The sequence below is a fragment of the Brevibacterium sp. LAARM3_SD1 genome, assembly GCF_057364765.1.
Map to the genome: position 1 here is coordinate 1 of NZ_JBNFOL010000018.1, position 57,671 is coordinate 57,671.

46 protein-coding genes, 2 pseudogenes and 1 riboswitch (1 of these 49 running past the window's edge) are annotated in these 57,671 nt (G+C 65.4%); of the genes and pseudogenes, 19 read left to right on the forward strand and 29 right to left on the reverse strand.

Going from position 1 to position 57,671, the window contains the following annotated elements; genetic code table 11:
* Positions 1 to 55: 55 nt before the first annotated feature.
* Positions 56 to 1,222 carry a CobW family GTP-binding protein gene (locus AC2W7L_RS11170; RefSeq protein WP_486004527.1) on the reverse strand — a complete coding sequence of 389 codons (1,167 nt, stop codon included), beginning with the start codon at positions 1,220 to 1,222 and terminating at the stop codon, positions 56 to 58.
* Positions 1,223 to 1,449: 227 nt separating this feature from the next.
* Between AC2W7L_RS11170 and AC2W7L_RS11175 the strand changes: the two genes are divergently transcribed.
* Together AC2W7L_RS11175 and AC2W7L_RS11180 are read left to right on the forward strand one after the other, a co-directional pair.
* A complete protein-coding gene (locus AC2W7L_RS11175) occupies positions 1,450 to 1,851 on the forward strand; it encodes a Fur family transcriptional regulator (protein WP_370037087.1) in 402 nt (133 codons plus the stop codon).
* Between the two features lie 261 nt (positions 1,852 to 2,112).
* Complete coding sequence (locus AC2W7L_RS11180; protein WP_486004528.1) at positions 2,113 to 2,427, forward strand: hypothetical protein; 315 nt, start codon at positions 2,113 to 2,115, stop codon at positions 2,425 to 2,427.
* On the opposite strand, the gene mobA is transcribed toward AC2W7L_RS11180, so the two are convergent.
* On the reverse strand, positions 2,408 to 3,322 hold the full coding sequence (gene mobA / locus AC2W7L_RS11185) for a molybdenum cofactor guanylyltransferase (protein WP_486004529.1): 915 nt from the start codon (positions 3,320 to 3,322) through the stop codon (positions 2,408 to 2,410). The genes AC2W7L_RS11180 and mobA overlap by 20 nt on opposite strands.
* Before the next feature lie 209 nt (positions 3,323 to 3,531).
* Here mobA and AC2W7L_RS11190 point away from each other — a divergent pair, with 209 nt between their 5' ends.
* From AC2W7L_RS11190 to narI, 5 genes are all read left to right on the forward strand, one after another.
* Positions 3,532 to 4,878 carry an MFS transporter gene (locus tag AC2W7L_RS11190; protein WP_064485818.1) on the forward strand — a complete coding sequence of 449 codons (1,347 nt, stop codon included), beginning with the start codon at positions 3,532 to 3,534 and terminating at the stop codon, positions 4,876 to 4,878.
* 91 nt (positions 4,879 to 4,969) lie between these two features.
* A complete protein-coding gene (locus tag AC2W7L_RS11195; RefSeq protein ID WP_486004530.1) occupies positions 4,970 to 8,659 on the forward strand; it encodes a nitrate reductase subunit alpha in 3,690 nt (1,229 codons plus the stop codon).
* A gap of 62 nt (positions 8,660 to 8,721) precedes the next feature.
* Positions 8,722 to 10,374, forward strand: coding sequence for a nitrate reductase subunit beta (narH, locus tag AC2W7L_RS11200; RefSeq protein ID WP_025778444.1), 1,653 nt, complete (start codon positions 8,722 to 8,724; stop codon positions 10,372 to 10,374).
* A gap of 2 nt (positions 10,375 to 10,376) precedes the next feature.
* Complete coding sequence (gene narJ, locus AC2W7L_RS11205) at positions 10,377 to 11,213, forward strand: nitrate reductase molybdenum cofactor assembly chaperone (RefSeq protein WP_101554485.1); 837 nt, start codon at positions 10,377 to 10,379, stop codon at positions 11,211 to 11,213.
* Positions 11,210 to 11,941, forward strand: coding sequence for a respiratory nitrate reductase subunit gamma (gene narI, locus AC2W7L_RS11210; RefSeq protein WP_025778446.1), 732 nt, complete (start codon positions 11,210 to 11,212; stop codon positions 11,939 to 11,941). Before narJ ends, narI begins: the two co-directional genes overlap by 4 nt.
* A 60-nt stretch (positions 11,942 to 12,001) precedes the next feature.
* On the opposite strand, the gene AC2W7L_RS11215 is transcribed toward narI, so the two are convergent.
* Complete coding sequence (locus AC2W7L_RS11215) at positions 12,002 to 12,739, reverse strand: winged helix-turn-helix transcriptional regulator (RefSeq protein ID WP_486004531.1); 738 nt, start codon at positions 12,737 to 12,739, stop codon at positions 12,002 to 12,004.
* A gap of 207 nt (positions 12,740 to 12,946) precedes the next feature.
* Between AC2W7L_RS11215 and AC2W7L_RS11220 the strand changes: the two genes are divergently transcribed.
* Entirely contained in the window at positions 12,947 to 14,671 is a 1,725-nt protein-coding gene (locus AC2W7L_RS11220) for an amidase (RefSeq protein WP_486004532.1), read from the forward strand.
* 4 nt (positions 14,672 to 14,675) lie between these two features.
* Here the strand turns inward: AC2W7L_RS11220 and AC2W7L_RS11225 are convergent, their stop codons facing one another.
* Positions 14,676 to 15,410 (reverse strand): DUF998 domain-containing protein, encoded by a 735-nt coding sequence (locus AC2W7L_RS11225; RefSeq protein WP_486004533.1) that lies wholly within the window; start codon positions 15,408 to 15,410, stop codon positions 14,676 to 14,678.
* Positions 15,411 to 15,509: 99 nt separating this feature from the next.
* On the opposite strand from AC2W7L_RS11225, the gene AC2W7L_RS11230 reads away from it, so the two are divergent.
* A complete protein-coding gene (locus tag AC2W7L_RS11230) occupies positions 15,510 to 16,283 on the forward strand; it encodes an isocitrate lyase/PEP mutase family protein (RefSeq protein WP_486004534.1) in 774 nt (257 codons plus the stop codon).
* 67 nt (positions 16,284 to 16,350) lie between these two features.
* The gene (locus tag AC2W7L_RS11235) at positions 16,351 to 17,112 is read left to right on the forward strand and encodes a VOC family protein (protein ID WP_486004535.1); all 762 of its coding nucleotides are present in this window, start codon (positions 16,351 to 16,353) and stop codon (positions 17,110 to 17,112) included.
* A 113-nt stretch (positions 17,113 to 17,225) separates the two neighbouring features.
* Here the strand turns inward: AC2W7L_RS11235 and AC2W7L_RS11240 are convergent.
* Together AC2W7L_RS11240 and AC2W7L_RS11245 are read right to left on the reverse strand one after the other, a co-directional pair.
* Positions 17,226 to 19,363 (reverse strand): annotated as a pseudogene (locus tag AC2W7L_RS11240) (RecQ family ATP-dependent DNA helicase).
* Between the two features lie 51 nt (positions 19,364 to 19,414).
* Positions 19,415 to 19,888 (reverse strand): hypothetical protein, encoded by a 474-nt coding sequence (locus AC2W7L_RS11245; RefSeq protein WP_486004536.1) that lies wholly within the window; start codon positions 19,886 to 19,888, stop codon positions 19,415 to 19,417.
* Between the two features lie 146 nt (positions 19,889 to 20,034).
* Between AC2W7L_RS11245 and AC2W7L_RS11250 the strand changes: the two genes are divergently transcribed.
* Positions 20,035 to 20,640 carry a TetR/AcrR family transcriptional regulator gene (locus AC2W7L_RS11250; protein WP_062241002.1) on the forward strand — a complete coding sequence of 202 codons (606 nt, stop codon included), beginning with the start codon at positions 20,035 to 20,037 and terminating at the stop codon, positions 20,638 to 20,640.
* Between the two features lie 105 nt (positions 20,641 to 20,745).
* On the opposite strand, the gene AC2W7L_RS11255 is transcribed toward AC2W7L_RS11250, so the two are convergent.
* Positions 20,746 to 21,645 (reverse strand): ArgP/LysG family DNA-binding transcriptional regulator, encoded by a 900-nt coding sequence (locus tag AC2W7L_RS11255; protein WP_486004537.1) that lies wholly within the window; start codon positions 21,643 to 21,645, stop codon positions 20,746 to 20,748.
* A 70-nt stretch (positions 21,646 to 21,715) separates the two neighbouring features.
* Between AC2W7L_RS11255 and AC2W7L_RS11260 the strand changes: the two genes are divergently transcribed.
* Positions 21,716 to 22,315: a LysE/ArgO family amino acid transporter gene (locus AC2W7L_RS11260; protein WP_486004538.1), complete on the forward strand. Its 600-nt coding sequence runs from the start codon at positions 21,716 to 21,718 to the stop codon at positions 22,313 to 22,315.
* A gap of 178 nt (positions 22,316 to 22,493) precedes the next feature.
* Here AC2W7L_RS11260 and AC2W7L_RS11265 read toward each other — a convergent pair whose 3' ends face one another.
* Together AC2W7L_RS11265 and AC2W7L_RS11270 are read right to left on the reverse strand one after the other, a co-directional pair.
* Entirely contained in the window at positions 22,494 to 24,671 is a 2,178-nt protein-coding gene (locus tag AC2W7L_RS11265) for a YhgE/Pip family protein (RefSeq protein WP_486004539.1), read from the reverse strand.
* Positions 24,672 to 24,711: 40 nt separating this feature from the next.
* The gene (locus tag AC2W7L_RS11270; RefSeq protein ID WP_486004540.1) at positions 24,712 to 25,569 is read right to left on the reverse strand and encodes an ATP-binding cassette domain-containing protein; all 858 of its coding nucleotides are present in this window, start codon (positions 25,567 to 25,569) and stop codon (positions 24,712 to 24,714) included.
* Between the two features lie 426 nt (positions 25,570 to 25,995).
* On the opposite strand from AC2W7L_RS11270, the gene AC2W7L_RS11275 reads away from it, so the two are divergent.
* Positions 25,996 to 27,075 (forward strand): tellurite resistance/C4-dicarboxylate transporter family protein, encoded by a 1,080-nt coding sequence (locus tag AC2W7L_RS11275; RefSeq protein WP_486004541.1) that lies wholly within the window; start codon positions 25,996 to 25,998, stop codon positions 27,073 to 27,075.
* 176 nt (positions 27,076 to 27,251) lie between these two features.
* Here the strand turns inward: AC2W7L_RS11275 and AC2W7L_RS11280 are convergent, their stop codons facing one another.
* The 5 genes from AC2W7L_RS11280 to AC2W7L_RS11300 all read right to left on the reverse strand — a co-directional run bounded on the left by AC2W7L_RS11280 (position 27,252) and on the right by AC2W7L_RS11300 (position 30,736).
* A complete protein-coding gene (locus AC2W7L_RS11280) occupies positions 27,252 to 27,434 on the reverse strand; it encodes a DUF805 domain-containing protein (protein ID WP_486004542.1) in 183 nt (60 codons plus the stop codon).
* A complete protein-coding gene (locus AC2W7L_RS11285; RefSeq protein ID WP_486004543.1) occupies positions 27,434 to 27,832 on the reverse strand; it encodes a DUF805 domain-containing protein in 399 nt (132 codons plus the stop codon). The genes AC2W7L_RS11280 and AC2W7L_RS11285 overlap by 1 nt, the downstream gene beginning before the upstream one ends.
* Before the next feature lie 116 nt (positions 27,833 to 27,948).
* Positions 27,949 to 28,530 carry a DUF805 domain-containing protein gene (locus tag AC2W7L_RS11290; RefSeq protein ID WP_486004544.1) on the reverse strand — a complete coding sequence of 194 codons (582 nt, stop codon included), beginning with the start codon at positions 28,528 to 28,530 and terminating at the stop codon, positions 27,949 to 27,951.
* 280 nt (positions 28,531 to 28,810) lie between these two features.
* The gene (locus AC2W7L_RS11295; protein ID WP_486004545.1) at positions 28,811 to 30,124 is read right to left on the reverse strand and encodes an MFS transporter; all 1,314 of its coding nucleotides are present in this window, start codon (positions 30,122 to 30,124) and stop codon (positions 28,811 to 28,813) included.
* Between the two features lie 87 nt (positions 30,125 to 30,211).
* On the reverse strand, positions 30,212 to 30,736 hold the full coding sequence (locus AC2W7L_RS11300) for a MarR family winged helix-turn-helix transcriptional regulator (RefSeq protein ID WP_486004546.1): 525 nt from the start codon (positions 30,734 to 30,736) through the stop codon (positions 30,212 to 30,214).
* 179 nt (positions 30,737 to 30,915) lie between these two features.
* Positions 30,916 to 31,044: riboswitch (FMN riboswitch) on the forward strand.
* Between the two features lie 114 nt (positions 31,045 to 31,158).
* On the opposite strand from AC2W7L_RS11300, the gene ribD reads away from it, so the two are divergent.
* The 4 genes from ribD (at position 31,159) to ribH (ending at position 35,048) form a co-directional block, all read left to right on the forward strand.
* Positions 31,159 to 32,253, forward strand: coding sequence for a bifunctional diaminohydroxyphosphoribosylaminopyrimidine deaminase/5-amino-6-(5-phosphoribosylamino)uracil reductase RibD (gene ribD / locus AC2W7L_RS11305; protein ID WP_486004547.1), 1,095 nt, complete (start codon positions 31,159 to 31,161; stop codon positions 32,251 to 32,253).
* Positions 32,254 to 32,328: 75 nt separating this feature from the next.
* Positions 32,329 to 33,054 (forward strand): riboflavin synthase, encoded by a 726-nt coding sequence (locus tag AC2W7L_RS11310; protein ID WP_486004548.1) that lies wholly within the window; start codon positions 32,329 to 32,331, stop codon positions 33,052 to 33,054.
* Positions 33,047 to 34,438: a GTP cyclohydrolase II gene (gene ribA / locus AC2W7L_RS11315; RefSeq protein ID WP_486004549.1), complete on the forward strand. Its 1,392-nt coding sequence runs from the start codon at positions 33,047 to 33,049 to the stop codon at positions 34,436 to 34,438. Before AC2W7L_RS11310 ends, ribA begins: the two co-directional genes overlap by 8 nt.
* 139 nt (positions 34,439 to 34,577) lie before the next feature.
* On the forward strand, positions 34,578 to 35,048 hold the full coding sequence (gene ribH, locus AC2W7L_RS11320; protein WP_486004550.1) for a 6,7-dimethyl-8-ribityllumazine synthase: 471 nt from the start codon (positions 34,578 to 34,580) through the stop codon (positions 35,046 to 35,048).
* 233 nt (positions 35,049 to 35,281) lie between these two features.
* Here the strand turns inward: ribH and poxB are convergent.
* The 7 genes and pseudogenes from poxB to AC2W7L_RS11355 all read right to left on the reverse strand — a co-directional run bounded on the left by poxB (position 35,282) and on the right by AC2W7L_RS11355 (position 47,544).
* Positions 35,282 to 36,996 (reverse strand): annotated as a pseudogene (poxB, locus tag AC2W7L_RS11325) (ubiquinone-dependent pyruvate dehydrogenase).
* 336 nt (positions 36,997 to 37,332) lie between these two features.
* Positions 37,333 to 38,505: an MFS transporter gene (locus AC2W7L_RS11330; RefSeq protein ID WP_486004551.1), complete on the reverse strand. Its 1,173-nt coding sequence runs from the start codon at positions 38,503 to 38,505 to the stop codon at positions 37,333 to 37,335.
* Positions 38,502 to 41,870, reverse strand: a complete 3,369-nt coding sequence (locus AC2W7L_RS11335) for an ATP-binding protein (protein WP_486004552.1) — start codon at positions 41,868 to 41,870, stop codon at positions 38,502 to 38,504. The genes AC2W7L_RS11330 and AC2W7L_RS11335 overlap by 4 nt, the downstream gene beginning before the upstream one ends.
* Positions 41,867 to 42,553, reverse strand: a complete 687-nt coding sequence (locus AC2W7L_RS11340; protein WP_369865641.1) for a DUF4194 domain-containing protein — start codon at positions 42,551 to 42,553, stop codon at positions 41,867 to 41,869. The genes AC2W7L_RS11335 and AC2W7L_RS11340 overlap by 4 nt, the downstream gene beginning before the upstream one ends.
* Positions 42,550 to 44,013 (reverse strand): DUF3375 domain-containing protein, encoded by a 1,464-nt coding sequence (locus AC2W7L_RS11345; protein WP_486004553.1) that lies wholly within the window; start codon positions 44,011 to 44,013, stop codon positions 42,550 to 42,552. Before AC2W7L_RS11345 ends, AC2W7L_RS11340 begins: the two co-directional genes overlap by 4 nt.
* A gap of 103 nt (positions 44,014 to 44,116) precedes the next feature.
* Positions 44,117 to 47,065, reverse strand: a complete 2,949-nt coding sequence (locus tag AC2W7L_RS11350; protein ID WP_486004554.1) for a DEAD/DEAH box helicase family protein — start codon at positions 47,063 to 47,065, stop codon at positions 44,117 to 44,119.
* Entirely contained in the window at positions 47,062 to 47,544 is a 483-nt protein-coding gene (locus AC2W7L_RS11355) for an MmcQ/YjbR family DNA-binding protein (protein WP_486004555.1), read from the reverse strand. The genes AC2W7L_RS11350 and AC2W7L_RS11355 overlap by 4 nt, the downstream gene beginning before the upstream one ends.
* A gap of 53 nt (positions 47,545 to 47,597) precedes the next feature.
* On the opposite strand from AC2W7L_RS11355, the gene AC2W7L_RS11360 reads away from it, so the two are divergent.
* Positions 47,598 to 48,599, forward strand: coding sequence for an asparaginase (locus tag AC2W7L_RS11360; RefSeq protein WP_486004556.1), 1,002 nt, complete (start codon positions 47,598 to 47,600; stop codon positions 48,597 to 48,599).
* Positions 48,600 to 48,721: 122 nt separating this feature from the next.
* On the opposite strand, the gene AC2W7L_RS11365 is transcribed toward AC2W7L_RS11360, so the two are convergent.
* A complete protein-coding gene (locus AC2W7L_RS11365; RefSeq protein WP_486004557.1) occupies positions 48,722 to 49,744 on the reverse strand; it encodes an NADP-dependent oxidoreductase in 1,023 nt (340 codons plus the stop codon).
* A 75-nt stretch (positions 49,745 to 49,819) separates the two neighbouring features.
* Positions 49,820 to 50,641 carry a DUF402 domain-containing protein gene (locus AC2W7L_RS11370; protein WP_486004558.1) on the reverse strand — a complete coding sequence of 274 codons (822 nt, stop codon included), beginning with the start codon at positions 50,639 to 50,641 and terminating at the stop codon, positions 49,820 to 49,822.
* Between the two features lie 134 nt (positions 50,642 to 50,775).
* Here AC2W7L_RS11370 and AC2W7L_RS11375 point away from each other — a divergent pair, with 134 nt between their 5' ends.
* Positions 50,776 to 51,771: an amidohydrolase family protein gene (locus AC2W7L_RS11375; RefSeq protein ID WP_486004559.1), complete on the forward strand. Its 996-nt coding sequence runs from the start codon at positions 50,776 to 50,778 to the stop codon at positions 51,769 to 51,771.
* Positions 51,772 to 51,832: 61 nt separating this feature from the next.
* Here AC2W7L_RS11375 and AC2W7L_RS11380 read toward each other — a convergent pair whose 3' ends face one another.
* The 6 genes from AC2W7L_RS11380 to AC2W7L_RS11405 form a co-directional block, all read right to left on the reverse strand.
* Complete coding sequence (locus AC2W7L_RS11380) at positions 51,833 to 52,372, reverse strand: DUF421 domain-containing protein (RefSeq protein WP_486004560.1); 540 nt, start codon at positions 52,370 to 52,372, stop codon at positions 51,833 to 51,835.
* A gap of 81 nt (positions 52,373 to 52,453) precedes the next feature.
* A complete protein-coding gene (locus tag AC2W7L_RS11385; RefSeq protein ID WP_486004561.1) occupies positions 52,454 to 53,203 on the reverse strand; it encodes an SDR family oxidoreductase in 750 nt (249 codons plus the stop codon).
* A gap of 68 nt (positions 53,204 to 53,271) precedes the next feature.
* Positions 53,272 to 54,207 carry a DUF4097 family beta strand repeat-containing protein gene (locus AC2W7L_RS11390; protein ID WP_486004562.1) on the reverse strand — a complete coding sequence of 312 codons (936 nt, stop codon included), beginning with the start codon at positions 54,205 to 54,207 and terminating at the stop codon, positions 53,272 to 53,274.
* Position 54,208: 1 nt separating this feature from the next.
* Complete coding sequence (locus tag AC2W7L_RS11395; protein WP_062240961.1) at positions 54,209 to 54,853, reverse strand: response regulator transcription factor; 645 nt, start codon at positions 54,851 to 54,853, stop codon at positions 54,209 to 54,211.
* Complete coding sequence (locus tag AC2W7L_RS11400) at positions 54,841 to 56,859, reverse strand: sensor histidine kinase (RefSeq protein WP_486004563.1); 2,019 nt, start codon at positions 56,857 to 56,859, stop codon at positions 54,841 to 54,843. The genes AC2W7L_RS11395 and AC2W7L_RS11400 overlap by 13 nt, the downstream gene beginning before the upstream one ends.
* Positions 56,860 to 57,144: 285 nt before the next feature.
* A protein-coding gene (locus AC2W7L_RS11405) for a trans-sulfuration enzyme family protein (protein WP_486004564.1) crosses the window boundary here: on the reverse strand, positions 57,145 to 57,671 show its 3' end. The gene runs 754 nt beyond the window's last position; 527 of the gene's 1,281 nt are visible here — the last part of the coding sequence; the start codon falls outside the window, past its right edge; it ends in the stop codon at positions 57,145 to 57,147.

Here is a 57,671-nt window from a genome sequence, read left to right on the forward strand (position 1 = left end):
CTGACGGCGGCCCAGCAACCTCGCGCGAGGTTGCTGGGCCGCCGTGAGGTAGTAACTACGTGTGGAGGCGGACGTGGTGGAGGAGGCGTTCGGAGCGGTTGCTCCCCTGTGCATTGGCTGTGGCACCGCGATTGAGGGCGGTGGTCAGAGTGGCTTCGGCCGTCTCGGTGTCGAAGTCCTCGCCGATGACGACGAGGACGCTGTCCGCATCCGGCCCCTCACCGTCTCCCACGTTCGAGGACGGAGCCTTCGGTGCGGGTCGGGCGGCCTCGGCGACGTAGACGTTCGGGCCGACCGCCTGCACGACGAAGTCGCGCTGACCGGAGCCCGCGGCCACGCGCACGGTGCCTTTTACCCTGTACACCCCGGGCGGGAGGTCTTCGACGAAATCCATCACCGCATCCGGATCGACAGGGCCGCTGCCGGTGACGGTCACGGACTGGGCGTGGCGGTGTGGCATGGATTCCGCATCGACCTCGTCGTCACCGATCTCGTCGACTGCCGCCTCGGCGTAGGCCTGACGCAGCAGTTCCCGGATCGGCAGTTCGGGTTGGATCGGGTCCTCGCCGACGTCGGAACCGCCTCGGCGAGGGCCCCTCTCTCCTGCACCCGGGTCGAAGATCAGCGTGGGGTCGAGGCGGGCGTGTTGGGTGCCGATGACGAGGACGCGTGGGTTGCGTTCGTGGACGCGGGCGCGGACGGCGTCGACCGTGGCGTCACGGTCCGCGACAGGCACCTGATCGAGCTTGTTGACCAGCACCAACGTCGTCGCAGCGAAGCGCAGAGGCGGCAGAGAAGAGGTGTCGACGGTGTCGAAGTACATAGTCGCGTCGACGACGTCGATGACCCCACCGAGGTGGAATCGGTGGTGGCCCATGCGGGTGATCATGCGGGCCAGGGTCAGGGGTTCGGCGAATCCGCTGGCTTCGACGATGATCGCGTCGAGCCGCAACTTGGGGTTCGTCATCGCCACGAGAGCGTCCTCGAGCTCCGAATCATCGGTCAGGCAGCACACACATCCGCCCGAGATCGACAGCGGTTCGTCGACCTGGCCGACGACGAGCCCGGCGTCGATGTTGAGGTCACCGAAGTCGTTGACGATGACGCCGATGCGGGCGTCGGGGTGGCGCAGAAGGTGATTGAGCAGGCTCGTTTTTCCGGCGCCGAGGTAGCCGGTGAGCAGGATGACCGGGATCGCAGGTCTGCGGGTGGGGCAGCTCATTGCGCCTCCTCGGTGGTCGTGCTCGCTTTTCGTGCTCGGTGGCTCGACAGCGCGGGTTCTGCTGTGCGCGCGGGCCCCGTTCTCGGTACGGAGTCAATCGTAGAGGTGTGGGTGAACCGCCCGTTAATGGTAACGTGTTTCATTATTTCTCTCGCGTATGCGCGTTCATGCATATGCCCCTGTGACGTCGACAATGAGTTCGACAGAGACGATAAGGGAGGACTCCCATGGCAGCTCCGCAGAAGAAGACGCGCAGCACCGCACAGAAGGCACTCATCCGCTCTGCCCTTGAAACCGAGACCCGCTTCGTCTCCGCCAAACAGCTCCACCGCCGCCTCGAAGACGAAGGGGCCAGCGTCGGCCTCGCCACCGTCTACCGGCAGCTCAATGCGCTCGCACGCGGCGGCGATGCCGATACGATCACCATCGCCGAGACCCAGCTCTTCCGCGCCTGCGCACAGACCGAGCACCATCACCATCTTGTCTGCGAACGCTGCGGCACCGCCGTCGAGATCGACCCGCCGAGTGAGGACTGGATGCGTCAGATTGCGGCGTCGAACGGCTTCGAGATCACACACCATGTCTTCGAGATCTTCGGCCTGTGCACCGATTGCCGGGCGTCCGGCTGAGCGCAGCCGGAGCACCGCCCCGGCCTCAGACTAAGACCGCTGGCATCATCCGCGGTGCGCGGAGTCCCAGGCGGGGAACTCGTCGTGATACTCCAGCCAGGCCATCGGACCCCATCATGGGCTTCATCGCCGCCTTCCCCCGACGACCGCCGTATCCGGCCCGCCCCGACACCCTCGCCGAGGCGGGCCGGACTTATTCACGGTCGAAACGGCGGGCCCGCCATCACACCTGCGCTAGGGTCGGTGACCAAGGAGGACGAGATGCCCAGAGACTATTCATCGGACCGCATCGCGGCGATGGCGGCCGAACTCTCGGCCGCAGCGCAGACGTTGGGAGTCCCGCTCCGGGATACGCAGCCCGCCGTCGAGCTCGTCGCTGAGCTGCTCGATGCCAGCGCACGCTGGTCCGACGAGACGGGGACCCGGGCCTCAGGACCCTTCGGAACTTTCCTCGCCGGCTGCGTCGACGGGGCAGACCTCGACGACCAGGTGGTCGGCGCGGACCGTGACCGCCGGGGGCTGGACTTCGTCGACAGCTTGGTGAACGGGCTCGGGCTCAGCCCTGAGAGCGAGTGAGGGTCCCCTCCACATGAGCCAGCGCTTCCGCGAGTGGGGCTCCGCCCTCCCTAGTCGCAGCGTGGAGCCTGCCGGCGAGGAATGCGGCGACGACTGGACTGAGCGATGAGTCCGAATGCTTGATGTGCGAAGCGAACTCGAGCACGGCCGCGACCTCGTCATCTGTCATCCACGCCCCCTCCGGAAGTTCGGCGGCTGCGAGGTCCCGCATCCGCCGCACCTGCTCCGGTACGGCTCTGGCGCCACCTGGAGCGTCGGCGCCCGCCGCAGTCCCGTCCTGAGGATCGCCCGCCGTATCCGCGTCCGTGGCCTCGATTCTGCGGGCGACGCGCTCGTACTCCTCACGGGTGTCGAAGTCGACGATCTCCGCGGGGTCGACGTCGACAGGTGCGACCTCGAGTCCGCTGAAGAGGAGTTTGACCGCCCTGTCCTGCGTCTGGCCGATATCGGCCAGGCGTCGACGCAGCAGCGCAGTCGGCCACGCGGTGCAGAGGTACTGGAGCTTGCCGCGGTCATCGACGCCGGCGGCAGGCTGCCCGGACTCCCGGCTCGCGACGATGAGCGCCCGCAGATGGTCCGGCCGCACCAGCGGCATGTCCCCGGCCAGGATCACGGTGACCTCGGAGTCACCCATCGCCCGGGAAGCGGCTTCGATTCCGGCCAGAGGGCCCGAGAACTCGGGCTCCTCCCGTACGCTGCCGACCGAGTCCGCATCGGCGTCCGTGAGTCCGTCAGTGGTTCCGGCCACCCACACCTCCGCTTCCGGCACGGCCTGTCGGACGGTGCCGAGGATGCGCGAGATCACCGTCTGCCCGCCGAGGCGGACACCTGGCTTGTGAACGCCCCCGAACCGCCGGGAGCGACCGCCGCTGAGTATCATCGCTGTGATCGACATGACTCGATCATACGCTTTTCTACAGACAGTAGAATCAGTCACACAATTATGACGTATATCACTTTGTGACCCCGTGGGCGAGGTCCGACCTTCCACACAGACGCGGCCCGAGCGGCCTCCTGATTAAACACGGTGGAAACTGTTCCACTTTCCCCTCAACTCTGCTGTGATCGAAAGCAGTCGGCACATTCGTCGTGGAGGGGCAGAGTATGTCACAGCCTGAGATGCATCAACCATCGACCGCCGGATCACCTGCTTCGGCTACGAATGCGCAGCGGACCAGAGCACTGATCTTCGCTACCCTCGGCTTCACTGTGACGTTCTGGGCCTGGTCGCTCATCAGCCCCCTGGGACCGCACTTCGTCGAGGAGAAACTCACCGACGACTCGGCGCTGCTCGTCGCCGTGCCCGTCCTCGTCGGCTCGCTGGGACGAATTGTCGTGGGAGCGCTGACCGACCGCCTCGGCGGACGTTTCATGATGTCATTCATCGCCCTCATCACGGTCATTCCGGTGCTCTTCGTCGGCTTCATCGGCCAGTACAACTACGCCACGCTCATCGTCGGCGGATTCTTCCTCGGCGTCGCCGGCACGAGCTTCGCCGTCGGCGTCCCCTACGTCAATCGCTGGTTCCCCAAGGAGTCCCGCGGTTCAGCCATCGGCGTCTACGGCATGGGCATGGGCGGTACCGCGATCGCGGCCTTCACTACCGTGCCCCTGTACAACATCTGGCCGCAGCTGCCCTTCGTGGTCGCAGCCGTCGTCCTCGTCATCTACGCGCTCCTGGCTTTCACGTTAATGCGCAATCCACCCGACTGGCAGCCTGTGCGCCAGAGCCTCATCACCACCCTGGGACAGACGCTGTCGGTCAAGCTGACCTGGCAGGCTGCCTATCTCTACGCTCTCGCCTTCGGCGGCTATGTCGCTTTCTCCGTCTACCTGCCGACTTACCTCAACAACGACTATGGCCTCGAACCCGCCGATGCATCCCTGCGCATGGCCGGCTTCGTCATCGTCGCAGTCATCACCCGCCCGCTGGGCGGAATCCTCGCCGATCGCCTCGGGGCGGTGAAGACCCTCGGCGTGGCCTACTCACTCGTCGCCATCTGCGCCATCGCCCTGTCCTTCCACCCCGTGGAGTTCATCGTCTACAGCTCAGAGTTCATTGCGATGTCGGCAGGCTTCGGAATGGCCTCCGGTGCGACCTTCGCGCTCATCGCGCAGCGCTCGGATCCTGCAAGGGTCGGCTCGATCACGGGCTTCGTCGGCGCTGCCGGCGGACTGGGCGGATTCGTCCCGCCGCTCCTGCTGGGAGCGATGTGGTCGGCGACCCACGACTACTCGCTGGGTCTGCTGCTGCTCGCCGGCTTCACGGTCATCGCGCTCCTCATCACACTCTGGATCGGCGCCAACCCGCCGACGACGGCCGAAGCCGTGGACCATCATGATTCCGCCGCGGCAGCCCCCAGCGCCGGCTCGAGCGCAGAGCGCGCCGGAACCGACAGCGACCCGACGGGTTCGGGTATCAGCGACGACGACAAGGAGACACGGTCATGACCACCGAGAATACGGCGCAGGGCAGAAGCCAGTACACGCCGACCGATTCCTCGCCGCCGGAGGCGTCCGTCCGGGCACCGACAACTCGCTCATGGACACGCTCATCGGAAGCCGGAAGTTCTTCACCCCTCGGGCGACGATGAGCGAGGACAAGCGCGAGATCCACTACTCCGGCGGGCGGCAGGGCGACTCCTTCTATCGCAACCGCTGGTCACACGACAAAGTCGTCCGCTCCACCCACGGGGTCAACTGCACGGGTTCGTGCTCCTGGCACGTCTACGTCAAGGACGGACTCATCACGTGGGAGTCCCAGGCCACGGACTATCCCAGCCCGGGCCCGGACATGCCCGAATACGAACCGCGCGGCTGCCCTCGCGGAGCCTCGTTCTCCTGGTATACCTACTCCCCCACCCGAGTCCGCTACCCCTATGTCCGCGGCGCACTGCTGCGGCTCTTCCGCGAAGCCAAGGCCGCCAACGGCCACGACCCAGTGCTGGCGTGGAAGTCCATCGTCGAGGACCCGGTCAAGGCCCGCCGCTACAAATCAGTCCGCGGCAAGGGCGGACTCGTGCGCGCGACGTGGGCCGAAGCCGTCGAGATCGTCGCCGCCGCCTACGTCTATACCGTGAAATACCTCGGACCCGACCGCACCACCGGCTTCTCCCCCATTCCGGCCATGAGCCCGGTCTCCTTCTCCTCCGGAGCCCGGTTCCACCAGCTCATCGGCGGCTCGATGCTGTCGTTCTACGACTGGTACGCCGACCTGCCGCCGGCGTCCCCACAGGTCTTCGGCGACCAGACCGACGTGCCCGAGTCCGGTGACTGGTGGAACTCCTCCTACCTGATGATGTGGGGGTCGAATGTTCCGTTGACCCGCACCCCGGACGCCCACTGGATGGCCGAAGCCCGCTACCACGGCCAGAAGGTCATCTCCATCGCCCCGGATTATGCGGAGAACGTGAAGTTCGCCGACGAATGGCTGGCACCGGCCACCGGCACCGACGGCGCCCTGGCGATGGCCATGGGCCATGTCATCCTCAAGGAATTCTTCGTCGACGCGACGACGGACTACTTCGACGGCTATGTCCGCAAGTACACTGACCTGCCGTTCCTCGTCGAGCTCGAACCCGACGAGACCGGTGGATTTCGACCGGGCCGCTTCGTCACCGCCACCGATCTCGGCTCCGCAGCCACGTCCGAGGCCGACACCGAGGATGCCGACTTCAAACCCGCCCTGTGGGACAAGGCCACGAACTCACCGGCCGTGCCCAACGGCACCCTGGGCCACCGCTTCGCCGCCGACGGCGAAGGCAAGTGGAACCTCGACCTCGAGGACATCGACCCGGCCCTGTCCATCGCCGAGGCGACCGACGGCATCCGCGATGCCGTCGAGGTAACGCTGCCGCGCTTCGATACCGCTGCCCAAGGCGAGATCGACGAGATCACGCGCGGGGTTCCGGTCGTCCGCCTCGGCGAGAGGGTCATGACCACGGTCTTCGACCTCATGCTCGCCGAATACGGGGTGGGGCGGCCCGGCCTGCCCGGGACGTGGGCGGAGAACTATGAGGATGCGACGAGCCCGAACACCCCGGCCTGGCAGGAGGCGATCACGGGAGTGCCGTGGCAGGCAGCAGCCCGCATCGGCCGCGAATTCGCCGCCAATGCGCGGGACTCGAAGGGCCGGTCGATGATCATCATGGGTGCGGGCACGAACCACTGGTTCCACTCGGATCAGACCTACCGCACCTTCCTCACCCTGACCACGCTGTGCGGAACGCAGGGAGTCAACGGCGGCGGCTGGGCCCATTACGTCGGCCAGGAGAAGATCCGTCCCTTCACCGGATGGCTGCACCTGGCCAATGCCCTGGACTGGGTGCGCCCGCCGCGGCAGATGACGCAGACGACGTACTGGTACATGCACACCGATCAGTGGCGCTATGACCAGTTCGGGGCCGATATGCTCTCGGCGCGGGCCGGACACGGAAAGTTCACAGGGATGTCGACCGCCGATGCCGTCGCTCAATCCGCGCGTCTGGGCTGGCAGCCGTACTATCCGACCTTCGACGACAATCCCCTCGACATCGCCGAGGCGGCCAACCAGGCGGGCAAGACCAGTGCCGAGCACATCGTCGACGAGCTCAAGGCCGGAAGGCTTCGCTTCGCCGTCGAGGACCCGGATGCGCAGAACAACTATCCGCGCATCTGGTCGATGTGGCGGGCGAACACATTGGGTTCCTCCGCCAAGGGCGACCAGTACTTCCTCAAGCACCTGCTCGGTGTCGACAATTCGGTCTCCGCCGAGGAGACGCCTGAGAATCTGCGACCGCGCGACGTCGACTGGCGCGAGGATGCTCCCCAGGGCAAAATCGACCTGCTCCTGACCCTGGATTTCAGGATGACCACGACGACGCTGCATTCGGACGTCGTATTGCCGGCGGCCACCTGGTACGAGAAGCACGACCTGTCGACGACGGACATGCATCCCTTCGTCAACACGTTCAACCCGGCGATCTCCACACCGTGGCAGTCACGCAACGATTGGGAGACCTGGGCGACGATCGCCGAGAAGTTCTCCGAGCTCGCCCGCACTCACCTTGGCACGCGAACGGATGTCGTGGCCCAACCGCTCCAGCACGACAGCCCGGACGCCCTGAACACCCCGCACGGGCGGGTCAAGGACTGGAAGTTCGGCGAATGCGAACCGGTGCCGGGCAAGACGATGCCCAAACTCGTCGAGGTCGAACGCGACTACACCGCCATCCACGACAAGTACACCTCGATCGGTCCGCTGCTCGAGTCCCAGGGGATGAACGCCCGCGGCATCCGCTATGACGTCGATCATCACGTCGAACGGCTGCGTCGGCTCAACGGAGTCGCGAGCAAAGGTGCGGGCAAGGGCCAGCCGCGACTGGACACCGACCGGCGCGCCGCCGACTACATCCTCGGTCTGTCCGGCACGACGAACGGGCTGATGGCCACCGAGGGCTTCACCACCCTCGAGCGGCGCACCGGGCAGAAGCTGGCAGATCTCTCCGCCGAGCACGAGGGCAAACAGGTCTCCTTCGAGGATGCGAAGGCTGCCCCCGTGCCGGTGATCACCTCCCCGGAGTGGTCGGGCTCCGAGTCCGGCGGACGCCGCTACTCGCCCTTCACAATCAATGTGGAGCGGCTCAAACCCTGGCACACACTGACCGGACGCTATCAGTTCTACGTCGACCATGACTGGTTCATGGAGATGGGGGACGCACTGCCGACGTTCCGCCCGCCCCTGGACATGAATGCTCTGTTCGGCGAACCGCAGATCGGCGACTCGGACGGCACCGCGATCGCGGTGCGCTACCTGACCCCGCACAACAAATGGGCGATCCACTCGATGTATCAGGAGAACTTCTTCATGATGAGCCTCGGCCGCGGCGGGCAGACGATCTGGATGAGCGTCGAGGACGCCGAGGCGGTCGGCATCGCCGACAACGACTGGATCGAGGCGATCAACCGCAACGGCGTCGTAGCCGCCCGCGCCGTCGTGTCCCATCGGATGCCGCAGGGGACGGCGTTCATGCACCACGCGCAGGAGCGAACGGTCAATGTCCCGCTCACTGAGACGACCGGACAGCGCGGAGGCATCCACAACTCCCTGACACGGATCATGATCAAGCCGACTCACCTCGTGGGTGGGTACGGCCAGCTGTCTTTCGCCTTCAACTACTACGGGCCCACAGGCAATCAGCGCGACGAGGTGACCGTGATCCGGCGTCGCAGCAACCAGAACGTGGAGTACTGAGCAGCCGTGGCCCACACAGACGATCAGCACCAGACACCGACTCGGGGACAGGAGGCACACTGATGAGAATCATGGCGCAGATGGCGATGGTGATGAACCTCGACAAATGCATCGGCTGCCACACATGCTCGGTCACGTGCAAACAGGCGTGGACGAACCGCAAGGGCACCGAATACGTGTGGTTCAACAATGTCGAGACCCGGCCCGGGCAGGGCTACCCGCGCGGCTACGAGGATCAGGAGAAGTGGCAGGGCGGCTGGGCACTGAGCAGGAACGGCCGGCTCAAGCTCAAGGCCGGCGGCAAGCTGAAGAAGCTCGCGTCCATCTTCTCGAATCCGAAGCTGCCGGGCATCGAGGACTACTACGAGCCGTGGAGTTACGAATACGACAACCTGCTCTCGGCTCCGGAGCAGAAGCACATTCCCACGGCGCCGCCGAAGTCCCTGCTCACCGGCGAGCGGATGGACATCAAGTGGTCGGGCAACTGGGATGACGACCTCGGCGGGACGTATGCCAAGGCCGATCTCGATCCGATGCTCAAGTCGATCGGCGACAAGGTCAAACTCGAGTTCGAAGAGACCTTCATGTTCTACCTGCCGCGCATCTGCGAACACTGCCTCAACCCCTCCTGCGTCGCCTCCTGCCCATCTGGTGCGATCTACAAACGCGAGGAGGACGGGATCGTGCTCGTCGACCAGGACTCCTGCCGTGGCTGGCGGATGTGCATCTCCGGATGCCCGTACAAGAAGATCTACTTCAATCACCGCACCGGCAAGGCCGAGAAATGTACGTTCTGCTATCCGCGCATCGAAAACGGTGAGCCGACTGTCTGTGCGGAGACCTGTGTGGGTCGCCTGCGTTATATCGGGCTGGTCTTCTATGACGCCGATAAAGTCACCGAGGCGGCGTCGGTCCCCGATGAGAAGGACCTCTTCGCCGCGCAGAAGGACCTCATCCTCGACCCACATGATCCGGATGTCATGGATGCCGCCGAGCGGGCAGGCATTCCGCACGACTGGATCATGGCCGCCCAGCGGTCCCCGGTGTACAAGCTCATCAAGGAATACGACCTCGCGCTGCCGCTTCATCCGGAGTACAGGACGATGCCGATGGTCTGGTACATCCCGCCGCTGTCGCCGGTCGTCGACGTCGTCAAGGACACCGGCTACGACGCGGAGAACGCCGTCAACCTCTTCGCCGCGATCGATGAGCTGCGCATCCCCATCGAATACCTCGCGAACCTGTTCACCGCCGGGGATACGGATGTCGTCGCCGATGTGCTCCGCCGAATGGCAGCGATGCGGGCATTCATGCGCGATATCAATATGGGCATCGAGCCCGATGTGCGCATACCCCATGCCGTGGGGATGACTCCGGAGTCGATGGAGGAGATGTACCGACTGCTGGCGATCGCGAAGTACGACGAACGTTATGTCATCCCCGCCGGCCACTCCGAGCAGGCCCACAGTCTCGAAGGCATCGGCACGGACTGCCCGCTCAATGCCGACGGCGGACCGGGTATGAACGAGATGCCCGATGTCGCCTCCAGGGGATTTGCGGGCACCTCTGGGATGTCGGACCCGCTGGCCGAACGCAGCGCAGAGGACGAGGGAGAACGCTCGCATCTGCGTGGTCGGCTCAACTTGCTCAACTGGGACGGGAAGGGGCGTCCGACCGGCCTGTTCCCGACCGTCGACGGACCGGCAGGGGCCTGACGATGTACCGACCTCTGAAGTTCCTGTCCAAATGGACGAAACGCGCCGCCGACCATGCCGAGTCGGGCGGACAGACTGCCCCGGGAATCGACGATTCGGCATTGCATGCCGTCTTCGCGGCGGCATCCTGGCTCATCGACTACCCCGGTGACGATCTGCTCGAACGGCTGCCTCAGATCTCTGCGCTGCTCGACCAGGCGGGAGTCCCCGATCATCTCAAGGACGATCTGGACGAGACGATCGGCCACCTCGGTGCCGGTGATCCCATCGGACTGCGCGCCGACTATGTCGAAACCTTCGATACCAGGCGGCGCGGTTGTCTGTTCCTTACCTATTTCTCGAACGGCGACACGCGCAAGCGCGGGCAGGCGCTGTTGGAGATCAAGGAGATCTACCGGGCGGCAGGGCTCGACATGGACGAATCACAGCTGCCTGACCATCTCACCTATGTGCTCGAGTTCGCCGCCGGGCACGATCTTCGCGCCGGGGTGCGGATCCTGCTGTCCAACCGGGCCGGGATCGAACTGCTGCGTCTCCACCTCGACGAGATCGGCTCTCCCTGGGCCGGAACCATCCGCGCGGTCTGCGGCACCCTGCCCGCCCTCGACGGAGACGACATCCATGCCGTCGAACGGCTCGCTGCCGAAGGACCGGCCACGGAGACGGTGGGACTCGACGGACTCGGAGGATACGGCGATCTTCCGCCGAGCGCGGCCGAGACCACCGCGGCGATGACGGCGGCTGCCTCGGTGTCGTCTGGCGCGGCTGCGGGACCGTGTTCGGCCGGTGGCAAACAGACATTCATCCCGCTGACGGACGTGACAGGAGAGCGATCATGAACTCACCGACGGTGCTCGAGACGTTCCTGTGGGTGATCATTCCCTACATGGCGTTGGCCGTGTTCATCCTCGGTCATATCTGGCGGTTCCGACGTGACCGCTTCGGTTGGACGACGCGGTCGTCGCAGATCTACGAGTCGAAGCTCCTGCGCATCGGTTCCCCGCTGTTCCACTATGGAATCATCTTCGTCTTCCTCGGCCACGTCGTCGGCCTGGGGATTCCGAAGTCGTGGACTGCGGCGGTGGGCATCACCGATCACATGTATCACTTCATGGCGATCACGATCGGGCTCGGCGCAGCTGCGGCCACGGTCGGCGGGCTGGTCCTGCTCATCTACCGTCGCAGAACGAACAATCGGGTGTTCGGTGCGACCACCCGGCTCGACAAACTCATGTATCTCATGCTCTCGGTCGTCATCCTCGCCGGGGTCTATTCGACGATCTTCGACTCGGCACTCGGCGGGTACGACTACCGGGAGGGCGTGTCCGTATGGTTCCGACAGTTCTGGGCATTCCAACCCGATATCGCCCTCATGTCGACCGCCCCGATCGGATTCCAAGTGCACGTGCTCGCAGCGATCCTCATCTTCGCGCTGTGGCCCTTCACCCGACTCGTCCACGTCTTCGCCGCACCACTGGGATACCTGACCAGGCCGTACATCATCTATCGGTCGAAGGACAGGCAACGTCAGCCCCAGCGTCGCGGCTGGGAGACCATCGACTACTGAGACAGGCGAAAGCGGGGACGGACGGTCAATCGAGACTGACGGTCATCGGGGCAATGCCGATCATCGCGGGCGGTCGCCTTCGCCTTTTTCGCCATCGGCCCTTTCGGTATCGGCCCCTTCCGCATCGGACGCTTCGGCTTCAGTGCCTTCTGTTTCAGCGCTTTCGGCATCGAGCGGATTCGGGCATCGGTGTTCGCGAAGCAGGATCTGGCAACGGGTCTCTTCGACATAGGGCTGCAGGCGGTCGAGTTCGAGCGGTCCCGGCACCTGGCTGAGGAGGTCTCTGACGATCTTCGCGTGAATGCCGCAGGCGATCGCGCGCTCCTCGCCGACCATCCGATAGTGCGGGCACGGTGCCAGCGAGATCCGCAGGTCCTCTGCATCGGGCTCGGGCTCCATTCCCGAATCGTCGAGATGTTCGTAGAGCAGATCGAATTGGGCACCTGCTTCGTCGCCCAGTTCGTCGAGCTCCGCCGGCCTCAGTTCGGCTCCGGGCGCGAGGCGGCAGAGCACTTCGTGGTGTTCGCGAGCGCGAGCGATGCGTTCGGCTGCGGCCGCGTTCGACTCCGGATCGTCGACCGGATGGTAGACCATCGGCGGCCGCCCCCGCTCCCCTGTCGATTCGGACTGCAGGTAGACGAATCCTTCGTCGATGAGCACTCGCAGGTGGTCACGGGCGGTGTTGATGTGCAGACCGGCTTCTTCGGCGAGCTCTTTGAGTCGGCTGCCCGGGTTGTTCTGCACAGCGCCCAGCAGCAGGACTCGGCTGACCTCGGCCAGTCCTCGAAAATCGTTCACTCTTCGCGGCATGTCATCACATCCTTGCGACTGCCTCAGTCGGGAACAGCTCGGAGACCATCTCCACCTTTATTCTACATCTTGTAGAATTAGTTTTCGCCCTGCGCAGACAACGAAATCCGCAGCCCATCCTCGGCGAATGGACGCTACTCTGGGCAGGAACACACCCACATCGCGCACGCACCGTCGAGTGCCCGGAGGATGATCATGTCGAAGTTCGATGTCGTCGAAGCGTCCATCGCCGATCTGCGAGCAGCTCTCGAGGACGGGCGCACCACCTCGGTGGAGCTCGTCGAGGCCTATCAGGACCGGATCGCCGCTTACGACGGCCCCGAGACCGACACGAAACTCAACTCGGTGATCGTGACCAATCCGCAAGCCCTCGCCGAGGCGGCCGCCTCCGACGAACGTCAGGCGGCAGGTGCGACGCTCGGCCCCCTCGACGGAATCCCGTACACCGCGAAGGACAGCTACATGGTCGCGGGCCTCACCGTGGCCTCCGGATCCCCGGCCTTCGCCGACCTCATCGCCCAGAAGGATGCGTTCACGATCGAACGGCTGCGCGCCGGCGGCGCCATCTGTTTGGGGCTGACGAACATGCCGCCGATGGCCAACGGCGGAATGCAGCGCGGACTCTACGGACGCGCCGAGAGCCCATACAACGCTGACTGGCTGACCAGCGCTTTCGCCTCCGGGTCATCGAACGGTTCGGGCACGGCCACGACGGCGAGCTTCGCAGCCTTCGGCCTCGGCGAGGAGACTTGGTCATCGGGTCGTGCACCGGCGTCGCACAATGCACTCATCGCCTACACACCCTCGCGCGGGGTCATCAGCGTGCGCGGAAACTGGCCGCTCGTGCCGACCATGGACGTCGTCGTCCCCCACACTCGCACAATGGCCGATCTGGCGGAGGTTCTCGACGTCATCGTCGCCGACGATAAGCAGACCCGCGGGGACTTCTGGCGCGTGCAGCCCTGGGCGGAGATTCCGAAGGCGAGCGCGGTGCGCCCGGACTCCTATGCTGCGCTGCTGCCGGAATCGGTCGCGGCGGCACAGACGGTGTTGGCCGGCAAGCGCCTCGGCGTGCCGCGGATGTACATCAACGCCGATGACGAGGCCGGAACGAACCCGGACGGCGGTATCGGGGGGCCCACGGGACAGCGAGTCGAGACGCGCGCCTCGGTGATGGAGGCCTGGCAGGCGGCGCGAGCCGATCTCGAATCGGCCGGCGCCGAGGTCGTCGAGACGGACTTCCCAGTCGTGAGCAACTACGAAGGCGATCGGCCCGGCGCCCCGACGATCGCGACGCGCGGTTTCGTCACCGCCGACTACCTCGACCGCGAGATCAACGACCTCTCGTCGTGGGGGTGGGATGATTTCCTCGCCGCGAACGGCGACCCGAAGCTGGACACCCTCGCCGAGGTGGACGGAGCCCAGATCTTCCCCCACCCACCTGGTGCCCTGCCGGACCGGTACGTCGGTTTCGACGATGACATCGCGACCTACCCGGAGCAGGTGCGCACGAATCGATACGCCTCGGTGACGGAGATCCCCGAACTCGAAACCGGAGTCCGCGGACTCGAGGAGACCCGCCGGGTCGACCTCGAACAATGGATGGACGAGCACGGCCTCGATGCGGTGATCTTTCCGGCAATGGCCGACGTGGGTCCGGCGGATATGGATGTCGATGAAGCGTCCGCGGACCTGGGATGGCGCAACGGCACGTGGGTGGCCAATGGCAACCTCGTGCCCCGACATCTGGGCATTCCCTCGGTGACGGTGCCGATGGGGACCATGTCCGATACCGGAATCCCCGTGGGTCTGACGATCGCCGGACGCGGCTGGGACGATGCTGCGCTCATCGAGATCGCCGCAGCGTTCGAGGCGACCGGCGACCGTCGTGAGGCGCCGCCGCGGACTCCGCGGCTGTAGAGCCTCAGCGCCCGGAAGCGAGTTCGCGCTTTCGCCTGGAGGCGTCACGCAGCTGCATCCATCCGGCGAGGATGAACCAGATGAGGAACGGGTAGGACGCGGCTCTCTCGACGATGCCGACGGGCAGATTCCAGGTCTCGGGAGCAGCCAAGAACAGTGCTCCGGCGAGACCGAACGCGCCCAGTCCGAGCGTGAGCCCGCCGAATTCGACGGGACCGATCCAGCGCTTCTCGGGCCAACGAGTCAAGGCGACGCCCGCGGCGAGCAGACCGAGATTCTGGATTCCGGATCCGCCGAAACCGAAGACAGCATGCAGAGTCGGATCGATATCGGCGGGGACCATCCCGGTTCCGGCCAACAGCATTCCGCCGGCGGCGAGAAGGAAGGATCCGCACCTGCCCCAGCGACTCGGGGCGATCCAGTCGTGCCAGATGAAGGCGATGATCGCGAGCATCGATCCGGCGATGATGGAGACGCCGTTGACGAAGGGATGGGCCGGTGAGCAGACCTCGATCGGGGTTCCGACGTCTCCCCAGTCCCCGCATCCAGTCATCCCCAGATGACTGATGGGCTGCTGGGCGAAAGAGTAGCCGCCTTCGGACAGCAAAGCTGCGGGAATCTCGATGAGGACCGTGGCGATGCCGGCAAGCACGGCGAGAAGTGCCCACACCCGCTCAGGTTTGGGCGAAACGCGGATGGTGCCCGAACCGGCCACCTCTGCTCCTCCGTACGGCGACATCGGATGTTGTTCACGCTATCACTGCGGCCGCCTGAAACCTTCTGGTGAACCGGTCCGCCCCCTGGCGTGTCGAGGCGCAACAGTGGAAAAGTAGTGACCATGGTCGATTACACGGTTCTCGCCGAACGCGCTTTCACCCTCCTGCAGGGACATCACCAGAACGAACCACTCGTGCTGCCGACCGTCTGGGATGCCTGGTCGGCTCGCGCGATGGTCGACGTCGGATTCAATGCCCTGAGCATCGGATCCCATCCGCTCGCCGATTCGCTCGGCCATGCCGATGGAGAGAACATGACGCTCGAGCAAGCGCTCGAGGGGATCTCCCGGATCACCTCGGCGGTGGATGTTCCCATCACCGCGGATCTCGAATCCGGCTACGACACCCCCGCTCCAGAGCTCATCGCCGGCCTCCTCGAGGCCGGAGCCGTGGGTGTGAACATCGAGGACACGGTCCACAGTCGCGGCAGCATGCGCAGTCCCGAAGAGCACGCCGAATACATCTGGAGCCTGCGCCAAGCCGCCGAAGCGCAGCGGGTCCATGTGGTCATCAATGCCCGCACCGATGTGTTCAAGTACCCCGGCGACTTCGAAGACCCCACCGCCGAGGTGGTCCGCCGCCTTCGTCTGTGCACGGAAGCCGGCGCGGACTCCGTCTATCCCGTCCGTCTCCCCGATGTGGGCACTCTCAAGTCGATCCTTGCGCAGATCACTCTGCCGCTCAATGTCACCGCGCACCCGATCAAGGGCGCGGTGCCCGAAGAACTCGACCTCTCTCAGCTCGCTGAGCTCGGGGTCGGGCGCGTGACCTTCGGTCCGCTTCTGCAGGCGGCGCTGACCGACTGCTTCGCGGATTTCACGCGCGCCTGGCAGTAGGGCCATCACCCTGCGTCCGGCAACGACAACTGCAACTCACCTCCACCCCACCAATTGAGGAGAAGCAATGCCTGTCAACCCCCGCGAAGGCCAGCCGATCTGGATCGACTATGTCTGTCAGGACTTCGAGGCCGCCCAGAACTTCTACAATCAGCTCTTCGGCTGGGAATTCACCGACATGGGTGAGGAATTCGGCCACTACCACATGGTCACGAAGGACGGAGGCAACGTCGGCGGCGCCATGCGAGCCATGAACATGGACGGCACTCCGAATCCGGAGATGCCCACGGCTTGGTCGACCTACCTGCACACTGGGGACATCGCCGGAGTCCACCAGGCAGCGTTGGGTGCCGGTGCTGCGGACGTCGTCGGCCCGATGCCCGTCGGCCCGCTCGGCCAGATGGCCGTCGTCGTCGATCCGACGGGATCACCTATCGGCATGTGGCAGCCTGGTGAATTCTCCGGCTTCGACACTCCGCTCACTCCAGGAACTCCCGTGTGGTTCGAGCTCATGACGACGAACTACCAGGCAGCGAATGATTTCTACGCCAAGGTCTTCTCATTCGACATCACTCCGATGGAGGGCTTCCCGTACTCGACGCACGGCGATGGCGACGAGGCTGTGGCCGGAATCTGCGATGCCAGCGAATGGGCACAGAACTCCTATTGGCGCACCTACTTCAACGTCGAAGACGCCGATGCCGCGGCAGCGAAGGTGACCGAGCTCGGCGGCAAGGTGCTCGCCGGTCCGGAAGACTCCCCGTACGGACGCATCGTCACAGTCACCGATCCGGAGGGTGCGACGTTCCAGCTGCAGCAGAACCCCTGAGTTGAACCGCCGCGGCCGCGATTCCTCCGCCCAGGGCTCGGGCTCGAGGAATCGCTGCCGTGGTGGTTTTCGCTGTCGTGCTCCGCGATCTCAGGCCCGCAAGGCGAGCGCGTTCAGGCCCGCAGCGCAAGCGCGAATGGCAGCACCGAGGTGGCTCCTGCCCGCCGCAGCAATCGTGCACAGACCGTCATCGTCCACCGCGAGACGACCTCGTCGTCGACCAGCAGCACTGACTTCCCAGCCACTGCCTCCTCGACCTCCGGAGGAACAACGAAGGCCTCATAGAGGTCTTTGACGCGGAAGGCACTGTTGACGTCCGGCGTGCCATGGTCACCGACCTGAAGCAGCTCACCCCCATCGACAAGTCGGCCGCCGCTGCGAGGTTCGCGGCCAATGATCTCACCGTCACGGGACGGCGATTGCTCGGGATCGACACGACCACCTCGGGCCGTGTTTTCCAATCCCACTGCGCCAGGACCTCAAGGCACCACTTGCCGATCTGACCGGGCACTTCGGCATCGGGAGCGTCAGGGGCGAGGAATGCCCGGAGGGTCTGTCCCTGCCCGAGGTCGGACAGGCGGGCGATGGCACGTCCTTCCTCGGCGAGCTCTTCTGCCGGGATCCGACCTTTGAGCGGGACCCCGATGTTGGCCAGCCCGCTGGGCCAGGTGCTGCGCGGCTCGATCGGCAGGCCGATCTTGTGCAGGTTTCCGGCCGCGGCTTGGCGCTGTTCGTCGGAGATCTCGGCGGAGAACCACACTCCCGCGCAGTTGTCGCAGCGTCCGCAGGGTTTCGGGTCGGGATCGTCGAGCTGGCGGATGAGGAACTCCATCCGGCAACGCCCGGTCGCCTCATAATCAAGCATGGCCTGGGCCTCGTCGGCTCGGACGGCCGCGACCTTCTCATAGCGTTCCCGATCGTAGGTCCACCCCAGCCCGGTCGAGACGTATCCGCCCTTGACCTTCGATACTGCGTCTTCGACTTCGAGGGTCTTGAGCAGCAGATTGAGTCGGGAGCGTTTGGTTCCGACCAAGGTCTCCAAGCGAGCCACGGACAGGGGGCCGTCCCCCTCGGCGAGGGCTGCGAGCACGGCGTTCGCGTCCTCCTGGTTCGGCATCGACGCAGTCGCGAAGTACTCCCAGATCTGTTCGTCTTCTGCGCCGGGCAGCAGGAGCACATCGGCGGAGTCTGTGGCACGGCCGGCACGACCGACCTGCTGGTAGTAGGCCACGGCCGAGGACGGCGCGCCGATATGGACGACGAATCCGAGGTCGGGTTTGTCGAATCCCATTCCCAGCGCCGAGGTGGCCACTAGCGCCTTGAGGCGGTTGTCCTTGAGCTGCTGTTCGAGTTCGGCACGTTCCTCGGCATCGGTCCGGCCCGTGTAGGCGCGGACTTCGTAGCCTTGTTCGCGCAGCATCCGGGTGATGTCTTCGGCTGCGGAGACGGTGAGCGTGTAGACGATGCCGGACCCTGTGAAGTCGTTGAGGTGCGAGGACAGCCAGGCGATGCGTGCGCTGGCGTCGAGTCCGCTCAGGACACCGAGGCGCAGGGAGTCGCGGGCGAGTTCACCGCGGACGACGGTGGTGTCGTCGCCGAGCTGTTCGGCGACGTCGGCAACGACGCGGGAGTTCGCTGTCGCGGTCGTCGCGAGCACCGGGGTGTTGCGCGGCAGTTCGGACAGGATGTGGCCGATGCGGCGGTAATCGGGGCGGAAGTCGTGCCCCCAGTCGGAGATGCAGTGGGCTTCGTCGACGACGATGAGGCCGAGGAAGGCGAGCAGCTGCGGCAGCACTTCGTCGCGGAACTGCGGATTGTTCAGCCGCTCCGGGGAGACGAGGAGGACGTCGAGGCTGCCGGCCTTGAGGTCTTCGAGGACGGAGTCCCATTCGGTGACATTGGAGGAGTTGAGGCTGGCGGCGCGGACTCCGGCGCGTTCGGCTGCGGCGATCTGGTCGCGCATGAGTGCCAGCAGCGGAGAGATGATGAGGCTCGGACCAGTGCCGGAGGCCCGGAGCATGCGGGTGGCGACGAAGTACACGGCCGACTTGCCCCACCCAGTGCGCTGGACGACGAGGACGCGCTTCTTCGCCTGCACGAGGTCGCGGATGGACTCGAGCTGGCCGTCGCGGAACTGCGCATTCGGGCTCGCAGTGAGCTCGACGAGGATGCGCTGTGCCTCGATCGCGAAGTCGTCTGAATTGCTGTGCGATCCGGCTGCGGGTGGGGATGTCGGGGTGGATTCCGTCATGGGGCCAGTCTAGGTGGAGGGTCTGACACGGCTGGACGGGCCGACGTACCCTCAGCGCAGCGCGAGTTCAATACCCAAGGTGGCGAGCACTCCGAAGAGGACGCCCCAGAGGATGATCGAGATGACCTGCCAGAAGGCCACGACATTGCGGTTCGCACCGAAGCCGACCATCGCGGACGAAGTGATCTGCGAGGGCAGGAGTGTTTGGCCGAGCAGCGAAACTCCCGGCACGCCGAACTTGTCGAACATGCGCTTGAGTCGCTGTCGCTTCGGCTTCTCCTCGACCTCCTTATTCTTCGTCGCCTTGTCGCGGATGGCACCGGCCCCATAGACGAAGGCGAGCATCGAGATGACGTTGCCGATGACGGCTACGAGGATGGCGACGACGGGGTGAAGTCCGATCGCGACGCCGATGACAGCGCCGAAATACGACTCGACGAAGGGGATGGCCGAGACGAGCAGAATGCCCGCCCATTGCAGCCAGTCGGGAAAGTTTCCGGCGAATTCCTGCAGACTGTCGATCATGAGGGCTCTCTCTTCTTCCGTTCGGGTCCTCTGGTCGGGTCAGCACACTGTTCCTGCCGCGCCTTAAAACGCTTTGGCACACCGTACTAGTACAACGTACTATACACTGATCGAAAGCATCGTTGTCAATGAAGCGAGGAGCTCGGTTGTCGAAGCGAGACGAGATCATCGCCGCGGCGATTCGCCTGGCGGAGGGGTCGCAGCCGGGGCAGGCGAACCTCAGCGTGCGTGCTGTGGCCAAGGAGGCGGGAGTCGGGGCATCGACGCTGCGCCACTACTTCCCCACCCAGGCGGACCTCCACGAGGCGGTCGCGCTGCGCTCCATCGACACCGTCATCAATGACTTCTCCATCGCCGATTCGAGCCGTGCACCAGCCGATCGTCTCTATGAGTGCTGCGCCCAATTCCTGCCGACTCATGAGCATCGGGATGTGCAGCTCGAAACGTGGTTCTCCATGCACTTGCATGCGCTCGGAGCCGAGAAGCGTGCCGTGTCCCGTCGACTCCTCGAACATGGCCACCGGGTCACCTATGACAGCCTGCATCGGTGGCTGAATCTGCTCGCCGAGGAGGGGCACCTCGACCCCACCGAGGTGGCCCCGACCGCCACAGCACTCTTCACCACCGTCGACGGCATCGCCCTGCATTCGATCATCTCGCCCGAGACGATGACCGTCGACGCCGCGCATGAGCAGGTGAAGTGGACGATCGACAAGCTCCTCAGCTCCTGGTCGCCCCACAGCACCTCTTAGGTGGACTTTTTGGTCACGCTCTGCTCGAATCTCTGTGACCATTTCGCCCACCCAGTGCGCCGGGAAGCGGCTCAATAGAAGGCAACCGCACCTCTCGTCACCCGATCACCGCATCGCGGCGGCCGCGCGACGCAGCGCCTCGGTCAGTCGGGAGAGCTTGTCAGAGGCCAACGTCCAGTGGTGCCAGTACAGCGGGACGTCGATATGCGGTTCGGTGCCGATCTCGACAAGGTCGGCGTCGAGACCCTCGAACTGCATGACCGGCACCATCCCCCAGCCGAGGCCCGCCTCCACTGCGGCCACGAACTCCGCCGATCCCGGCACGACCGACATCGGCGGCCGCCCATCGACTCCGCACCGGCGGAGGAACTCGAACTGCAGGTCATCGTCCTGCCCGAAGTTCACCATCGGCAGCCTGGACAGATCCGCCTCGGTCCCGATGGAATGCCGATCGAACAGGGAGCGCTCGGCCACGGCGACGTAGCGCATCGTCCCGAGCTCGGCTACGGTCGTCCCGTATCCGCCAGTCGCCGTCGAGGTGATCGTGCCGAGCACCTCGCCCGACGCCAAGAGCGGCAGCGCTTTGTCCTGATCGACCATCTCGATGCGGAGGACGACGTCGTCCCAGCCGGCCGCCTCGGCGAAGATCGGGCGGAACCACGTCGCCATCGAATCGGCATTCACCCCCACCCGGAGCACGGTCGGCTCGCTCCGCCCAGCACCTGATCCGCCCGATCCAGGCGAATCGGCGTCGATTCCGTGCAGGCGGTCGAGCGCCTCGGACTCGAGCAGCTCGACCTGCCGGGCGTAGCGGAGAATCGCCTGCCCCGCCTCGGTGACGGTGATCGGGTTCGTTCGTCGGATGAGCACCTGCCCGAGGCGGGACTCGAGTGTGCGGATGCGCTGGCTCGCCGCCGAGGCGGTGATGCCGAGAACGAAGGCCGCCCCCTCGACGGTGCCTTCGTCGACAGCGGCGGCGAGGGCTTTCACGTGATCGATGTTCATGAAGCAATTGTGCATCAGATGCATATTCTGTTGTTTTTCTTCTGACTTGTCGGTCTCTACTGTTGAGTCCGTGCTCACTCATCTCATCACCGGACTCCTCACCGGCTGGTCGCTCATCATCGCCGTCGGCCCGCAGAACGCACTCCTGCTGCGGCAGGGGATTCGGCGCGAGCACCTCGGCGTCGTCGTCACCATCTGCATCGTCGCCGACGTCCTGCTCATCGGCGCGGGCACGGTGGGAATCGGGGCGATCGTGCTTCTGGCACCGTGGGCACTCGAGATCCTGCGCTGGCTGGGCGTGGCCTACCTGCTCTGGTTCGCGTGGACGAGCCTGAAATCAGCGCGCGAGGCCACCGGGCTGAAGGCGGACACTCATCAGCGGACCCTCAAATCCGTCATCCTCACCACTCTGGCGCTGACGTTCCTCAATCCGGGCGTCTACATCGACACCGTCGTCATGCTCGGCAACCTCGCGAACCAGCAGGGTCCGGGCGGAGTCTGGCCGTTCACGTTCGGGGCCATGCTCGGCTCGATCAGCTGGTTCCTCGTCATCGGCTACGGCGCCCGCGGACTCTCCCGCTACCTCGCTCGACCGCGCGTGTGGCAGGTCCTCGATATCGTCATCGCGATCGTGCTCGTGGTGCTGGCCGCGCGGCTGGCGCTCGGATAAGGGGCTGCGCCGAGGCGGCCGAGGCTCTACGGCCGTGCTCGAGCAGAGAGCTCCGACACGATTGCCCGCATCGCTGAACCCGTTTTCCTGGTCGATCCGCGTCGGTTAGGGCGCGGAAACCACTGCGGATCGACCAGACAATTCAACTTAGCGACTGCTATAGGCCCCGCGCCCCGGCCTAGAGCTCCAGACTCGGGTGGAGCTGGGTGAGTGTGACCATGCGCTTGCGGCTGCAGACCATAATCGTGGCGACCAGACAGATCCCAGTCATCAGCAACAACACCACGGCCGCTTGCGCTGCGATGAACATGTCGCCACCGGCAACCAGGGTGCGCAGACCGTTGACCGCATGCGTCATCGGCAGGAACGGCGAGATGATCTGGAAGATCGTCGGCGCCGTCTGCACCGGATAGGTTCCGCCTGCCGAGGCGATCTGCAGCATGAGCAGCACCAGGGCGATCAGCCTGCCGACCCCTCCCAAGGCCGCGACACACAGTTGGTGCACGGAGTGGAAACATGCCGCTGCGAGCATCGAGAACAACAGCGTCCACACCCACGCTCCGGCCGAGAAGTCCAAGGCGAAGGTGAGGATCGCATAGAGGACTGCGACCTGGGCGATGCCGAAGAGCAGCCCCGGAACGTAGCCGGCCCAGGCGATCCGCGACGAGCTGGCCGATGAGAACAACGCCCGGTACGGGATAGCGTTGATCACCATGTAGGTGATCATTCCGCCGATCCACAGGGCCAAGGAGACGAAGAACGCGGACAGTCCCTCGCCATAGGCGTCGACGGCGTTGTCCTTGACCTTGTCCGCGTCAACGGGAACAGCTACGACATCCGAACGATTCTCCCGATCCTTCTTGTCGTAGGTCGGGATCTGCTCGAGTCCCTTCTCCAGACCGTCGGCGAGTTCTCCGGAACCGTCGTCGAGTTTGCCAGCGCCCTTGTCGAGTTCCTTCGACCCGTCGACGAGCTGAGCCGATCCGTCCTTGAGATCACCGGCTCCGTCCTTGGCCTTCGCCGTGCCGTCCTTGAGCTGGACGGCCCCGTCGTGGAGGTCACCAGCACCCTTGGCAAGCTTTCCTGCACCGGCATCGAGTTTGATCAGCCCGGAGTGGAGGTCATCAGCACCGGTCGCGACCTTCTGAGCGCCGTCGTCGAGCTGACCGATCTTCTTATCGGCCGTGCGGATCTTGTCCATCACTCCGTCGACCGCGTCGGTCAGCTTGTCCTCGAGGCTCTTCGCCTCGTCCTTGGCATCGGAGGCGCGCTTATGCGCGGAATCGAGGTCCTCGCCAAGGCTGTCGGCATCCTCGGCGAGTTTCTTGACGTTCGGGTCGTCCGGATAGTCCTCCTGCAGCTGCTTGATCCGGTCGTCCATATCCCCGCGCACGGTGGTGCGGGCATCGTCGAAGTCCCCTTCGGCGCGCTCGAGCTTGGGGCGGGCCCCATCGACGACATCATCGGCCTTGCGTTTGACGTCCTCGGCCTTCTTCGTGGCCTCGTCTGCGGTATCGCGCAGTTCGGAGGTGCCGTCGGCGACCTGCCCGGCGCCGTCGGCGAGTTTCTTCGAGCCGTCCTTCGCCTCAGCTGTGCCCTTCTTCAGATCAGAGGCACCATCGGCCAGGTCGCCGCTGCCCTTCTTCAGCTCACCAGCACCTTTGTCGAGGTCGATGAGACCGGTCTGCAGCGTTCCGACGCCCTTGTCGAGCTTCGTCGTCCCGTCGACGAGCTCTCCAGTGCCGTCGTGGAGCTGACCTGCTCCGTCGTGCAGTTCGGACGCACCGTCCGCGGCCTTCTCCGTCTCAGAGTGGATGTCGTTGAATCCGAGATACACCTGGGTGACGTACTCGGCGGTCGTCGTCTTACTCAGTCCGTCCTTGATCTCGGAGAGGATGGTCCCGGCCATCTGCCCGACGATGAAGTTGTGGGCGTCGTCGGTGCGCAGCCGCAGCCCTGCCTGCTCCGGATCGTCACCGCCGGTCGACACGAGCATTTCCGAGAAGTCCGAGGGGACTTCGAGGATCGCGAAGTACTTCCCCTCGGCAAGCCCCTTGTCAGCCTCCTCCTGGCTGGTCTCCTGCCAGTCGAATCCGCCTTCGCCCTTCGGCGTGATCTCGTCGACGAGGTCATCGCCGGCGTTGAGCCTCTCCCCGTCCGAATCAGGCTTCTCCGCGCCCGTATCCTCGTTGACGATGGCCGCCTGCAGTTTGTCGAGGTGGTCGGTCGGGTTCCAGTTCGAGGCCAGGTACAGGCCGCCGTAGATCGACGGGATGACGATGATGACGATCATCGCCAGTCGCGTGATCGTGTGGCGTTTGAACCGTGAGAGTTCTAACCAGGGGAGAGAGAACATTCGGGAATCTCCTCGGATTCGTGGTCGTGGGGCAGGAGGTTCAGTGCTTGGACCCGCGGTGAGCGGGAAGGTGTGGTGGCAGTTCGAGTTCGAGCACCGACGGCTCCGCGCGATAGCCCAGAGAGCTGGTGGCGATGTCGAGTTCGCGCGAGTCCTCGCAGGAGACGATGACCGTAAGCGGATCCTCGGGGTCCCGCGATCTGCGCATCTGCTGGTATATGAGGATCCCCGCCCAGGCGCGAGCTCGGTCAGCGGATTCTCGCAGGTAGTCGATGTTGTCGATGACGACGACGGGTGGACGGCTGAGGCTCGCCAGTCCGAACTCGAGGAAGAATTTCTGCAGTTCGCTCAGTTCGGAGACGAATACCTGTCCGTTGTCGTCGATGAGGAAGTCCGCGCGCTGGGCGTCCTGTTTCGAAAAGGTCCCCGGCGGCAGATCATCGATGAGCTCCGTAGCCGTGGTGAAAGCATCCCGGAACAGGCCGATGACCTCGCGTAATGTCGACTTCGACGCCCACGGCTTATACCAGGGCTGCAGCATGATCTGCCGTTCGGCGACGTGCTGCGCGACCGTGAAATCGTCCTCGAGATCCGTCAGTCCGCCGATGTGTCCGACCGCGACCTGTCCGCGTACCTTGCGGGCCTGTTTGCGGATATCAAGATCGCCGAGGCGGCCCTCCCCTGCCGAGACTTTCATCCTTCCAGCCAGGGACAGGAGGAAAGAGGTTTTGCCGCTGCCGGCAGGTCCGCGGATGACAGCGACGGCACCTGTCGGCACCTCGAGGTCGACATCGGTGAACACGTCGCCTTGTTTTCCGGACAGGGACCAACCGCGCAGCGAGACCGCTGGTGCGTCGAGGTCGGCGTCCTCGGCGAGAGTGTACTTTGTGCTCTCCATAGCCTTGGCTCCCAATCGTCTGTGCCCGCTTCGATCCGGTGCACGCCGGATATTTCTGCATCGCGCAGGTGACTGCAGACTACGCCACTACCTGCGCACGAGTGTGTGGAGCGGGCGACTCCATTCGAAGTTACCCGATGGTAATACCAGTGAATTCTCTCATGGATCTGCTGCGAGAGTCAGGTCCGAGTACCGAGATGTCAGGAAACGCACACCGGCCTTCTGGGGAGGGGCCGTCGGGTGGCCATTCGGGCGGGCTGGCCGAGGCCTTTCGGCCGACCTTTCGAGGGCGGCCTCTCGGTCGGCTCTCTAGATCGGCCGGCCGAAGCCTCCGGGAGTGTATCCGGAGCGCGGATTCAGGGGGTGTAGTCGTAATATCGAAGACGTCGATGTCTCTCGACACACGACGACGAGAATGAGGAGCGGATGAGCACGGCCGATCGCTGCCTCACCGGACTGCACAGAAGGTGGGGCCTGAGCCCTTCGACACTGGCTCCCGGGTGCTTCGCCTCGGTGATGGCGACCGGGATCGTGTCGATCGGTGCCGAGCTCAAGGGGCTGCATCTGCTGTCCGTCGCTCTGTTCTGGCTTGCCGTCGCACTCTACGTGTTCTTCATCGTGCTCACCGCGGTGCGGCTCGTCCGATATCGCGACGCCGTTCGCGACGACCTGCATGATCCGACCCGGGCGTTCGGCTTCTTCACCGCTGTGGCCGGGACGAATGTCCTGGCGACGGGACTCGTCGGATTCGGCATGATCCCGCTTGCCCTCGTCCTCTTCGGTCTCGGCGCCCTGCTGTGGTTGGTGCTCGGGTACGGGATCCCCTTCACCGCCATCCTCGGCTCAAGCACACGGCCGGTGTCTGCCGGCGTGAACGGCACATGGCTCGTGTGGGCCGTCGCTGCCCAATCCGTGGCCGTGGCGGCGTCGAGTTTGGGGATCGAGCTTCCGAACACTCCGTACGCCGATCCCGGTCTGGCCGCCTTCCTCGCGCTCACGGCGGTGGTGATGTGGGCCGTGGGCCTGGCGCTCTACGTTGTGTGCGTGGTTGCCATCGGAGTTCGCATTCTCCGGCATCGGTTCGGGCCCAAGGATCTCGATGCTCCGTACTGGGTGACGATGGGCGCGCTGGCGATCACGATCGTTGCGGGTTCGCGGATTCTCGATCTCGGCGAGGCTCCCCTGCTCGAGGCGACACGCGTGCTGATCGGCGCTTCCTCGGCGCTGCTGTGGGCGGTCGCCACGTGGCTCATCCCGGCGCTCGTCGCCGCAGGCATCTGGAAGCATGCCGTCCACCGGGTGCCGATGACGTACGCGGCCGGGCTGTGGAGCATGGTATTCCCCGTGGGCATGCACTCGGTGGCGAGCATCTACCTGGGCCATTCGGATCATGTGCCCGCGATCGAGTGGATCGGGCAGCACTGGTTCTGGGTCGCACTCGCAGTTTGGGCAATCGTCTTCGTCGCCATGGTTACGTCATTCATCAGGACCGTCCGCCGACCCTGATCGGTCGGCCCTCGCAATACGTCCTCGCGGCAGCACAACGTCCCGCCGGCGGCATCTCGCACCTGTGCAACGGTGCAAGATGCCACTGACGGGGCGTGATGGTCGCGCAGCTGTAGGACGTTCAGCAGCGGGGCGTGATGCTCACACAGATATCTGCGCCGAGACCGGTGCCGGGCTCAGCGGTCGAAACGCTGCCCTTCGGGCTTCGATTCCATGACCATCAGCACGATGAGGATGATCCCACCGACGAAGGGAATCAGCGAGAGAAAGTAGAAGGGCCCCGCAAGATTCGCATCGTGCAGGCGTCGCCAGGAGACCGCGATGGACGGAACGATCGTGGCCAAAAAGGCGACCAGCATCAGGATTCCGGCAGTCGCCATGAGTGCTGTCGCACCGGCGGGAGGGGTGGCATTGTATGAGTCGCCCGACGCCGAGATTCCGGCGATCGCGACCCGGCAAACCCCAGAATCATGGGAATGATTCCCACGAGGGCGGTGAAGAGGTATGCGAACCAGTACTCACTGCGCGAAGCCCGCCCAGAGAACTTCGCGTAGTTCTTGAAGAAGCGTTTGACGGCCTGGCCGAAGGTCGCGCCGTAGAGCGGAAGCGAGAGGTCATCGGGACTGGCAGCACCGCGAGGCGCTCCGCCATATCCGAGCCCGTCGTAGCCGTGTCCGCCAGGCATTCCGGGGTCCGGCATTCCTGGGCCGGGCACGTCGGGGTCGGAGTTATATGCTGCGTTCGCGTCGTAGGACATGGTGACTCTCATTGGTAGTGATTGCGTACAAGAATGGTCGGCCAGCAGATCATCTCATCGGTGTCGATGTTGATGAAAATGCCGGCCGACCATCAGCGAGTCACAGGCCGTGAGAGTCAGACGTCGAAGCGCTGCCCCTCGGGCTTGGACGGCAAGACCATCAGGACGATCAAGATGATTCCTCCGACGAACGGAATGAGACCGAGGAACCAGAACGGTCCAGCGAGATTGGCGTCATGGAGACGGCGCCACGAGATCGCCAACTGTGGAATGAAGAGCGCCAATCCGATGAGTGTCGAGAGAGTGCCACCGATCATCGACAGCACCGAGCCACCACCGGCAGCCACACTGTTCATCTGCCCGGTGGCCGGATCGATCGAGCCGGCGGCAGCCGACAACGTCTGCGCAGCACCGATGCCCGACAAGATCCCCGGGATGAGCAGCAGCAGGAAGACGAAGAGTGCAGCAAACCAGTATTCGCTGCGGGAGGCACGTCCCTTGAAGTTGACGTAGTTCTTGAAGAAGCGCTTGACGGCCTGGCCGAAGGACGCACCGTAGAGCGGGAGCGAGAGGTCATCCGGGCTGGCGGCACCGCGAGGCGCTCCACCGAAGCCCTGCCCTCCGTAGCCCTGGCCGGCGCCGGGCACTCCTTGACCGGGTGCGCCGGAGTTGTATGCTGCATTCGCGTCGTAGGACATGATGACCTTCATTTGTAGGTGACGTTTCCGATCGCGTTCCCGCCGTCTCAGAGCAGAGGCTGCTCAGTCGATCTTCAGGAAGCGCGAAATCTATTCTGCACCAAGCTGTCCGTCGATCATGTGTCGAACCGGTTTCAGATCTGCAACACAGCTCATGATTCACTCACTTGTCATGGTCCGGACACGGAAACGGCGCCCGCACAGATCAACTGTCTGCGCGGGCGCCGCACTCCACATCGGGTTCAGTCCCGGGTGCCCAGTCTCGAAACGAACGTGAGACTCAGGCATCGCCTCCGGTGAGCGCATAGGCCTCGTCGACCGGCGACTCGTCGATATGCCCGTCGACGCGACGCAGCTTCTTCCAACCGAGTGAGATGACGACAACCGACAGCAGCACGGCCCCGGCGCCGAAGAGATACGGCGAGCCCGCACTGATCGACTCCGACACCGCGCCGGCGACGATCGGTGCCACGGCGCCACCGATGAAGCGCACACCCGAATAGGTGCCCGAGGCGACCGGACGCGGCAGATCGCTGACCTCCATCGCCGATTCGGTGAAGACGGTGTTGAGCACGCCCAGAAGCATGCCCGCGATGATGATGCAGACGATGATGCCGAGGAACGATTCGACGAGGAAGGACATCACGCCCAGCAGCACGGCGAGTCCGACGAGAGTGACGATGAGGCTGCGACGACGGCCCATCCGCTTCGTCAGCACAGGAGCACCGAACACCGAGGTGATCGCTACGCAGATGCCCCAACCGAAGAAGACGTAGCCGAGGCCCATGGCCCCGAAGTCCTCCATACCCAGCTTCGCGGCGGCAGCTTCGACCGGGAACGGGCTGTAAGCCAAAAGGATGAAGAAGCCGAAGTTGTACAGCAGCGCGGAGACGCCGAGGATGGCCACACCCGGACGGGCGAGCGCCCGGAACGTGGCACTGAGCCTGATCGGCTCCGTCGACGCTCCGTTCGAGCTCGTACCTCCGGGCAGCAGCACGATGATGGCAATGAAGCCGATGGCCATGAGAACTGCGGTGCCGAAGAACGGTCCGCGCCAGGATATGCCGCCGAGGAGTCCGCCGAGCAGCGGCCCGGTGGCGATGCCGACGCCGAGAGCCGCCTCGTAGAGGATGATTGCCTTCTCAGCACCACCGGACGCGGCGCCGACGATCGTCGACAGAGCGGTGGAGATGAACAGCGCGTTGCCCAGACCCCAACCGGCGCGGAAGCCGATGATCTGGTCGACGGAGCTGGAGAAACCGGCCAGCGCCGCGAACGCGACGATGAGCACGAGACCGATGAGCAGCGTGGTCTTCGCACCGATGCGCGAGGACAGGAAGCTCGTGAAGAACATCATTCCGCCGGTGATGAACAGGTAGCTGGTGAACAGCAGCATCGATTGGGCGGGGCTGGCGTCGAGCTCGGCCGAGATGGCCGGCAGGATCGGATCGACCAGGCCGATGCCCATGAAGGCGATGACCGCGGCGAACGCGACCGCCCACACGGCACGCGGCTGGCGAAGGATCGACGCTCCCGCCCCGGATTCGCCGGGTGTTTCGTCCCCTGTTGTTTCGTTGTCACCTGACGCTCTCATCTGCTGGTCGCGTCCCCTTTCCTGTGGTGTGTTCCGCTTCCGAAATCTGCTCCCGAAGCGGATTGAAAACTGAGATGTGCTCGGCGGCTAGTCCGCAGCCGACCCTGGACCCGAATCCGAGTCCAAGCCCGAATCCGATTCCGGGCCCGAATCGCCGGTCTGCTCGTCGGTGCTGTCGACCGGGTGGCGGTCCTTGAGGAAGTCCGATACCAGTCCGAGCGCACGATCGACGCTCTGCCTCTCCTCGACGCTCAGCGACTCGAAGTACGGCTGCATCTGCTCGATCATGATCGCGCGATTCTCCGCCAGCCTGGCCCGACCGGCATCGGTGAGCGAGAACTGCGAAGCGCGGCCGTCCGTCGGGCTGGGCTCCCGCTCGACGAGACCGGCCTCCTCGAGCTTGGCGAGGAGCTTCGTCGCCGCAGGCTGGGAGCTGAGATATCCTTGCGCGAAATGACCGACACGGACAGGTTGATACTGCTCGACCACGGCGAGCGCACGCAGCGCCGCCAGTGAGTTCTCGTTGCCGATCACTCGCCTGAACGCCCGGGTCAGGCGTGACGAGACGACAACGAGCCGCGAAACGAGTTCAGCCGAATCCACATCATCCATAACTTATTTATATACCCAGGTTATGCATTTCGACAAGTCGCTGTCGCCCCGAACACCACCCCGCCGTGCATGCGGCAACGCAGCCGAACCCCGCACGCAACGACTCCTCCACTACACGCAGATGTCGCCATGTGCCGAACCTCACTGCCGCCTCGGTGATGGTCGTGCTAATCTGACCTCACATGTTCCGGGGACGGTGAAATTCCGTACCGGCGGTCAAAGTCCGCGAGCCCCTCGCATTCGTGCAGGCGGTTGATTCGGTGAAATTCCGAAACCGACAGTCAGAGTCTGGATGGGAGGAGCATGGTGGCCTCGGCCGCTGTGTCAGGTGCGTTCGACCGCACCGTCGCATGCGTCTGAGACGCTCTGATGGTTGCACCCGCAATATCCTCCCTCCCGGCTAAGGCTCGGGAGGTTTTTTCATGGGCGTGCAACTTGGCGACGCAGCGGAGTTCACCGAACTCGAATCCGCGGCGATGGCCGCCGCCCTGGGCGCTGCCCGCGAAGGTTCTCGCGGAGCGAACCCGCTGGTAGGAGCGGCAGTCCTGACCGCGGATGGGCAGATCGTCACTGGTCACCACGGAGGAGCGGGAACACCCCACGCCGAGGTGGACGCGATCACCACCGCCCACGACCTCGGCATCGACCTGACCACGTCGACGCTGTTCGTCACGCTCGAGCCCTGCAGCCATCACGGCCGGACCGGGCCCTGCACCGAGGCGATCATCGCCGCCGGAATCCCCTCCGTCGTCTTCGCGTCCCCCGACCCGAATCCCCTGGCCGCCGGCGGTGGGAACACCCTCGCCGAGGCGGGGCTGACGGTTCGTTCGGGACTGCGCGAAGAGGACTCCCGCACCCTCAACGACCGTTGGGTGCGCGCCATGGCCGAGGCCCGCCCGTTCGTCACGGCGAAGATCGCACAGAGCCTCGACGGTTCCGTCGCCGCCGCGGACGGCACCAGTCAGTGGATCACCTCGGCAGAGTCTCGCGCACACGCTCACGAAGTCCGGTCCCGGGTCGACGCCATCCTCGTCGGCACCGGCACCGCCCTGGCAGACGACCCGCGCCTCAATGCTCGCAACCATGACGGTATCTCACTCGACGATCAGCCGCGCCCCGTCGTGCTCGGCACCTCCGATCTGCCGGTCACCTCATTTCTCGCTCTCAACCCGAACACTCTGCACCTGCGCACCCATGATGTCCGAGAAGCCTTGGACCAGCTGTACGCCGCAGGAGTCCGCCACCTTCTCGTCGAGGGCGGACCGACGGTGCTCGGCGCATTCTTCGCCCCCGGAGTCGTCGACGAAGTCTTCTGCTACCAGGCTCCGCTGCTCATCGGCCCCGGCCGTCGAAGCGTCGAAGGCCTGGACATCGGCACACTGACCGAGGCGCTGCGACTGGTTCCCGATGACACGGAGACGCCGGCGGTCTCGCAGCTCGGTCCCGACTTCCTGTTGCACTTCGCGGCTGCGGGTCTAGCCCCAGCCGCATCCGGATTCTCCGGATCAGGCACGTAGCCGCCGCGCTCCCCCCGCCGCCACAGACCAACGCTTGAGAACGCCACAGACCAACGCTTAAGAATCTGGAGTCACATGTTCACCGGAATCATCGAAGGACTCGGCACCGTCGAGTCCATCGAGTACACGAACGATTCGGCCGCGATCACCATCGACGCAGGCCCCCTCGTCACCGACCTCGAACTCGGCGGTTCGCTGGCCGTCAACGGCGTCTGCCTGACCTCGACGAGGCGGCCCGCCGAGCAGCGCCCCGGCCTCTTCACCGCCGAGGTCATGGGCGAGACCCTCCGCCTGACCGGACTCGGCACCTTGGTCACCGGCGACCGAGTCAATCTGGAGCGCTGCACACCCGCCTCGGGGCGCTTCGACGGCCATGTCGTCCAAGGACACGTCGACGGGCGCGGTGAACTCCTCGACCGCATCGATCGACCTGACTGGTCGACCCTGCGCATCGGGATCCCGAGCGAACTCGCGCCGCTCACCGCGGTCAAAGGCTCGATCGCCCTCAACGGGGTGTCACTGACGCTGACGGCTGTGTCCGAGCCGAGCGCATCCGCGGCGTGGGTGGAGGTCGGACTCATCCCGGCCACCCTGACGCACACGACGTTCGGCGAGCTGCCGGTGGGCGCGGCCGTGAACATCGAGGTCGACGTGCTTGCGAAGTACACCGCGCGTCTCCTGTCCTTCCGCACCGCTGCCGGCGACGACACCGCCAACGGCGCGGTTCCCTCCGACTCGAGCCCCGCCTCGGTGGGCTCGCCACTGCCGAACAGCACCCAGCAAGGAGTCGATCATGACTGATCCCATCGCTCACGCCAGCCGCCTCGATCCCATCGATGCGGCCATCGCAGCCATCGCGGCCGGTCGGCCTGTCCTCGTCGTCGACGATGAGGACCGGGAGAACGAAGGCGACCTCATCATGGCCGCCGAGTTCGCCGACGCCACGACGGTGGGCTTCTTCGTCCGGCACACCTCGGGCGTCATCTGTGCGCCGATGACCGCCGACAGGGCCGACGCCCTGCGCCTGCCGCCGATGGTCAGCGACAACGAGGACCCGAAGGGCACGGCCTACACGGTCAGCTGCGATGCGGTGGGGGTGACCACGGGAATCAGCGCCGCCGAACGCGCCGAGACCGGTCGGGTCCTCGCCGCCGCCCACCCTGATCCGGCGGCGATCTCGCGGCCCGGCCATGTCTTCCCGCTCATCGCGAAGGACGGCGGTGTCCGGGAGCGCCCCGGCCACACCGAGGCCGGGGTCGAGTTCGCGCGTTTGGCCGGCGCGCAGCCGGTGGCGATGATCGGCGAAGTGGTTCACGACGACGGGTCGATGATGCGCTTCGACGCGGTGCGTGACTTCGCCGATGCCAATGACCTCGTCATGGTCTCGATCGAACAGCTCATCGCGTTCCTTGACGAACGGGATGGGAATGCCTCGAGCGGCTCCGCTGCCGCCGTCTCATCGTCCGACTCTTCGGCCGCGTCGTCGACTGCGGATGATTCCCGCGCCGAGGCGGCCGGTGCACCCGCTGAGGACGAATCGTTCGAGGCGACGGCGGAGGTCGCGCTGCCATCGGAACACGGCAGCCTGCGGGCCCGGGCATTCACAATCGACGGGCATGACCACCTCGGCGTATTCGCGGGATCCCCGGATTCCGGTGCCGACGGACCGGCACCTCTCGTGCGCCTGCATTCGGAGTGCCTGACCGGGGATGTCCTCGGTTCGCACCGGTGCGATTGCGGTGAGCAGCTCGATCTGGCGCTCGACCTCATCGCCGAACAGGGCGGGGCGGTGCTCTACCTGACCGGTCACGAGGGTCGCGGAATCGGGCTGAGCAACAAGCTGCGCGCCTACGCCCTGCAGGATCAGGGGCGGGACACCGTCGATGCGAACCGGGATCTCGGGTTCACCGACGACGCCCGCGACTACCGCGCCGCGGCAGCGATCCTGCGCTCCCTCGGGCTGACTCGCATCCGCCTGCTCACGAACAATCCGGCGAAGACCTCGGCCCTCGAGGAACTCGGTATCACGGTCGAGGCGGTGGTTCCGCTCGAGGTCGCGGCGCGGCCGGAGAACACCCGCTACCTGTCCACCAAGCGCGAACGCATGCACCATGTGCTCTCACTGCCGGAGGTCACGGGCACGTCCGGCACGGGCGCAAGCACCACCGGAGCCGTCGCCAGCTGAAACTCGGTCGCCCCGGCGAGGCTGGGACCGAACGAACCCGCGGGTGCGGCAGCCGCCTCGGCGAGGGTGCTGCATCACCGGCGAAATCACACCAGACACAAACCAGGCTCTGCGGAGCCTTCGAACAAAGGACATATTCATGGCTCATTCCGGAGCACCAGAACTCACAGTCGACGCCGCTGACCTGCGCGTTGCCATCGTCGCCGCTTCCTGGCACACCCAGATCATGGACGGACTCGTCGACGGAGCCCAGCGCGCCGCTGCTGAGGCCGGGGCCGAGGCCACGCTCATCCGTGTGCCCGGCAGCTTCGAGCTGCCCGTCGCCGCTGCCCGGCTGGCCGATCATTTCGACGCAGTCGTCGCCCTCGGTGTGGTCATCCGCGGCGGCACCCCGCACTTCGACTACGTCTGCCAAGCGGCCACCGACGGCCTCAACCGGGTCGCCATCGACTCCGGCAAGCCCGTGGGCTTCGGCGTGCTGACCTGCGATACCGAACAGCAGGGGCTCGACCGTGCCGGGCTCGAGGGGTCCGTCGAGGACAAGGGGCATGAAGCGATGACCGCCGCCCTCGTCACCGCCCAGGCACTGGCGCCGTACCCGCTGGGTTGAGCAGGGTTGGAAGTTCCAGGGCTGGGCGGCGGAATCTGCTTCCTCAGCCCGACCGGACCGCAGAATCTGCCTCCCCGCAGATAAGTGTGCTCAGATTGCCAGTTTGGGTGCCCAAAGTGGCAATCTGAACACACTTAACTCGCCGCGCCGCTGAATTCCGCGCGGACGGCACGGGACTCCCGGCTGCCAATCGGCTCTCCTGTCCCGGTTGAGGCGCTGTGCCCTTGCTCTGCTCAGAAGAGCTGGCGGATGTTCGTCCGGGCGAGGTCGATGAGTTCGTCGCCCTTGCCCGAGAGCACCGTGCGGATGGCGTAGAGCGCGAATCCCTTGGCCTGCTCGACGGTGATCGACGGCGGCATCGACAGCTCCTGGCGTTCGGTGACGACGTCGAGGACCGCGGGCCCCGGGTAGGCGAGGAATTCTTTGACGACCTTCGGCAAGTCCTTGGACTTCTCGACTCGGAATCCCTTAATTCCGACCGCCTCGGCGATGGTGGAGAAGTCGGGGTTGGCGAGGTCCGTTCCGAACGTGACGAAACCGGCCGCCTTCATTTCGAGTTCGACGAAGTTGAGCGACGAGTTGTTGTACACGACCGTCTTGACCGGCAGTTTGTTCTGCGTGAGCGTGATGAGCTCACCGAGCAGCATGGCCAGTCCGCCGTCGCCGGCGAGCGCGATGGTCTGCCGGTCTTCGAACGCCGACTGCACGCCGACGCTTTGGGACAGGGCGTTGGCCATCGATCCGTGGCTGAAGGAGCCGATGAGGCGGCGCTTGCCATTCATCGTCAGGTAGCGGGCCGCCCACACAACAGGTGATCCGACGTCGGGGACGAAGACCGCGTCGTCATCGGCCATCTCGTCGATCAGCCGGGTCAGGTACTGCGGGTGGATCGTCCGCTTCGACGGTGTGGCCAGTTCATCGAGATCCTTGCGGGTCTTCTGATAGTGCTTGGTCAGGGACTTCAGATGCGTGCTGCTGCGGTTGGCCTTGATCTTCGGCAGCAGCGCCTCAACGGTGTCGGCGACCGTTCCGACGAGCGGAATGTCGACCTTCGTGCGCCTGCCGATCTGGGATCCGCGCACATCGACTTGGATGACGGTGGCATCGTCGGGGTAGAACTGCTGGTAGGGCAGATCGGTACCGAGCATGAGCAGAGTGTCGCAGTCCTTGAGCGCGGCGTAGCCGGAGGAGAATCCGAGCAGACCGGTCATGCCTACGTCGTAGGGATTGTCGGGTTCGACGAATTCCTTACCGCGCATCGTATGGACGATCGGGGCCTGGAGCTTCTCGGCGATGGCGAGCAGCTCATCATGGGCGCCTTCGGTGCCGGCACGGCGAGGATCGTCGTCTTCTTGCCCTTGTTGAGTGCCTTGGCCGCGGCTTCGACCTGGGACTCCGCGGGGATCATGTGCGACGGGTAGGCCTTGACCACCTCGGCGGCGGCATCGATCTCGGCCAGGCCGACGTCACCGGGGATGACGAGGACGGCCACGCCGCGCTTCTCGATGGCTTCGCGCATGGCGATGCGCAACAGTCGGGGCATCTGCTCGGCCGAGGAGACGTTCTCGACGTAGACGCTGCAGTCACGGAACAGCTCGGTCGGGTGGGTCTCCTGGAAGTAGTTCGAGCCGATCTCGTCACTGGGGATCTGGGCGGCGATGGCCAGCACGGGAACCCGCGAACGCTGGGCGTCGAAGAGCCCGTTGATGAGGTGGAGGTTGCCGGGTCCGCAGCTGCCGGCGCAGACCGCGAGTTCACCGGTCAAGGCGGCCTCGCCGCTGGCGGCGAAGGAAGCGGCCTCCTCGTGGCGGACGTGAACCCATTCGAGCTGCGGGTTCACGCGGAGGGCATCGGTGAATCCGTTGAGCGAATCACCCGGGATGCCGTAGACGCGCTTGACTCCGCTGGCGACGAGGGTATCGACGATGTTTCTGGCGACGGTGGGCATTGACTTCCTTCCGTTGAACCATGGCACCGGGGTGCATTCACAGCCCCGGCAGGGGGCGGCCCCGTAATCGAGGCCGTGACCGCGCTTTCAGTCTAGCCCCGAAGTCCACTAGGGCGGCTGTCCGATTCCTCACCCTCGGATGCGGGAATACCCTCGCCGAGGCGGCCCTGACCATGGGTTCGCATGTGCGTAATCCTCCTACGAGGTGCTTGAGGTTCGCAGAAGTGCCCAAATGATGTATCAAGCAATTTGCCATATCTTCGAAACGTGTAAAAAACTGCCGATTTTTTTACACGTTTCTCTGCTCAGAGAGCGTGCCCCTCACCGAGGCGGCATTCACGTCCGCGCCGACAGCAGAGTCGCCAGCGTGAGCAGCCCGGCCATGGCCACCGCCATCATCGGGTACCCGCCGAGTACCCCGGCCAGCGCCGGACCGGCGACCGGTGCGAGCGCGGTGCCCGCGGTGATCGGGGCGACGAAGACTCCGTTGATGGCCCCGAAGTTCCTCGTCCCCCACCTGTCGGAGACCGCGGTGGCCTGCAGCAGCGTCATACAGCCGCGCACTCCGCCACCGAGCATAGCAATGCCGATGAGCAGCCAGATCGGCCCGGGAACCAGGGCGAGCAGCCACAGTCCGACCGCGCCCGAGGCGAAGAGGGTGACTGTCCGCGACCGTGTCGACGAGTGCCGTTCCAGGCTCGGGTAGCCGAATCGTCCGGCCACCTGGCCGAAGCCGACGAGCCCGAGGGCGATGGCCGCCAGACTGTATGCGGCGCCGCGCTCGATGATGAGCGGGATGATGTTGATCGTCACCGCGAAGAGGGTGAACGTGGCGATCGCGACGGCGATCTGCAGAGTGATGAAGCGCGGGTCTCGCGTGACCTGGCGCAGTTCGGCTCGGCTCGGCTTCACCGCGGATGCGGACGCCTCGTCGGTCCAGGTGCGGTTGAGGAAGAACAGGTGCATCGGCAGGGCCAGGACTGCGAGCAGTCCGGCGAGAACTCCGTAGGTTCCGCGCCAGCCGAGTCCGTCGATGAGCCAGGCGATGATCGGGGCGAAGACCGTCGAGGCGAGCCCGCCGACCAGCGTGATCGTCGTCAGCGGCTTCGTCCGCTCCGCCCCATACCAGCGGGTGATGACGGCGAAGGCCGGCGGGTAGAGCGTCGCTGCTTGGGCGAATCCGGCGAGGATCCAGGCGGCGAAGAACACGAAGAGGTTCGGCGCGATCGCGACGAGCCCGAGCGCGAGGACCCCGATGACAGTGCCCGCGCCCATGATCAGCTGCGGGCCGTGCCGGTCGAGCATCCGCCCGACCGTGGGTCCCATGAGTGCTGAGACGATGAGCCCGACGGTCAGCGCCGCCGTAACCGTCGTGTGGCTCCAGCCCATGTCCGCCGAGATCGGAGTGACCGCCACCGGCAGGGAATAGTAGAGCAGCCCCCAGCACACCAGCTCGGCGACGCAGAGAGCGGCCAGTCCCCCGCGCGGCTTATCGGTCGTCGTGCTCACTCACTGTCCACTTCCTCCCACACCATCGTCGAGGTCAGCGTCTTCTGGCGGCTCGGATTCTCGATCGAGGTCGCCGCACCCACATAGGGTTCGATCGTCTGCAGCAGCTTCTGCGGTGTGGCGAGCACCATGTGGAATCCGAATTCGATGAAGATGTCCAGTGCCATGCGGGTGTAGCGGGTGTCCGCCTTGTCGAAGGCCTCGTCGAGGATGATCGTCCCGTAGCGGGAGATCGCCTCGTCCGGGTCGGCCAACTGGTAGCGCAGGGCGGCGGCGAGGCAGAAGATCACGAGCTTCTGCTGCTGACCACCGGACATCGCAGCCCCCGAGTCGTAGGTGGCATGCGCTCGGCCATAGTCGTCGATCTCCTCGGCCAGGAAGCTGACGTGCAGACGTGTGTCGAGGCACTGCTGCCGCCACACCCGGTCGACGTGCTCGCTCGAGGAGAAGCGGCGCATGATCTCGGCCAGAGTGTCGTATTTCCGTTCCGCCGTCTCCTCGTCCTCATTCTCCCAGACGCCGCCGGCGATCTCCCGCAGGTCGGCGATGAATGTGTTGACGGTCTCCGAACGACGAGTTTTGACCTTGAGCCGCAGGTAGCGGTCCTCATCGAACTGAGACCGCAGCAGGGAGGAGTTGATCGGAGCGACTCGGTCCTCGATGTCGCGCGGTGCGGCAAGGATCTCGTTGAGGAGTTCGCCGATGAGGTTGCGGGAACGCTGATGCAGCAGATCGCGGAAACGCACCTCATGGTCGGGCAGTCCGTGGGCTTCGATCTCGTCGAGGATCGCCAGATAGTCCTGCCTGTCATCGACCTGCGCGGTCAGCTGCGCGCCGACCGACGGCCAAGCAGCCTTGAACTCGACGGCCAGTCGCGTCACCACCTGTCCGGCATCGCTGGCCGCGGCCTGAGCCCGATCCTTCTCCGCCTGCAGAGTCTGTGAGATCTCCTGTCCGGCCTCGGCCAGTCCGTCGCGACGTCCGCCGCCGGTGACCTTCGCGAAGCGCCTTTCGAGTTCCTCGCCGAGGCGGTCCTCGACTTCCGGAATGCGACCGGCGGTGATGTCGTCGTCGAGTCGGGTGATCTCGTCGCGCAGGCCGGTGATCTCCTCGTTGGCCCGGCGCAGAGCGTAGTCGGCATCGGCGCGCTCGGTATCGGCCTGGTCCTTGGCGGCCTTGGCTTCCCGTTCGGCGCCGATCGCCTGCTGCAGGTCGCCATCGGCGGCTTCGAGTTCGCGCAGTCTGGCTTCCAGCGCGTCGACTTTCTCCCGTGCCCCGGTCTGATCGACATCGCTCCAGGTCTGTTCGCGCAGTCCGCTGAGGATGCCGCGTCGCCGGTGTGCCTGCGCGGTCTGCGCGTCGGCGGTCGAGACGATCGATTCCGCCTCGGCGAGTTCGGACTGTGCCTCCTTGAGGGAGGCGATGAGTGCTTCGAGTTTGGATTCCCGGTCACCGAGCACCCATTGGCTTCGGTCATCGATGCGACGCCGGTCGTCCTTCTCGTATCGGGTGCGCGAGGTCTTGATCTGGCCTTTGACGGTCACCGCACGGTGGTGGTCGTCGAGTTCTTCGGGGGCGTCGACACAGGCGAAGTCGAATCGTTCCGACAGTGTCGAGCGCACCCAGTCGCCGAATCCCGTCTCGGCCACGTGCACCTTGTTGATGAGCGAGGAGTCGCTTCCGGCCGGTCGCGGACCGGGCACATGGGCGGGGACCTCTTCGAACACGAGTCGTCCGCGGATCCGGTGGGAGTCGACCCAGGCGCGGACCGAGGCGATGTTCTCGCTGCGCACGAGAACGGTCAGTGCCATGGGCCGCAGCACACGTTCGATGGCGCCGGTCCACGCAGCTTCGTCCGGATCGACTTCGATGAGTTCGGCGGCGAAGGGCAGTGCCTTCTCCGTCAGCCCGGTGCCGTCGGCGAGTTCTCGGCGGATTTCGAGCAGGTTCGTGGGCACGGTCGATCCCGAGCGGCGCAGGGAGTCGATCTCGGCTTCGAGTTCCCGCACACGACGTCGGGCGGCGGAGAACCGATCGTGGTCTGCGTGGGTGGGTCCGGTCACCTCGGTGTCGTCGTCGATGGCCGCGGCGATCGTGGCCTGGAGTTCGGCGAACTCCTTCTGCGTCTGCGGGACGGTGGTGATTCCCGCCTGCTCGAGTTGGCGGCTGAGCGCTTCCCATCGGGTGGTGATGGCTTCGAGTTCGGCCTCGGCCGTGGCGATGCGCTGCTGCAGGTGTTCGGCTTCGGAGCCGCCGAGTTCGAGGGTGGCCCGGCGGGCGAGATCAAATTCGTCGACTGCGTCGTCCAAGTTGCGTTTCGCACGGTCGGCGGCGACTTCGAGTTCGACGAGCCGACTTGTGCCGGCGGTCAGTTCGTGGCGGAGGAGGTCGAGTTCGCGGCGTTTCTGGAACGGCAGGAGCGCCTCGCCCAGAGCCAGCGATTCCGCGGCTTCGGCGTGGGCGGAGTCGAAGGCTGCGGAGGCCTCACGGAGTTTGAGCAGGTGGTCGCGCTGGCGGCGCAGCTCGACGACATGGTCGTGGGCGTCCTTGAGGTCGCCGAACTGCCCGATGGCGGTCTCGGCGAGGTCGAAGGTCACCGGGGTTTCGAGCATGTGGTCGCGGAAGAGGCGATCGAGGCTGTCGAGGCTTTTCGCCGATTGGGTCTTGTGCAGCAGCTGGAGCGCGGATTCGCTGGCCATGCCGAAGACCTTGCGCATGCGAGCGTAGAACCTCGCATGCGAGCCGTTGGAGGTCACGAGCGCGTCCGGCCGGTCTGCTTTGAGTCGGCGTGCTTCGAGCCCCGAGCGTGCATATTGCTGAAGTTGGGACAGGTCGAGGCCTGCGCGTTCGAGCACGCAGATGTCCGAGAGGTCGCTCATCTTCGTACCGGAGCCTTTGACGAAGAAGAGCCGGGCCAAGGTCAGCGGCCGATCGGAGCCGTTGTCGTACCGCAGCAGGATCCCGCTCCAGGTGGCGCGGGGTCGCAGGAACTTGCTGACGACCCGGTCCTCTTCCGAGTCGGCTGTGCGTGTCCAGGCTCCGCGGACGTAGCTGATGAGGCTGCGCTGATCGAGCCGGTTGCCGGCGGTCTGGGCGGCGACGTTGAAGCGCAGCCATTTGTCCGGGGTGAGTACGGCGGCGATGCCGTCGAGCAGTGAGGATTTGCCCGATCCCGAAGGGCCGGTGATGAGGTGGCCTTTGTGGGAGACGGGGATGCGGTGGATGTCGGAGTCGAACGTTCCCCAGTTCGCGATCTGGATCTCCGAGAGTCGCCATTGGGCGCCGACGTCGGGCCTGCCCAGTCCGCGTGCGCGGGCCTGATCGGCGACGAAGGCGGCATCGAGCGGGAAGAGTGCTTCGGTCACGCGTCGTCCTCCTCTGTCAGGTCCGGTCGGGGGCTCTGCCCGGCGGCGATGCGTTCGTAGACGTCGATAAGTTCGCGCACCCGATCTTCGTCGATGAGGAACTTCACCATCGGGGAGATCTCGAAACGATCCTCGCTGACGCTGTGGAGCACGCGCAGGCGGTTGCTCATCCGCCCCCACGCGCCGTTGAGGTGGCGGAGGAAGCTCGATTCGTCGCCGGTGCGGTAGATCGCCATGCGCTCGTAGACCTCCTCGCGGTCGATGATGACGCGGTTCTCTCCGGGAGCGGCGAGCAGCATCTGGCGCAGGACGATGAGCATCGCGGTGTCGAGGAAGGTCAGCCTTTCGCTGCGCACTGCGGCAGGCACGTCGAGTTCATCGGTGACGACCTTGCGTGTGAATGCGAATTCGTCGATTTTGTCGATGACCAGGTCGAGGAAGAGATCGTGGAGGCGGGACCGGACGAGGCGTTCGTCGGCGATGAGCGCCGACCACAGCTGCGGACTTTGGGCACCGGAGACGTACGGACCTTTGAGAAGTTCGAGCAGAACCCGCCGTGTACGTTCGCCCAGTGTGCCGGTGTCGTCGGTCCACAGTCCCGTCGACGAATGCCCCATTCCTCTGTCATCGTCACGAGTTTCGTCTCGGGCGCTGCCGTTCGTGTGCTGCTCGGTCGAGGTCATAGAGTGATGCCTTCAGTGAAGTAGTGTCTGCGGATCGTGGCGGTGCGGCCCGTGCCGTCGATGCCGGACCAGGTGAGAACCTCCCGCTCGTCGGGATCGACCTCGCCGTGCGTATTGGCCAGGGACAGCAGCCCGACGACGCTGGCCAGGCCCTGTGTGGCAGGGAACCGGTCGAGGATCTCCCCCACCGAGGCCGCCTCGGCGTCTTGGAGGGCGTGGTTGATGTTGTCACTGAGTTCGGAGAAGTCGATTTCGGATTCCCGGGCGACGGCCAGCAGCTCTGCGAAGTCGATCTCCTCGTCCTCGGCCTCTGCCAGTTCGGCACCGGCATCGAATTCTGCGGGATCGTGGAGGACGACCTCGCCGAGGCTGCCCAACGTCGAGCTCGAGAGTTCGAGTTCGACGCCGACATCGTCATAGGGCCTGACCAGTGCGGAAGCTGGCACGGCTGCGGACAGTCCTTCCTGGAGGAGGTTGCGCATCGCCCGGTCCCGTTGGAATTCGTGCGAGTGGACGTAGCGGCGCAGACCACGGGCGAACTCGGTGAGGATGTCGGAGACCTCTCTCGATCCGTCCTTCATCTGTCGCATCAGTGTGCGCAGCGACCGGCGCGTCTCCAGAGACAGAGTGGCGGAGAAGTCGCGGTCGAGGATGGCTGTGATGTCTTCGTCGAAGGCCGCGGTCTGCTCGGGATCGCGCACAAGAGCGGAGAAAGCGGAGAAGGTCTGTCCCTCGTCGGAGGATTCGATGAGGTCGACGCCGCGGAAGATGTCGTCCAGGACCTGTGAGCGATCTTCCTCGGCGGCGAGGACCGACACCCGCAGGTCCTGGTTGAGCTCTTCGAACCGAGCTCGCACTCGCGCGAAGTCGGCGGGCAGGCTCTGCGCCTGCTGGAGGATGTCGTTGACCCGTTCAGAGGCTCTCCGACGGTCGAGGACGACCGAGCGCGGATCGCCGCGGCGGACTCTGGCGATCTCGGCATCGATTCGGTCGCGCTGCGCCCGCAGCGCGTCGAGGCGCCGTGAGGTGTCCGGGTCGGTGTCGATGGCGAGCTGGCGCACGGATTGTGCGAGGCTGACCAGTCGAGATTCGGTGGCGGTCTGCGGTGGGGTGCGCAGCTGTTCGAGCATGCGGATGGCGTCGAAGCCGGCGGCGGAGAGTTCGTAGGTTTCGCCTCTCGCGGCGGTGGCGGGCCGACGGACGAGGATCTCGGCGCGACGCCAGTCATCGCAATAGGCCTTCGCCGTTCGCAGCGAAAGATCGAAGTGGTCGCGAAGCTCCTCGAGGTCGGCGTCGATGCTTTCGTGCAGATCCTCGGTGTTCATCCTGGTGCCGGGCCTGCCGAGGTGAGCGTCGAGGGTTCCGGCCATGACGGCGAGGTTGTCGGCCCGGAGCATGCGCAGGGTGGCATCGGATTCGAGCAGTCGCCGGTAGGCGAGCGCGGATGACAGGGCGGACATAGAAACTATTCTCTGCGCCCGGGCGGGTGCGCGCCAATTCGCGGCCCACAGCCGGCAACCCTGCGAACGGAAGCCGGTTGGCTTGCGCCGACCAGAGTGTGATCTAGCGCCAGCGCATGCGCAGCACCGAGGTCATTCCCCAGGGGTCGCCTCCGCGCACGGCTGCAAGGATGCCGGCCCCGTCGGGATTGCGGGTGTAGATCGGTTCGCCTCCTCCGATCCAGGTGTCCCAGGCAGCTGCGAAGGCCACCGCACGCTCCTTCTTCGTCCCCAGCGCCGTGGGCACGCCGACCCAGATCGGGTCGGCTGTCTGGGCGGAGCCGGTCCCCCACCGCATCTGCGTCAACCAGCCACGCACCCCCTGGGCACGACTCGGCAGATGCCAGCACGGCAGCAGATACCGCGGATCGCCGATCGGCGATACCGCTTCGTCGAGGGCGAGCGCGAAGACCTCCGCCGAGGCGGGATCCGCGTCGAGGTGGCACCGCAGGTCTCCGCGTGCGTCGATCGTCATTCGCACCGCGTCGGCACCCGCGCTGCTCAGATCGAGAGTGTGCAGTGCCTCGGCGATGGCACCGGCGATCTGCGCGACGGTCGGGTTGGCCCCGTAGATGCGTTGCCTGCGACCGCCGGCAATGGTGAGGACAACCGGCAAACTCACCAGCAACGAGGCTGCGATAAGTCCGAGGATCCATGCCGCGCCCCCATCACTCAGCACCGCAGCCGCAACGAGGAGGAGACCTACCACTGCCCAAACGATGACGGTCGGTGCACGGAGAGGGAAAGGAAGGAACTTACCGGGATCACCCTTGCAGTGCCGCGGCATCGGGATGATGCCCTCGGCGGTGGCCTCGGTCCCGGCACTTCCGGAGGCGGCTTCCGTGCGGCCGCCTACTCCCCGGTCGGACGAGTCGACGACCTCGGGTCGGCCTGAAACGGCCACAGCACCCTCGACGTCGGCGTCGATGATCCGCACCGATCGCAGCTCCTCGTCGCGGTAGTCTGCGCCGACCTGCCAGCGTTCGGCCACCTCGACGCGGGTTTGGGATCGTCGGGTCATCCGCGCATTGATGGCGTCGATATCGTCCTCGGGCGGGTGGTAGGGCGAGAACGCGGGGTCGATATGGGCGACGCCGTCGACGATCTCGCCGCTTGAGTCGGTGCCGAAGAAGCCGTCGTGTTTGCGCACGAGCCGGTTCCAGTCCTGGCCTCCGCGCGGGTGGTCCGGGCTGATGCACACGACGGTCCAGTTCAATGCGACCTTGTCCGCCCACTTCGGGTCTTCGCGCAGCGCTCGACCACGGGTCTGCGTCACGGCAGTCGGGGTGGTCGCGCTGGTGAGGTCGATGAGTCCGGTCACAGCGGGTGCGTCCCACCCTTCGCCGAGGAGCGCCCGGGTGCCGATGAGCACCTGTGCTGCCCCGGTGATGAAGAACGAGGTCACGTACGGCACCCAGTCTCGACTCGTCCAGCGACCGTCGATGCGGCTGACACCGGTGATGGGATCTGTGATGCTCAGCCGGGCGGCGAGGACCGCATCGTCGTCGGCGATGAAATCGATCAGCTCACGCAGGACGTCCGGTGGCCCGGCGACGGTGCGCCCGGACACGAGCAGCGGGTTCAGTCGTGCCGTCTGGGCATCGGCGGCCAAGGTCTCCAGGGTCAGAAGTGCGGATCCGGACCGTTCGTCGAGGACGTCACGAACGTCAGCGGCCAAGGTCGCGGTGGCGGATACGAAGTCGCAGAGGACAAGCATTCGCAAGTGGTCTCCGAGGGTCGCTGCCTCAGCGGCAACGATATCGACGCAGGCGCGCGGCTTCGCCGCCGAGTGGGAGAGGACCCGATCGGTCGGGGATCGGCCGGCGGTGATTCCGTGACGCGTCCAGCGGTAGCCGATCGCGGGCAGTCTGCGGCGGATCTCCTCGGCGAGGTTCTGATCGGATGCAGCGTCGGAGGCGAGCAGGTGGTGACGCATCCAGTCTTCGATGAGTCGGGCCCAATCGTCCGGACCGGGGTCGCGACGGTGCTGTTCTCGAGGTCGGGCTCCGGGCGGCAGACGCAGCAGTCCGGCGTGGTGGAGGCGCAGTGCCGCATCGCAGAGTTCAGGACGCTGCCGGCTCATCGTCTGCCAGCTCACGGATTCGGCACGGTCGCCGAGGAATCGTCGGTCCACCCATTCGAGCAGTCCGATCGTGCCCTGACCGGGGTCGAGGATGCCGGTGATGAACTCGGTGTGGCGTTCGGCCTGTGCCGACAGCCAGTCCTGTTCCTCTCGGGTGGGCTCGGTGACCCAGACGAGGTCAGCGAAGGGCACGAGATCTCCTTCTCGGACGAGCGCAGGGATGGAGGCTGAATAGCTGATAGCAGAAAAGAGGTCGGTGACGAGTTCCCGTTGTCGGGTCGACATCGTCGCCGGCGGGGTGGCTGTGAGGCCGAGCACCCAGACGTCGGGAAGCAGAGCGAGCAGGTCCGACAGCAGGCGTCCCCAGACCTCGAGCAGATGGTGGCATTCGTCGAGGATGAGCAGCATCGGACCGGCTGCGACGAGATTGTCGACGAGGGTCCGGCCGCCGGGTGCCAGGGAGTCAAGCAGGCTGCCGTCTGGTCCAGGTTGACCGTTACCGGTCGCACGGTCGTCGGGTTCTCCACCCCTATCCGTGCTGCGCGCGCTCTCTTCGCGGTCGACGGTGTCCCGGTCCGTGTCGAAGACGGCGAGGGACTGATAGGTCAGTGCGGTGAAGATCTGAGTCAGATCGCGGTTGCTTCCGGCCGGAGAACGACCCCCGCCGAGGCGGTTCCATTCCTTGGCCCATTGACCTTGGATCGCCGTATTCGGGCCGAAGACCACGACGCGTTCGACGAGCTTCCGGTCGAGCAGATGGATCGCATGCTCAACTCCGACGCGTGTCTTCCCGGCCCCTGGCGGCAGGACGACCCACGACCGGCGCTCATCGGCGATAGCCCCCTCGCGCAGGACGGTCAGGGCCTCTGACTGGTGGCGACGCAGGGGAAGCCGACCCCCTGCCGCCGCTGTCGTTGGCTCAGTCGTCATGAGTGCCCTCGCCCAAGCCATCGGGTGATCTCGTCGGAACAGTCATCGGTCATCCCCGCGCCGCCGAAGCTCTCCGGGTCAACTGGTCGGACCTTCTCAGGCATCTTGGCCACGACAAGGCAGTAGGACTCGAGAACGAGATCGTGGAGAAGGTCGGCATCGAGCTGGTCGCCAGCCGCATCCGCCCCATCACCGTCTCCGCCGTCTGCATCACCGTCCCCGGCGACGGTGATCCAGTGCTTCTTGTTCATGTGGTACCCCGGTGAGATCTCCGCATAGGCGTCTCGCAGCACCTCGCCGTCGAGGGGATCGATCTTGAGATTGAGGCTGGGAACCCCGCGCAGCTCAAATGCCATCATGAACATCTTCCCGCGCACCTTGTACACGGTATATTCCGGCCCGAACGGGTGTTCGAGTTCGGCCGAGGGGTACTGCATGGCCTGCTCATGCGCCAGATCGAGCACTGTTTCGGGGTCCATGCGTGGAGACTAGCAAAGGCCACTGACGTCAGATCAGACGATAGACTCGAATCATGCCTGAGACCTCACCCCGCACCGCCCCTCACCTGCTCTTGGCCGCTCTCGGCGGGACCATCGCGTCGACCGCTAATGCCGCAGGTGGAGTTGCTCCAGCACTCAGCGGGGCGGAGATCGCGGCGGCCGCGGGCCTCGATCAGGTTTGGCCGAATCTGCAGGCCGATTTCACTCAGGTCGCTCAGGTCTCGAGTGCGAATGTCACCCTTGAGATGCTCTTCGACGTCGTCGACCTCGCCCGCTCGTCCGAAGCCGATGGCATCGTCCTCACTCAGGGCACCGACACCCTCGAGGAATCGGCGTTCGGTCTGTGGCTGCTCAACGACTCGGGCACGCACATCGCGGCCACCGGGGCCATGCGCAACCCGACCCTGCCGGGCGCCGATGGCCCGGCGAATGTCCGGTCCGCCGCCCTCACCGCCCTGTCCGACCAGGTCAAGGGGCTTCCGTCGACGCTCGTATTCAATGACGAGGTCCACGATCCGAGGTTCGTATCGAAGTCGCACACGACCTCGACGGCGGCGTTCTCCTCCGGTCCCGTCCTCGGCGCGATCGGATGGCTGAGCGAGGACGATCTCCACCTCCCGCACGCACCACGTGCCCCGAAATCACCGTTCGCCGGCCTGTCCCGTCCGTCGAAGCTGAGCAAGGTCGCCCTCGCCGAGGTGGGGATGGGCGAACCGGCAGAGACCCTTGATCTCATCGCCGGGTCCGGGTTCACCGGAGCCGTCCTCTCCGGGGTCGGCGGTGGTCACGTTCCCGAGGTTCTGCTGCCTGCAGTGACTCGCCTGGCGGATTCCATGCCGGTGGTCCTCGCTTCCCGCACGGGATCAGGTGTGAGTCTGCGTCGCACCTACGGCTACCCGGGCGGAGAGATCGGCCTCCTCGAGGCGGGACTCATTCCCGCCGGCATCCTCGATGCCCGCAAGGCCCGCATCGTGCTCAACCTGGCGCTGAGCTTCGGTCTCGACCCTGCCGAGGTGTTCGCTCACTTCGGGTGAGTTCGCCGAGGCACATGCCCGTCTGAACAGCAATACCGACTTCACCAACAAAGAAGGGCGGCATCGGCCAGAACTGGCCGACGCCGCCTCATCGTTTCCGATTCAGGGATGAACCGACAGCCTCAGCTCTCGGCCCCCACGGCGACGACCATCTTGCCGAAGTTTCCGCCGGTGAGCAGGTCGTTGAAGTATTCGGGAGCCTTCTCGAGTCCGGGGCGGATGTCCTCGCGGAAGCGAACCTTGCCCTCCTTGAGCCAGCCGCTCATGTCCGTAAGGAACTGCGGGGTCAGACGCTCGGCGAACTCGGTCTGGATGAATCCGCGCACGAGCAGCGACTTCGTCAGGATGTTGCCCATGAGCGCTCCCGAACGGTCCGGCCCCTCGGGCAGCGAGGTGAGGTTGTAGTTGGCGACGAGACCGCACACGGGCACCCGAGCGAACGTATTGAGCCGCGGCAGCACAGCGTCGAAGACCTCCCCGCCGACGTTCTCAAAGTAGACGTCGATGCCCTGAGGCACCGCCTCCTTCAGCTCCTGCCGCAGGTTCCCCGTGCGGTGGTCAAGTGCCACGTCGAAGCCGAGCTCTCGCAGGTGAGCGACCTTGTCCGGACCGCCGGCGATGCCGACGGCCGTCGCGCCCTTGATCTTCGCGATCTGTCCGACGACGGACCCGACGGGCCCGGTCGCGGCGGCCACGGCCACGGTCTCGCCTTCCTTGGGCTGACCGATCTCAAGCAGACCCGCATACGCGGTGAACCCGGGCATGCCGAGCACACCGAGGTGGGTGGAGATCGGAGCGAGCTCCGGGTCGATCTTGCGCAGGTGTCCGGTCGACTCGACCGAATACTCCTGCCAACCGCCGTAGCCGAGCACGATCTCACCGGCGGTGAAGCCCTCGACATTGGATTCGACGACCTCGGACACTGTGGCGCCGACCATGACATCGCCGACCTCGACGGGCTTGGCGTAGGACTTCGCGTCCGACATGCGCCCACGCATGTACGGGTCGAGCGAGAGATAGAGGGTGCGCAGCAGCACCTGTCCCTCGCCCGGCGTCGGCACAGGCACCTCGTCGAGCAGGTAATTCTCTGCAGTGGGAGCGCCCACGGGGCGCGAGTTCAGGCGAATCCGATGGTTGGTCGTCATGGAGACGGTTCCTTTCAGCAGCAGATCATTCTTCACGTGTGTGCTTCATTGAGGCGACAGGTCCATCCGCGGGAATCACCGATGGTGTCGGTCATAACAACCATTCGGGATCGCCCGATGTTCCTGATCGAACGATTTTTCTGTCACGGAGGCGGGTCCCAACCGAGCCTTCCCCACCAGATCGCGAGCCACCGTTTCCCATGCGGGATCGAAGGCCCAACCGAAATCGCCGAGGTGGTCGAGCAGATGGCTGCCATTGTCCCGGATGATCTCCGACCACTCCTGCGGCCACGCCCCATAGTTCGCCGCCGCGGCGAGTTCGTCGACGTCCTTGAATACGGCGCCGGTCGGATCGAGCCGACCGTCCTCGGCGTGCAGAGGCATCGAGGAGATCGGAAAAGTGATGTCGAGGATGTGGTCGCTGGTGAACAGCGCATCATCACTGCGTTGGTGCGTGGCCTCGAGATTGATGTACCACTCGACCCGCACACCACCGTCGGCATCGTCCTTGAGCAGCACCCACACGGAGAACGGGACCTGCGGCGGAACGATCTTGAGCACCCCGCGGCCCCGCCACGTGCCCTCGACATTGATCCTGGTGGGCGCCTCGGCCAGAGGTCGGAACCGGGCCTTCAACGGCACGTCGTGGGCGTTCGTCTCCTCCCACCCGACGATCCGGGTCTCCTGCGTCGGCGTACCCCCGGCCAACCACAGGACGGCACCGTCGGGTCCATCGGCGATGACACGCATCGGGCGGGCCACCTCGGCGCGGTCACGGTCGAAGTCGAAACGCCGGAACGTCCAGGTCACGGTCTGCCCAGGAGTCCAGAACGGCGCCTGTCCCACGGGTCTGACCTGGGACGGGGTAGGGATCGTAAACGGATCGCGCAGCCTCATGCGGGCAGTCTATGCGCCGGGCATGGACGAGCGCTGAGGACCGACCGCCGCCCGTGTCGGCAAACGTCGCATCAGTCGGGCCGAACTCCGGACCGTCCCCTGAGTCGGCGGCGGCGAGGTCATAGAGTGGGGCCATGAACGACTCCGATGATGCAGCGACTCAGACCCCATCACCCGCCCGAGCGACCGCGAATCCCGCTCCGGAGACGACGATCGGTCGCGCTTTCGAGGTCCCGGACACGATGACTTCTCCCCCGCGCACCGATGCCGAGGTCCCCGACTATGTCCGCACCCTCGGCCTGCCGGGACTCGCCGACGTCCACGTCCACTTCCTTCCGCAGAACGTGCTCGACAAGGTGTGGGAGTACTTCGACAACGCCGCGGACAACTACGGCCGCGACTGGCCGATCAACTACCGCTTCGACGAGGACACCCGCCTCAACACCGTACGCGAACTCGGCCTGCGCGCCGTCCCGGCCCTGACCTACCCGCACAAGCCCGGCATGGCCGCGTGGCTGAATGAGTGGAACGCCGAATTCGCCGCCGCCCACGACGACGTCATCCACTGCGGCACGCTCTATGCCGAACCCGAAGCCGCCGACTATGTGCCGAAGGCGCTGGCCGCCGGGGCGAAGCTGTTCAAGGTCCACGTCCAGGTCGGTGTGTTCTCCCCCGATGACGAGGTCCTCGACCCTGCGTGGAAGGCGCTCGAAGAGGCTCGAGTGCCGATCGTCATCCACGCCGGTTCTGCTCCCCTGCCGGGCACGTACACGGGGCCGCAGGCAGTGATCAATGTCCTCGAGCGGTTCCCGAAGCTGAAGTTCGTCATCGCGCATATGGGGATGCCCGAGTACGACGAGTTCGCCGACCTTGCCGAAAAATACGAGAACGTCTATCTCGATACGACGATGTTCGCCTCCGGGTATTTCTCCTCCCCCGCCGAGGTGACCCCCGCCTACCGCGAACGCCTGGCCAGGCTTGAGGACAAGGTCATCCTCGGCTCGGATTTCCCGAACATCCCCTACCCCTACGTCGACCAGATCTCGGGTCTCGCGGCCCTTGGACTCGGCGATGACTGGATGCGCTCGGTGCTGTGGACCAACGGCGCACGGGTGCTCGGGCTCGACTGATCCGTGATGCGGAGCCCGCCGACGATGGCGGGTCGCGACCACTGATCGCCTCGACTGAGACTCAGCCGTCGCGGGGCACCCGGTCTGCGCCGACGATGCCGGTGAGCATCTCATCGGAGATCGGAGCACCGCGCCGCATGACGCTGATCTGACCCGTCGATTCGAGGATCGCGCACGCCACCTCACCACGGTTGCGGATACCGGCAGACCGCAGCTTCGCGATGAGTTCGTCATGGTCGACGTGGCTCCGCGACAGCTTGTCCGCGAGGATCTCACCACCGGCCATGAGCACCACGGCCGGAGAGTTGACGACGCTGCGGACGAACCCGAAGCGCCGCCCGACTCCGCTGAGCGCCTGAAGGATCAGCAGGGTCGCCAGACCCAAGATGCCGGCCGCAAGAGTCGGGGTATCACCGAGGATGGACCGCCCGATGATCGCTCCGATGGCGATGATCGCGGCCACATCGAAGCTCGACAGGCTCGCCAGAGTGCGCTGACCGAAGATGCGCAGGAGCAGAATGATCCCGAAGTAGAAGACCACACACGAGACGACGATCCTGACCGCATCGGCCCCGTTGAGCCCGTATTCCATCCAATCCATTTCAACCTCCGGAACGGATGTTACGCCTTGCTCAGGGTTCGAACTAACCCGATGCGCGGGACTCAGCGCATCGGTCGGGGCTCAGACCGATCGCAGCCATTCGTCGACGGTCACGTCTGACATCCTCGGTGACGGTGGGATGAGGCCGTCGCGGGCCATCGGGCCGGGCAACGGAATGCCGACGATCTTCGGCGGTCTCGTCCCTGCTTTCTCGGCTCGCGCGATGGTCAGTCTGCGGGCGATCTCGGCGAAATCGCTGATCTCGGGGCCGGCGACTTCGATGGTGCCGGTCTCGCGTGCGTCGATGGCCTCGACCATCATGCGTGCCGCCTCGGCGACCGCCAGGGCCTGCACGCGCATCTTCGGCACGAACCGCAGCGGCCCGGCCTTGATCGTCATCGTGTCGACGAGTTCGAACCATTGGGCGGACCGGAACATCAGCAGCTGCTCGTCCGGGATGAGCCGGCGGAAGATGCGCTCCTGCATCGCCTTGCCCTGGTAGTAGCCCATCAGCCGCGACTCGGCGGTCTCCGGACGAAACGCGATCGACAGGACGGCCACGGAAGTACCGGGCTGCCGGGCAGCGACTTCGGCGATCGAGCGTGAGCTGCGGGAGAAGAAGTCGATGGCTTTGTCGGCATTGATCGTCAGCTGGTTGACGCAGTCGACGAGGACATCGCTGCCCTCGGCCGCCTCGGCGACTCCCTGGCCGGTCACCGTGTCGACCCCGTTGCTGCGATGGGCGGCGATGACTGTGTGGCCGCGTTCGCGCAGCTGGGGAGCCAGCTGCCTGCCGAATGTTCCGGTAGCTCCAAAGACGGTGATCTGCATGGTCGTCGACCCCTCAGACGCCGCACGGGCGGGCCCGAATTCGAGCCCGCCCGTGCGCCGGTCGTTTCTCAGTTCTGGTTGACTGTGACGGTACCAGTGTCGGCTGTGGCCGAGATCGGAACAAGGGTCTTGCCCTTGGCTTCCTTCGGGTCCTCCGCCACATCGAACTTCTCCAGATCGGAGGCGAGGTCGACGGTGCCGTCATTGGACTTCGCGTTGATCCGATAGAAGAAGTCCTCATCCAGCTCTTCCGACGTGAGCTCGAGGTTCGGCACCCGCATGTCGATCGAGCCCTCTTCGGTCTTCGCAATGATTCCGCCGGTGGGCATCGCCTGATTGGTGAAGTCGAGGTCGACGGTTCCCGTCGAACTGACCACGTCGATGCGGTCGCTGACAGTGAGGTTCTCCCCTTCGATGGCGCCGACTCCGGTCTTGGCCGACACCGTTCCGAATTCTCCGTCGAAGTAGGTCGCACCCCAATCGCTCGAGGTCCGCACCTTCTTCGCCGAACCGGTCACGTTCGCGGTCCCACCGCCGGTGTCGGCGGTGATCTCGGCGAAGTCACCGGTGACGTCGAACCGGCCGTAGTTGCCGTCGAAGTCCAGCGCAAGGTCCTTCGCCACACTGGTCGGGATGGTGACGGTCAACCGGGTGTTCTCCAGTTTCCCGGCGTTCTTGAGGTCCACCTCGGCGGTATCAGCTCGACTGTCGACCTCGAGGTTCGCGGAGCTGTCGCGGGGACCGGTGCCGGTGAGCTTGACGGTCGCCTCGGCGACGTCGGCGGTCCTGATGTCGACGGCACCGCCGGAGTCGAGGCCGATCTTGAGTTCCTTCATCGCCTTCGGCAGCGGTTCGCTCGCTTCGATCCGCCCGTAGTCGAGGCGGGAGGCGCCCTGGGCGGTGCTGACGATGACGGGGATGAGGAGGACGACGGCGGCGAGGATGATCAGGACCGCGCGCAGACCGACGCGGGCGGATTCGCTGATGCGCACTGTGCTGGGCATTCTAGGCTCCGAGGAATGTGAGGACGGCGAGGACTCGGCGGTTGTCCGAGGTGTCGGCGGTGAGGCCGAACTTCGTGAACACCGAGGAGATGTGCTTTTCTACGGCACCGGCACTGAGGTAGAGAGTGCGGGCGATGGCGGCGTTGGATTTGCCTTCGGCCATGAGCTGGAGGACTTCGATTTCGCGTGGGCTCAGGGTCGACAGTCCGTCCTTCTTGCGCGTGCGCACGAGGATCTGGGACACGACCTCCGGGTCGAGCACGGTGCCTCCCCCGGCGACCTCATCGACGGCGGCGAGGAAGTCCTCGACATCGGCGACGCGGTCTTTGAGCAGGTAGCCGAAGCCGCCGGTATTCTCGGCGATGAGTTCGGACGCGTACTGCTCTTCCACATACTGGCTGAACACGAGAACCTTGACGTCCGGGTTCTGCTTGCGGATGAGGACGGCGGCGCGGATGCCCTCATCAGTGAACGTCGGAGGCATGCGCACGTCGATGACGGCGAGGTCCGGCGGATCGTTGTGGACGACGGCGAGGAGTTCGTTGGCGTCGGGCACGGCGGCGATGACCTCATGTCCGGCGTCGGCGAGCAGCCGTTCGAGTCCGGCCCGCAGGACGGCAGAGTCTTCAGCGATTACGATGCGCATGGCACCTCCACAACTACAGTCGTTGGCCCACCTGCGGGGCTGGTCAGGTTCAGTGTGCCACGAGCGGCTTCGACCCGGTCGATGAGACCGGCTATTCCGGTGTGACGCCCGGAACGGTCGACGCGTGCTCCGCCGTGGCCGTTGTCGGTGACGACGATCTGCACACCGAAATCGGTCGGAGCGATGAACACTCTGGCGTGAGTCGCACCCGAATGCTTGGTGATGTTCGTCAGGCATTCGGCGACGACGAAGTAGGACACGGCTTCGGCTTCGCGCCCGATCCGGCCCTCGAGTCGAACATCGACATCGACGGGGATCGTCGCACGACCTGCCAGAGCGGAGACGGCGGCGTCGAGTCCGCGGTCGGTGAGGACGGCGGGGTGGATGCCGCGGGCGAGCTGACGGAGTTCGGTGACGATGCCCTTCGCCTCGGCGTGGGCTTCGGACACGAGCTCCTTCGCCCGTTCCGGGTCGGAGTCGATCTTCGTCTTCGCCATTCCCAGGGTCATGGTCAGCGCGACGAGGCGGGGCTGGGCTCCGTCGTGGAGGTCGCGTTCGATGCGCAGGCGTTCGGCGGCGGCCGCCTCGATGCCGGCCATGCGGGCCCGGTCGAGTTCGGTGACCTCTGCCTGCAGCGCCACAGTGCGGGCCGGTGAGAGCAGCGCCCGATCGAGGGCACGGTCGAGCAGCGGGGCGAACCAGAGGATGGCCAGCGAGCTGGCGAGGACGATGACGGCGCCGACGGCCACACCGATACGGGCCGGTCCATCGATGGATTCGCCGATGAAGAAGGTGTTGACTCCGTGGGGGTTGATGGCCGCGAAGATGCCGAAGATGGACCCGCAGATCGCTGCGATGGTGCCGGCGACGACGATCAGGCCGAGGAGCATCTTGATGTAGTGGTGGGCGGTCGATTGCCAGAAGGCACCGGATTTCACCTGCAGCCAGCGGTTGTGGAGGAAGCGGCCCATGCCGGGATCGCGATTGCTGCTTTCGATCTTCGGGACGGGGATCTTATCGGAGTAGATGAGTTCGGCTCGGTAGCGTTCGGCGTTGTTCGCGCCCTGCTGGACGAGAACCCAGACGAGGAGGGCGAGGACGCCGAGACCGAGGGCGAAGATTCCGCCGATGCCGGTGAACAGCAGTCCGAGCGGTATCCACGCCCAGATCAGGCCGAGGACGGCGGAGAGCACGAGGTTCGCGACGCCGATGATTCCGGTGGGGCGCTTGGGCCAGGTGATGGGGCCGTCGGCGGGGATCTCCGTGACGTCTTCACGGCTGAGCGGCAGCGAACCGGTGACCGGTGCGTATGCGACGGGTTCGCGTCGCGGCTTCATTCGCCGAGGCGGCCGTTGACGTGGCATCGGCTGAGCGGCCGGCATGGGCTGCGCGTTCGGGGCGGGGTGCGCGTTCGGCATGGGTTGCGCATTCGGCGCGGGCCGACCGAACTGCGCGGCGGGTTGCTGGGCGGGGTGCGGTCCGGGCTGAGGGGCGTGGCCGGGCGATGCGGGGTAGTTCGGGGTGTTCGAAGGGGCGTACCCGGATGGTGCGGCCTGAGCCGAGGGATGAGTGTGGGTGCCCGGCTGGGCAGGAGCCATCGGGGTCGTGTGGGTGACTGGCCGGGTGGGGTTCATCGGCGGGTAGTCAGGTCGCTGAGCCTGGTCGCCTGATCCCATCACTCGGGTCGTGCCCGTTGCAAAGGGAACATCGAGGTCGACGGGCTTCGTCCGGAACTCGCCGGCTTCGCGAGCGGTCGGTTCGTCGACCGCTGTCACGTCGGCTGCGGCCGCATCGGCTGCCGCTGCATCGACTTCGGTGGTCGGCGGTGCATTGACGATCGCTTCGGCGCTGATGGACTCTTCGCGCTCCATCGTGCCGGGGGCAGATTCCGCGGTGCCGTGATCGTCCGCGGACTCGCCGGGATCCACCTCGGGGGTCTGAGTCTCCTGCGGATCGGGGCCGACCGGCTCCTGATCCTGCGGGTTCTCGGGGGTCTTCTCACTCATAGCAATAACGCTACGGGAGCCGTGGGCGCGCGAACAGCACGAAGACCTCCGACCCCACGTCGGGTTTTCCCGACACCCTGTGACCACGGACACGGGATCCTCGGTGGACTCTGGATTCCCGCGCGCTCCTCACGCCGTGCCGTACCTGAGCACCCCTCACTCTTCGCGGCGAATCACCCCGGTGCAAGGAGGTGTTTCGCCACAATGAGTGAGGGATGCCGAAGCACCGGGAGGACGTGCCACTCGGGGTGGGATGTGACGCTGCCGGTGCGTGATGGCCGCCGGCTATGCGAGGACCGAGACTCCGATAACCGAGGCATCCGGGTCGGCAATACGGCTTGAGTCACGGTCGGATGGCGCCTCGGCCGATCCCTCCGCCGTGGCATCCAAGGCCTGGGCGAGGTCAGCGAGGATGTCATCGATGTCCTCGATGCCGACGGACAGGCGGATGAACCTGCCGGAAACGCTGACCTCGCTGCCTGCCACGGACAGATGCGTCATCGTCGCCGGGTGGTCGATGAGTGACTCAACTCCTCCGAGCGACTCGGCCAGAGTGATGAGCTTCGTGTTCGCCACCAGGGACAACGCCCGCTCCTCGGTGTCGGTGCGCAGGGACACCACTCCCCCGAACCCGCTCATCTGCCGCTGCGCCACCTCATGCCCCGGGTGCGACGGCAGGCCCGGGTAGATCACATCGGCCACCTCATCGCGAGTCTCGAGCCATTCGGCCACCGCCTGCGCATTGGCGCAGTGCGCCTTCATCCGCACCGGCAGGGTTTTGATCCCGCGCCTGGTCAGCCAGGCGTCGAACG

Bases quoted from the DNA above. Each gene is read 5' to 3' on its own strand.
- AC2W7L_RS11280 (WP_486004542.1), bottom strand. From the start codon at position 27,434: ATGCTGGTCGCCTTTTTGGCCACGATCGTTCCGTCCATCGCGGTCTCC.
- AC2W7L_RS11375 (WP_486004559.1), top strand. From the start codon at position 50,776: ATGAACGACTCCGATGATGCAGCGACTCAGACCCCATCACCCGCCCGA.
- AC2W7L_RS11235 (WP_486004535.1), top strand. From the start codon at position 16,351: ATGCCTGTCAACCCCCGCGAAGGCCAGCCGATCTGGATCGACTATGTC.
- AC2W7L_RS11365 (WP_486004557.1), bottom strand. From the start codon at position 49,744: ATGACGACCAACCATCGGATTCGCCTGAACTCGCGCCCCGTGGGCGCT.
- AC2W7L_RS11195 (WP_486004530.1), top strand. From the start codon at position 4,970: ATGGACACGCTCATCGGAAGCCGGAAGTTCTTCACCCCTCGGGCGACG.
- ribD (WP_486004547.1), top strand. From the start codon at position 31,159: ATGGGCGTGCAACTTGGCGACGCAGCGGAGTTCACCGAACTCGAATCC.
- AC2W7L_RS11350 (WP_486004554.1), bottom strand. From the start codon at position 47,065: ATGACGACTGAGCCAACGACAGCGGCGGCAGGGGGTCGGCTTCCCCTG.
- AC2W7L_RS11275 (WP_486004541.1), top strand. From the start codon at position 25,996: ATGAGCACGGCCGATCGCTGCCTCACCGGACTGCACAGAAGGTGGGGC.
- AC2W7L_RS11285 (WP_486004543.1), bottom strand. From the start codon at position 27,832: ATGTCCTACGACGCGAACGCAGCATATAACTCCGACCCCGACGTGCCC.
- AC2W7L_RS11175 (WP_370037087.1), top strand. From the start codon at position 1,450: ATGGCAGCTCCGCAGAAGAAGACGCGCAGCACCGCACAGAAGGCACTC.
- AC2W7L_RS11190 (WP_064485818.1), top strand. From the start codon at position 3,532: ATGTCACAGCCTGAGATGCATCAACCATCGACCGCCGGATCACCTGCT.
- AC2W7L_RS11230 (WP_486004534.1), top strand. From the start codon at position 15,510: ATGGTCGATTACACGGTTCTCGCCGAACGCGCTTTCACCCTCCTGCAG.
- AC2W7L_RS11270 (WP_486004540.1), bottom strand. From the start codon at position 25,569: ATGGAGAGCACAAAGTACACTCTCGCCGAGGACGCCGACCTCGACGCA.
- AC2W7L_RS11180 (WP_486004528.1), top strand. From the start codon at position 2,113: ATGCCCAGAGACTATTCATCGGACCGCATCGCGGCGATGGCGGCCGAA.
- AC2W7L_RS11300 (WP_486004546.1), bottom strand. From the start codon at position 30,736: ATGGATGATGTGGATTCGGCTGAACTCGTTTCGCGGCTCGTTGTCGTC.
- AC2W7L_RS11340 (WP_369865641.1), bottom strand. From the start codon at position 42,553: ATGACCTCGACCGAGCAGCACACGAACGGCAGCGCCCGAGACGAAACT.
- AC2W7L_RS11400 (WP_486004563.1), bottom strand. From the start codon at position 56,859: ATGAGTGAGAAGACCCCCGAGAACCCGCAGGATCAGGAGCCGGTCGGC.
- AC2W7L_RS11370 (WP_486004558.1), bottom strand. From the start codon at position 50,641: ATGAGGCTGCGCGATCCGTTTACGATCCCTACCCCGTCCCAGGTCAGA.
- AC2W7L_RS11360 (WP_486004556.1), top strand. From the start codon at position 47,598: ATGCCTGAGACCTCACCCCGCACCGCCCCTCACCTGCTCTTGGCCGCT.
- AC2W7L_RS11220 (WP_486004532.1), top strand. From the start codon at position 12,947: ATGTCGAAGTTCGATGTCGTCGAAGCGTCCATCGCCGATCTGCGAGCA.
- narJ (WP_101554485.1), top strand. From the start codon at position 10,377: ATGTACCGACCTCTGAAGTTCCTGTCCAAATGGACGAAACGCGCCGCC.
- narI (WP_025778446.1), top strand. From the start codon at position 11,210: ATGAACTCACCGACGGTGCTCGAGACGTTCCTGTGGGTGATCATTCCC.
- AC2W7L_RS11355 (WP_486004555.1), bottom strand. From the start codon at position 47,544: ATGGACCCCGAAACAGTGCTCGATCTGGCGCATGAGCAGGCCATGCAG.
- AC2W7L_RS11255 (WP_486004537.1), bottom strand. From the start codon at position 21,645: ATGAACATCGATCACGTGAAAGCCCTCGCCGCCGCTGTCGACGAAGGC.
- AC2W7L_RS11310 (WP_486004548.1), top strand. From the start codon at position 32,329: ATGTTCACCGGAATCATCGAAGGACTCGGCACCGTCGAGTCCATCGAG.
- AC2W7L_RS11225 (WP_486004533.1), bottom strand. From the start codon at position 15,410: ATGTCGCCGTACGGAGGAGCAGAGGTGGCCGGTTCGGGCACCATCCGC.
- ribH (WP_486004550.1), top strand. From the start codon at position 34,578: ATGGCTCATTCCGGAGCACCAGAACTCACAGTCGACGCCGCTGACCTG.
- AC2W7L_RS11290 (WP_486004544.1), bottom strand. From the start codon at position 28,530: ATGTCCTACGACGCGAATGCAGCATACAACTCCGGCGCACCCGGTCAA.
- AC2W7L_RS11245 (WP_486004536.1), bottom strand. From the start codon at position 19,888: ATGATCGACAGTCTGCAGGAATTCGCCGGAAACTTTCCCGACTGGCTG.
- AC2W7L_RS11395 (WP_062240961.1), bottom strand. From the start codon at position 54,853: ATGCGCATCGTAATCGCTGAAGACTCTGCCGTCCTGCGGGCCGGACTC.
- AC2W7L_RS11265 (WP_486004539.1), bottom strand. From the start codon at position 24,671: ATGTTCTCTCTCCCCTGGTTAGAACTCTCACGGTTCAAACGCCACACG.
- AC2W7L_RS11390 (WP_486004562.1), bottom strand. From the start codon at position 54,207: ATGCCCAGCACAGTGCGCATCAGCGAATCCGCCCGCGTCGGTCTGCGC.
- AC2W7L_RS11380 (WP_486004560.1), bottom strand. From the start codon at position 52,372: ATGGATTGGATGGAATACGGGCTCAACGGGGCCGATGCGGTCAGGATC.
- narH (WP_025778444.1), top strand. From the start codon at position 8,722: ATGAGAATCATGGCGCAGATGGCGATGGTGATGAACCTCGACAAATGC.
- AC2W7L_RS11295 (WP_486004545.1), bottom strand. From the start codon at position 30,124: ATGAGAGCGTCAGGTGACAACGAAACAACAGGGGACGAAACACCCGGC.
- AC2W7L_RS11345 (WP_486004553.1), bottom strand. From the start codon at position 44,013: ATGTCCGCCCTGTCATCCGCGCTCGCCTACCGGCGACTGCTCGAATCC.
- mobA (WP_486004529.1), bottom strand. From the start codon at position 3,322: ATGTCGATCACAGCGATGATACTCAGCGGCGGTCGCTCCCGGCGGTTC.
- AC2W7L_RS11385 (WP_486004561.1), bottom strand. From the start codon at position 53,203: ATGCAGATCACCGTCTTTGGAGCTACCGGAACATTCGGCAGGCAGCTG.
- ribA (WP_486004549.1), top strand. From the start codon at position 33,047: ATGACTGATCCCATCGCTCACGCCAGCCGCCTCGATCCCATCGATGCG.
- AC2W7L_RS11170 (WP_486004527.1), bottom strand. From the start codon at position 1,222: ATGAGCTGCCCCACCCGCAGACCTGCGATCCCGGTCATCCTGCTCACC.